The organism is Nitrososphaerota archaeon (assembly GCA_027887005.1).
In the GTDB taxonomy this organism is placed as follows: domain Archaea; phylum Thermoproteota; class Nitrososphaeria; order Nitrososphaerales; family Gagatemarchaeaceae; genus UBA183.
Genome location: JAPCJI010000007.1, coordinates 1 through 55,630 on the forward strand (window position 1 = coordinate 1; position 55,630 = coordinate 55,630).

General features: G+C 59.1%; 64 protein-coding genes, 1 tRNA gene and 1 pseudogene (1 of these 66 cut by a window edge). 39 read left to right on the top strand and 27 right to left on the bottom strand.

What is annotated here, in order from left to right:
* Positions 1-79: 79 nt before the first annotated feature.
* From OK438_05995 to OK438_06010, 4 genes are read left to right on the top strand one after another with little or no spacing between them, the layout of a single operon-like run.
* On the top strand, positions 80-580 hold the full coding sequence (locus OK438_05995; GenBank protein MDA4124983.1) for a DsrE/DsrF/DrsH-like family protein: 501 nt from the start codon (positions 80-82) through the stop codon (positions 578-580).
* 10 nt (positions 581-590) lie between these two features.
* Positions 591-839, top strand: a complete 249-nt coding sequence (locus OK438_06000) for a sulfurtransferase TusA family protein (GenBank protein MDA4124984.1) — start codon at positions 591-593, stop codon at positions 837-839.
* Between the two features lie 13 nt (positions 840-852).
* Entirely contained in the window at positions 853-2,100 is a 1,248-nt protein-coding gene (locus OK438_06005) for an NAD(P)/FAD-dependent oxidoreductase (GenBank protein MDA4124985.1), read from the top strand.
* A 2-nt stretch (positions 2,101-2,102) separates the two neighbouring features.
* On the top strand, positions 2,103-2,447 hold the full coding sequence (locus OK438_06010) for a metalloregulator ArsR/SmtB family transcription factor (protein MDA4124986.1): 345 nt from the start codon (positions 2,103-2,105) through the stop codon (positions 2,445-2,447).
* Between the two features lie 114 nt (positions 2,448-2,561).
* Here OK438_06010 and OK438_06015 read toward each other — a convergent pair whose 3' ends face one another.
* From OK438_06015 to OK438_06025, 3 genes and pseudogenes are all read right to left on the bottom strand, one after another.
* Positions 2,562-2,939: a cupin domain-containing protein gene (locus OK438_06015; GenBank protein MDA4124987.1), complete on the bottom strand. Its 378-nt coding sequence runs from the start codon at positions 2,937-2,939 to the stop codon at positions 2,562-2,564.
* Between the two features lie 42 nt (positions 2,940-2,981).
* Positions 2,982-3,203: pseudogene (locus tag OK438_06020) on the bottom strand (sulfurtransferase TusA family protein).
* A 124-nt stretch (positions 3,204-3,327) separates the two neighbouring features.
* Positions 3,328-3,425: transfer RNA gene (locus tag OK438_06025), tRNA-Ser, on the bottom strand.
* Positions 3,426-3,541: 116 nt separating this feature from the next.
* On the opposite strand from OK438_06025, the gene OK438_06030 reads away from it, so the two are divergent.
* Genes OK438_06030 through OK438_06040 form a run of 3 tightly spaced genes read left to right on the top strand, consistent with a single transcriptional unit; the run spans position 3,542 to position 6,505 of the window.
* Positions 3,542-4,729, top strand: a complete 1,188-nt coding sequence (locus OK438_06030) for an MFS transporter (protein MDA4124988.1) — start codon at positions 3,542-3,544, stop codon at positions 4,727-4,729.
* A 5-nt stretch (positions 4,730-4,734) separates the two neighbouring features.
* On the top strand, positions 4,735-5,589 hold the full coding sequence (locus tag OK438_06035) for a GNAT family N-acetyltransferase (GenBank protein MDA4124989.1): 855 nt from the start codon (positions 4,735-4,737) through the stop codon (positions 5,587-5,589).
* 25 nt (positions 5,590-5,614) lie between these two features.
* Positions 5,615-6,505, top strand: a complete 891-nt coding sequence (locus OK438_06040; GenBank protein MDA4124990.1) for a 3-hydroxyacyl-CoA dehydrogenase family protein — start codon at positions 5,615-5,617, stop codon at positions 6,503-6,505.
* Here the strand turns inward: OK438_06040 and OK438_06045 are convergent.
* Entirely contained in the window at positions 6,492-6,920 is a 429-nt protein-coding gene (locus tag OK438_06045; protein MDA4124991.1) for an acyl-CoA thioesterase, read from the bottom strand. The genes OK438_06040 and OK438_06045 overlap by 14 nt on opposite strands.
* Before the next feature lie 41 nt (positions 6,921-6,961).
* On the opposite strand from OK438_06045, the gene OK438_06050 reads away from it, so the two are divergent.
* The 4 genes from OK438_06050 to OK438_06065 all read left to right on the top strand — a co-directional run bounded on the left by OK438_06050 (position 6,962) and on the right by OK438_06065 (position 9,848).
* A complete protein-coding gene (locus tag OK438_06050) occupies positions 6,962-7,381 on the top strand; it encodes a GNAT family acetyltransferase (GenBank protein MDA4124992.1) in 420 nt (139 codons plus the stop codon).
* Positions 7,382-7,460: 79 nt separating this feature from the next.
* Positions 7,461-8,237, top strand: coding sequence for an enoyl-CoA hydratase-related protein (locus OK438_06055; protein ID MDA4124993.1), 777 nt, complete (start codon positions 7,461-7,463; stop codon positions 8,235-8,237).
* The gene (locus OK438_06060) at positions 8,238-9,032 is read left to right on the top strand and encodes an enoyl-CoA hydratase-related protein (GenBank protein ID MDA4124994.1); all 795 of its coding nucleotides are present in this window, start codon (positions 8,238-8,240) and stop codon (positions 9,030-9,032) included. It begins immediately after the preceding gene.
* Positions 9,033-9,062: 30 nt separating this feature from the next.
* Entirely contained in the window at positions 9,063-9,848 is a 786-nt protein-coding gene (locus OK438_06065; GenBank protein ID MDA4124995.1) for a Nif3-like dinuclear metal center hexameric protein, read from the top strand.
* Between the two features lies 1 nt (position 9,849).
* On the opposite strand, the gene OK438_06070 is transcribed toward OK438_06065, so the two are convergent.
* The gene (locus OK438_06070) at positions 9,850-10,023 is read right to left on the bottom strand and encodes a hypothetical protein (protein MDA4124996.1); all 174 of its coding nucleotides are present in this window, start codon (positions 10,021-10,023) and stop codon (positions 9,850-9,852) included.
* 404 nt (positions 10,024-10,427) lie between these two features.
* Entirely contained in the window at positions 10,428-10,838 is a 411-nt protein-coding gene (locus OK438_06075; GenBank protein MDA4124997.1) for a hypothetical protein, read from the bottom strand.
* Between OK438_06075 and OK438_06080 the strand changes: the two genes are divergently transcribed.
* Together OK438_06080 and OK438_06085 are read left to right on the top strand one after the other, a co-directional pair.
* Positions 10,816-12,042 (top strand): acetyl-CoA C-acyltransferase, encoded by a 1,227-nt coding sequence (locus tag OK438_06080; protein ID MDA4124998.1) that lies wholly within the window; start codon positions 10,816-10,818, stop codon positions 12,040-12,042. The two genes, OK438_06075 and OK438_06080, sit on opposite strands and share 23 nt — an antisense overlap.
* A gap of 36 nt (positions 12,043-12,078) precedes the next feature.
* The gene (locus OK438_06085; protein MDA4124999.1) at positions 12,079-13,539 is read left to right on the top strand and encodes an aldehyde dehydrogenase family protein; all 1,461 of its coding nucleotides are present in this window, start codon (positions 12,079-12,081) and stop codon (positions 13,537-13,539) included.
* Here OK438_06085 and OK438_06090 read toward each other — a convergent pair.
* A complete protein-coding gene (locus OK438_06090; GenBank protein ID MDA4125000.1) occupies positions 13,536-14,072 on the bottom strand; it encodes a cob(I)yrinic acid a,c-diamide adenosyltransferase in 537 nt (178 codons plus the stop codon). The two genes, OK438_06085 and OK438_06090, sit on opposite strands and share 4 nt — an antisense overlap.
* Positions 14,073-14,167: 95 nt before the next feature.
* Between OK438_06090 and OK438_06095 the strand changes: the two genes are divergently transcribed.
* Positions 14,168-14,602, top strand: coding sequence for a DUF2203 domain-containing protein (locus OK438_06095; GenBank protein MDA4125001.1), 435 nt, complete (start codon positions 14,168-14,170; stop codon positions 14,600-14,602).
* On the opposite strand, the gene OK438_06100 is transcribed toward OK438_06095, so the two are convergent.
* Positions 14,599-15,444, bottom strand: a complete 846-nt coding sequence (locus OK438_06100) for an amidohydrolase family protein (protein MDA4125002.1) — start codon at positions 15,442-15,444, stop codon at positions 14,599-14,601. The genes OK438_06095 and OK438_06100 overlap by 4 nt on opposite strands.
* A 61-nt stretch (positions 15,445-15,505) precedes the next feature.
* Here OK438_06100 and bcp point away from each other — a divergent pair, with 61 nt between their 5' ends.
* Positions 15,506-15,979, top strand: a complete 474-nt coding sequence (bcp, locus tag OK438_06105; GenBank protein MDA4125003.1) for a thioredoxin-dependent thiol peroxidase — start codon at positions 15,506-15,508, stop codon at positions 15,977-15,979.
* A 12-nt stretch (positions 15,980-15,991) separates the two neighbouring features.
* Positions 15,992-16,714, top strand: a complete 723-nt coding sequence (locus tag OK438_06110; protein ID MDA4125004.1) for a hypothetical protein — start codon at positions 15,992-15,994, stop codon at positions 16,712-16,714.
* Positions 16,715-16,926: 212 nt separating this feature from the next.
* Here the strand turns inward: OK438_06110 and OK438_06115 are convergent, their stop codons facing one another.
* The 3 genes from OK438_06115 to OK438_06125 all read right to left on the bottom strand — a co-directional run bounded on the left by OK438_06115 (position 16,927) and on the right by OK438_06125 (position 19,121).
* Entirely contained in the window at positions 16,927-17,400 is a 474-nt protein-coding gene (locus tag OK438_06115; protein ID MDA4125005.1) for a GNAT family N-acetyltransferase, read from the bottom strand.
* Between the two features lie 31 nt (positions 17,401-17,431).
* Complete coding sequence (locus tag OK438_06120; GenBank protein ID MDA4125006.1) at positions 17,432-18,763, bottom strand: NADP-dependent malic enzyme; 1,332 nt, start codon at positions 18,761-18,763, stop codon at positions 17,432-17,434.
* A gap of 208 nt (positions 18,764-18,971) precedes the next feature.
* A complete protein-coding gene (locus tag OK438_06125; GenBank protein MDA4125007.1) occupies positions 18,972-19,121 on the bottom strand; it encodes a YHS domain-containing protein in 150 nt (49 codons plus the stop codon).
* A gap of 64 nt (positions 19,122-19,185) precedes the next feature.
* On the opposite strand from OK438_06125, the gene OK438_06130 reads away from it, so the two are divergent.
* The 9 genes from OK438_06130 to OK438_06170 all read left to right on the top strand — a co-directional run bounded on the left by OK438_06130 (position 19,186) and on the right by OK438_06170 (position 28,194).
* Positions 19,186-21,240 (top strand): heavy metal translocating P-type ATPase, encoded by a 2,055-nt coding sequence (locus OK438_06130; GenBank protein MDA4125008.1) that lies wholly within the window; start codon positions 19,186-19,188, stop codon positions 21,238-21,240.
* Positions 21,241-21,387: 147 nt separating this feature from the next.
* Positions 21,388-22,056 (top strand): hypothetical protein, encoded by a 669-nt coding sequence (locus OK438_06135; GenBank protein MDA4125009.1) that lies wholly within the window; start codon positions 21,388-21,390, stop codon positions 22,054-22,056.
* A 28-nt stretch (positions 22,057-22,084) separates the two neighbouring features.
* Entirely contained in the window at positions 22,085-22,744 is a 660-nt protein-coding gene (locus tag OK438_06140) for an arsenate reductase (azurin) small subunit (protein ID MDA4125010.1), read from the top strand.
* A gap of 4 nt (positions 22,745-22,748) precedes the next feature.
* Positions 22,749-24,230 carry a cytochrome bc complex cytochrome b subunit gene (locus OK438_06145; GenBank protein ID MDA4125011.1) on the top strand — a complete coding sequence of 494 codons (1,482 nt, stop codon included), beginning with the start codon at positions 22,749-22,751 and terminating at the stop codon, positions 24,228-24,230.
* A gap of 3 nt (positions 24,231-24,233) precedes the next feature.
* Positions 24,234-24,500 carry a hypothetical protein gene (locus OK438_06150; GenBank protein ID MDA4125012.1) on the top strand — a complete coding sequence of 89 codons (267 nt, stop codon included), beginning with the start codon at positions 24,234-24,236 and terminating at the stop codon, positions 24,498-24,500.
* A gap of 91 nt (positions 24,501-24,591) precedes the next feature.
* Positions 24,592-25,164, top strand: a complete 573-nt coding sequence (locus OK438_06155; GenBank protein ID MDA4125013.1) for a hypothetical protein — start codon at positions 24,592-24,594, stop codon at positions 25,162-25,164.
* Positions 25,165-25,309: 145 nt separating this feature from the next.
* Positions 25,310-25,900: a plastocyanin/azurin family copper-binding protein gene (locus tag OK438_06160; GenBank protein MDA4125014.1), complete on the top strand. Its 591-nt coding sequence runs from the start codon at positions 25,310-25,312 to the stop codon at positions 25,898-25,900.
* Positions 25,901-26,174: 274 nt separating this feature from the next.
* Positions 26,175-26,735 carry a hypothetical protein gene (locus OK438_06165; protein MDA4125015.1) on the top strand — a complete coding sequence of 187 codons (561 nt, stop codon included), beginning with the start codon at positions 26,175-26,177 and terminating at the stop codon, positions 26,733-26,735.
* A gap of 100 nt (positions 26,736-26,835) precedes the next feature.
* A complete protein-coding gene (locus OK438_06170) occupies positions 26,836-28,194 on the top strand; it encodes a M20/M25/M40 family metallo-hydrolase (protein MDA4125016.1) in 1,359 nt (452 codons plus the stop codon).
* 1 nt (position 28,195) lies between these two features.
* Here the strand turns inward: OK438_06170 and OK438_06175 are convergent, their stop codons facing one another.
* Positions 28,196-28,741, bottom strand: a complete 546-nt coding sequence (locus OK438_06175; GenBank protein ID MDA4125017.1) for a CBS domain-containing protein — start codon at positions 28,739-28,741, stop codon at positions 28,196-28,198.
* Between the two features lie 80 nt (positions 28,742-28,821).
* Here OK438_06175 and OK438_06180 point away from each other — a divergent pair, with 80 nt between their 5' ends.
* Positions 28,822-29,949: a saccharopine dehydrogenase NADP-binding domain-containing protein gene (locus OK438_06180; protein ID MDA4125018.1), complete on the top strand. Its 1,128-nt coding sequence runs from the start codon at positions 28,822-28,824 to the stop codon at positions 29,947-29,949.
* A gap of 5 nt (positions 29,950-29,954) precedes the next feature.
* Here OK438_06180 and OK438_06185 read toward each other — a convergent pair whose 3' ends face one another.
* Positions 29,955-31,442: an aldehyde dehydrogenase family protein gene (locus OK438_06185; protein ID MDA4125019.1), complete on the bottom strand. Its 1,488-nt coding sequence runs from the start codon at positions 31,440-31,442 to the stop codon at positions 29,955-29,957.
* Positions 31,443-31,478: 36 nt separating this feature from the next.
* Positions 31,479-32,228 carry an acetoacetate decarboxylase family protein gene (locus tag OK438_06190; protein MDA4125020.1) on the bottom strand — a complete coding sequence of 250 codons (750 nt, stop codon included), beginning with the start codon at positions 32,226-32,228 and terminating at the stop codon, positions 31,479-31,481.
* A gap of 228 nt (positions 32,229-32,456) precedes the next feature.
* Here OK438_06190 and OK438_06195 point away from each other — a divergent pair, with 228 nt between their 5' ends.
* The 3 genes from OK438_06195 to hpaD all read left to right on the top strand — a co-directional run bounded on the left by OK438_06195 (position 32,457) and on the right by hpaD (position 35,729).
* Positions 32,457-33,182, top strand: coding sequence for a fumarylacetoacetate hydrolase family protein (locus OK438_06195; protein MDA4125021.1), 726 nt, complete (start codon positions 32,457-32,459; stop codon positions 33,180-33,182).
* A gap of 83 nt (positions 33,183-33,265) precedes the next feature.
* Positions 33,266-34,714, top strand: coding sequence for a 4-hydroxyphenylacetate 3-monooxygenase, oxygenase component (gene hpaB, locus OK438_06200; GenBank protein ID MDA4125022.1), 1,449 nt, complete (start codon positions 33,266-33,268; stop codon positions 34,712-34,714).
* Positions 34,715-34,727: 13 nt separating this feature from the next.
* Positions 34,728-35,729, top strand: coding sequence for a 3,4-dihydroxyphenylacetate 2,3-dioxygenase (gene hpaD, locus OK438_06205; protein MDA4125023.1), 1,002 nt, complete (start codon positions 34,728-34,730; stop codon positions 35,727-35,729).
* A gap of 3 nt (positions 35,730-35,732) precedes the next feature.
* Here the strand turns inward: hpaD and OK438_06210 are convergent, their stop codons facing one another.
* The 5 genes from OK438_06210 to OK438_06230 all read right to left on the bottom strand — a co-directional run bounded on the left by OK438_06210 (position 35,733) and on the right by OK438_06230 (position 40,076).
* A complete protein-coding gene (locus OK438_06210; GenBank protein MDA4125024.1) occupies positions 35,733-36,230 on the bottom strand; it encodes a flavin reductase family protein in 498 nt (165 codons plus the stop codon).
* A gap of 172 nt (positions 36,231-36,402) precedes the next feature.
* Positions 36,403-37,815, bottom strand: a complete 1,413-nt coding sequence (locus OK438_06215; protein ID MDA4125025.1) for an APC family permease — start codon at positions 37,813-37,815, stop codon at positions 36,403-36,405.
* Between the two features lie 49 nt (positions 37,816-37,864).
* Entirely contained in the window at positions 37,865-38,857 is a 993-nt protein-coding gene (locus OK438_06220) for an inorganic phosphate transporter (protein ID MDA4125026.1), read from the bottom strand.
* Positions 38,858-38,867: 10 nt separating this feature from the next.
* Positions 38,868-39,494: a DUF47 family protein gene (locus OK438_06225; GenBank protein ID MDA4125027.1), complete on the bottom strand. Its 627-nt coding sequence runs from the start codon at positions 39,492-39,494 to the stop codon at positions 38,868-38,870.
* A gap of 135 nt (positions 39,495-39,629) precedes the next feature.
* Complete coding sequence (locus OK438_06230) at positions 39,630-40,076, bottom strand: PadR family transcriptional regulator (GenBank protein MDA4125028.1); 447 nt, start codon at positions 40,074-40,076, stop codon at positions 39,630-39,632.
* A 112-nt stretch (positions 40,077-40,188) separates the two neighbouring features.
* Between OK438_06230 and OK438_06235 the strand changes: the two genes are divergently transcribed.
* From OK438_06235 to OK438_06280, 10 genes are all read left to right on the top strand, one after another.
* Positions 40,189-40,572, top strand: coding sequence for an SHOCT domain-containing protein (locus OK438_06235; GenBank protein MDA4125029.1), 384 nt, complete (start codon positions 40,189-40,191; stop codon positions 40,570-40,572).
* Between the two features lie 90 nt (positions 40,573-40,662).
* The gene (locus tag OK438_06240; GenBank protein ID MDA4125030.1) at positions 40,663-41,148 is read left to right on the top strand and encodes a GNAT family N-acetyltransferase; all 486 of its coding nucleotides are present in this window, start codon (positions 40,663-40,665) and stop codon (positions 41,146-41,148) included.
* A 160-nt stretch (positions 41,149-41,308) separates the two neighbouring features.
* Positions 41,309-43,957 carry a pyruvate, phosphate dikinase gene (ppdK, locus tag OK438_06245; protein MDA4125031.1) on the top strand — a complete coding sequence of 883 codons (2,649 nt, stop codon included), beginning with the start codon at positions 41,309-41,311 and terminating at the stop codon, positions 43,955-43,957.
* An 80-nt stretch (positions 43,958-44,037) separates the two neighbouring features.
* Positions 44,038-44,289 carry a ferredoxin family protein gene (locus OK438_06250; protein ID MDA4125032.1) on the top strand — a complete coding sequence of 84 codons (252 nt, stop codon included), beginning with the start codon at positions 44,038-44,040 and terminating at the stop codon, positions 44,287-44,289.
* Complete coding sequence (gene vorB / locus OK438_06255; protein ID MDA4125033.1) at positions 44,286-45,353, top strand: 3-methyl-2-oxobutanoate dehydrogenase subunit VorB; 1,068 nt, start codon at positions 44,286-44,288, stop codon at positions 45,351-45,353. The genes OK438_06250 and vorB overlap by 4 nt, the downstream gene beginning before the upstream one ends.
* A complete protein-coding gene (locus OK438_06260) occupies positions 45,350-46,162 on the top strand; it encodes a thiamine pyrophosphate-dependent enzyme (GenBank protein MDA4125034.1) in 813 nt (270 codons plus the stop codon). The genes vorB and OK438_06260 overlap by 4 nt, the downstream gene beginning before the upstream one ends.
* Positions 46,159-46,770 (top strand): 2-oxoacid:acceptor oxidoreductase family protein, encoded by a 612-nt coding sequence (locus tag OK438_06265; protein MDA4125035.1) that lies wholly within the window; start codon positions 46,159-46,161, stop codon positions 46,768-46,770. The genes OK438_06260 and OK438_06265 overlap by 4 nt, the downstream gene beginning before the upstream one ends.
* Before the next feature lie 40 nt (positions 46,771-46,810).
* Positions 46,811-48,076, top strand: a complete 1,266-nt coding sequence (locus OK438_06270) for an MFS transporter (protein MDA4125036.1) — start codon at positions 46,811-46,813, stop codon at positions 48,074-48,076.
* 23 nt (positions 48,077-48,099) lie between these two features.
* Positions 48,100-48,357: a HypC/HybG/HupF family hydrogenase formation chaperone gene (locus tag OK438_06275; GenBank protein ID MDA4125037.1), complete on the top strand. Its 258-nt coding sequence runs from the start codon at positions 48,100-48,102 to the stop codon at positions 48,355-48,357.
* Positions 48,354-49,118, top strand: a complete 765-nt coding sequence (locus tag OK438_06280) for a DUF6390 family protein (protein MDA4125038.1) — start codon at positions 48,354-48,356, stop codon at positions 49,116-49,118. Before OK438_06275 ends, OK438_06280 begins: the two co-directional genes overlap by 4 nt.
* Positions 49,119-49,131: 13 nt before the next feature.
* Here OK438_06280 and OK438_06285 read toward each other — a convergent pair whose 3' ends face one another.
* The 8 genes in view from OK438_06285 to OK438_06320 are tightly spaced (at most 50 nt apart) and all read right to left on the bottom strand, a layout consistent with a single transcriptional unit that may run on beyond the window.
* Positions 49,132-49,449 (bottom strand): hypothetical protein, encoded by a 318-nt coding sequence (locus OK438_06285; GenBank protein MDA4125039.1) that lies wholly within the window; start codon positions 49,447-49,449, stop codon positions 49,132-49,134.
* Between the two features lie 50 nt (positions 49,450-49,499).
* A complete protein-coding gene (locus tag OK438_06290; GenBank protein ID MDA4125040.1) occupies positions 49,500-50,948 on the bottom strand; it encodes a proton-conducting transporter membrane subunit in 1,449 nt (482 codons plus the stop codon).
* Between the two features lie 3 nt (positions 50,949-50,951).
* Positions 50,952-52,676, bottom strand: a complete 1,725-nt coding sequence (locus OK438_06295; protein MDA4125041.1) for an NADH-quinone oxidoreductase subunit L — start codon at positions 52,674-52,676, stop codon at positions 50,952-50,954.
* Positions 52,676-52,984, bottom strand: coding sequence for an NADH-quinone oxidoreductase subunit K (locus OK438_06300; GenBank protein MDA4125042.1), 309 nt, complete (start codon positions 52,982-52,984; stop codon positions 52,676-52,678). The genes OK438_06295 and OK438_06300 overlap by 1 nt, the downstream gene beginning before the upstream one ends.
* Positions 52,985-53,467: a hypothetical protein gene (locus tag OK438_06305; protein MDA4125043.1), complete on the bottom strand. Its 483-nt coding sequence runs from the start codon at positions 53,465-53,467 to the stop codon at positions 52,985-52,987.
* Complete coding sequence (locus OK438_06310) at positions 53,460-53,852, bottom strand: 4Fe-4S binding protein (protein MDA4125044.1); 393 nt, start codon at positions 53,850-53,852, stop codon at positions 53,460-53,462. Before OK438_06310 ends, OK438_06305 begins: the two co-directional genes overlap by 8 nt.
* Positions 53,853-53,856: 4 nt before the next feature.
* The gene (locus OK438_06315; GenBank protein MDA4125045.1) at positions 53,857-54,831 is read right to left on the bottom strand and encodes an NADH-quinone oxidoreductase subunit H; all 975 of its coding nucleotides are present in this window, start codon (positions 54,829-54,831) and stop codon (positions 53,857-53,859) included.
* A protein-coding gene (locus OK438_06320; protein MDA4125046.1) for a nickel-dependent hydrogenase large subunit crosses the window boundary here: on the bottom strand, positions 54,828-55,630 show its 3' portion. 436 nt of this gene lie beyond the right edge of the window; 803 of the gene's 1,239 nt are visible here — the last part of the coding sequence; its start codon lies beyond the right edge, outside the window; its stop codon occupies positions 54,828-54,830. Before OK438_06320 ends, OK438_06315 begins: the two co-directional genes overlap by 4 nt.

Here is a 55,630-nt window from a genome sequence, read left to right on the forward strand (position 1 = left end):
CCCGCATGCTTTCCCAACTATGAGAATTGTCTCCTCGTCTTATTAGCATATTCGAAAGCCCGAATATCCAAGTGAGAGAATGGCACAGATAGTAGCCACGCAAACCGCAGACAGGACCGTGCAGGATTCTAAATTGCTCGTGATCCTGTCGAAGGGGACGCTGGATATGGTCTATCCCGCGTTCATGATAGCGACCACAGGCGCGACGATGGGAAGGGAAGTCCACATGTTCTTCACCTTCTGGGGGATGAACGTCCTCAACAAGAAGACCGTCGGGTCACTGAAGGTCGCCCCGGTCGGAAACCCAGGGATGCCCATGCCGAACATACTTGGAATGATTCCAGGGATGACGGCGATGGCAACTCGGATGATGAAGGGGAAGATCGAGAAGGCAAAGATGCCGCCTATCCCGGAGATGATCAGGACGGCGAAGGATCTCGGTGTGAAGCTCCACGCCTGCTCGTCCACGCTGGAAGTCATGGGCATCAGCAAAGAGATGCTGATTCCTGAAGTGGATGACATAGTCGGAGCCGCCACCATGCTGGAACTGGGCGAGGGCGGACAGATCATCTTCATCTAGGTGGAGAGAGATGTCAACAATCCAGCAGAGGAAAGTAGTCGACTCCCGGGGCAGCTTCTGCCCTGGGCCAATCACCGACCTCTTCAAGGCCTACAGAAACTCCCAGGTGGGGGACGTCATCGAACTCTGGGCGACGGACCCAGCTGCGAAGAGTGACGTGACCGCATGGGCGAGGAAGAGCGGGAACAGCGTCGTCGAAATCGTAGAGGAGAAGGACTACACCAAGATAGTCGTCGGAATCGTCAGAAAGGGAAAGTAGGGGACGGCTCAAGATGAAGCAAATCCTGGTGGTGGGGTCGGGGACAGGGGGGACGCTAACGGCCAACCTCCTTTCTTCGTCCCTTAGGGGGAGGATCAGGGATGGAGACGTTTCCGTAACTCTGGTCGGAGAGGGAGCCAAGCATCCTTTCCAGCCTGCGAACTTGGACATCGCATTCAAGGGAGCGTCCCCTGAAAGCTTCGTGAGAGAAGAGCGCGACCTCCTCTCCGATGGAGTGACCTTCATCGAGGACCCGGCGGCGACCATCGACCTGAAGGGGAAGAGAATCCTAACGGAGGGAGGCAGGAAACTGAGCTACGACTACCTCGTAATTGCCACAGGGGCGGTCGCGGACCCCGACAGGATATCTGGATTGAGGGAAGACTCGTTCAACTTCCACACTGGGCCTCGAGACGCCGGGCGGCTCTGGAGTGCTCTGCAGAGCTTCAAGGGAGGCACCATAGTCATTGCGATTGCAGGAACTCCACACAAGTGCCCTCCGTCTCCGAACGAGGCAGCGTTCATGTTGGACGAACTTTTCACAAAGAGGGGAATCAGAGACAGGGTCACCATCAAGTTCCTCACCCCCTACCCCAGGCCCTACCCAGCGGAGAAGATCTCCAATGTAGTGGCTCCACTCCTAGAGGAAAAGGGAGTCGAAGTGGTACCGTTCTTCAACGTCGATTCGGTCGACCCGAAGTCGCACACGATCTCCTCGCTTGAGGGTGAGTCATACGAATACGATATGCTGATCACTGTGCCGCCTCATCGAGGGGCAGACGTTATCCTAAGATCCTCCATCGGAGACCAGGACGGTTGGATTCCGACTGAAAGAGGAACGATGAACGTGAAGGGGTACAGCGACGTCTATGCCCTCGGAGACGCAACCGATATTCCGGTGTCGAAGTCCGGAGTGGTCGCCCACCTGCAGTCCGTGGTGGTGGCGAAGAACATAGTCTCCGATCTTGAGGGATCCACTGAACGTCTGGAGTACAATGGAAGGATAAACTGTCCAATGGAGGTCGGCGGGAGGCGGGCCATTTTCGTCTCCGCGACATACACGTCGCCAGCGTCGGACCAGAAGCCGTCGTTCGTCAAGTACGTCATGAAGAAGTCCTTCGTGCTACTCTACTGGCGGGCACTTGGGGGGAGTCTGGAATGGATTTTCGACATCTTCTTCGGGCAGACGAGAAAGCCCGTCGCAAAGGCGGAAGAAAAGGCCATGGTCGCACCCCTTCCGCAGGTGACACAGGGGAGATAGAGGTGCAGATTCTCACCAACAGGGGAGTCGAAGACGAACTTTGCAGGATGCAGGCGGAATTCTGCAAGGGGATGTCGCACCCCAAGAGGATTCAGATCCTGAACATCTTGAAGCAGGGGGAAAGAAGTGTGACCGAGTTGGTGGAAATGACCGGGATTCCACAGGCGAATCTTTCTCAGCACCTCAGTGTCCTAAGACAGTTCGGCCTGCTGGAGACAAAGAGGTCCGGGTCGAAGATATCCTACAGCCTAGCCGACGCGCGGATCGGCGAAGCTTGCAACCTTGTAAGGAAAGCTATCGAGGAAAGGCTTCGTAAGACCCGGATGTTCGCTGAAGTAGTCAAGTAGCAGTCTGTCGTCGATTAGAACTAGCACCTTAGGGGAGATTCAGGGTTTCTCTTCCATAGGAATAGTTCCGAGGGAGAAGTCGGATTACAGCGTTCGGGACAATTCCTAGGCGGTTCAGCGTTCCAAGGAGCTGCCGTTGGAACGCTGCGAGAAGGCGTCAGCGCTTATGAGGTCGACAAACACGGATGGTTCCGCGCCGACAATCCATGCATCGTGCCCCGAGTGCACGTCGAAAACGTCGCCGGGCTCGACCTCGAGTTTGGTTCCATCGTCCATGGAGAAGGCCATTCTTCCCGAGATGACGTAGCCCACGTGGCGAATCTTGCAGGATTGAGTCTTCGCGATTGGCTTCATAGAAGTCGACCATCTCCAGCCTGGTTGAAGGGTGCGGAGACCCAGAGTGAATCCGCCGATGCTAACTAGCTGTAGTTTCCCCTTTGGCGTCTCCTTAACTTCGTCTGGATCGCGGATGCTCTTCTTGGCTGCGGATATCCATTCGGTCCTCTTGCCCTTTCGGGTAATCTTCACTACTATCTTGACCTGCTCGCCGTTCCTTGTGACTTGCAACAGGCGGTTGCCGCTCTTGCGCACCCACGCCTTCACGTCCTTTTCCACTCCCGGCTCCGTTGCCCATAGCTCGATTTCTTCGCCGATGGAGGCCTCCCTCCATGCTTTGAAGAGGTCTGTCAGCGGAGTTGGAGGACACCATGTCCCTCTGGAATCTATGACCCTTCGCCGAGCGGTTATTGTCTGCACGCCGGTAGTCGGGGAACTGACGGCCGCTTATGAGGTGGAAGGTCGTTTCTCACAGTTGAGAAACAAAGCGCTTTGAGGTCGTCAATGGCACCGAGTGAGGCTGGTCGAGCGGTCGCACGGCAAGTGGCGCCGGGGGTAGGATTCGAACCCACGCGACCCGAAGGTCACGGGCTCTCTTGTGGCATCTCAAGGCCCGCGCATTAACCACTCTGCCACCCCGGCACGCCCGGCCCTGCCGCACAGCCCGTGCCCATTCATAAGGTGTGAAGAGGAAGAACGGAAGAATCATTTGACCGACGTCTTAGGGGCGAGCGATGGCTGGCCGTGGTAGCGGTGTCTTGACGGAACTCAGGGTTCGGCTTCACGCCCTCCTTAGTTCGCTTGCAAACAACCTAGCGAGCCCCTTCGTTGCATTCAACGTCACCTCCTCCGGTGGGAGTGACCTACTGATCGGCTACGTCCAGGCCATAAGCACCCTCGCTTCATCTATCACGCAGCTCATCGGAGGCAGGATCGCAGACCGCCTCTCCAAGCGCCTTGCACTGGCGATGCTCTTCAGTGGAGTCATGGGGACTCTTTGGCTTCTCACTTCCCTGGTAACGGCTACCACCGTCCTCGCGGTCGCCTACACGGCCATCACCCTCAGTCTAGGCTTCTATGCTGCCGGCTGGTCTTCATTCCTCGGGGAAGCCTCCGAGGGAGGTCGAAGGGGCGCGTTCCTTGCGAACTTTGCCCAGCTCGGGAGCTACGGAGCCCTGATCGCGCTTCTAATCACGACCGCGATCACCGCAGTGAACCCGTCCTACGCCATACTCGACGCGCTCGCGGGAGTCGTATTCGTGGTCTCGGCGCTCATGCTTAGGGGCATGAAGGAGAGACCGGTGGTGCAGCGCTCTCTGGATGGTTTGGGAACCGCCCGCATGAGGAGGTACTACGCCGTCACCGGCTTCTACGGTTTCTTCTGGGGCTTCGGCTGGCCGCTTTTCACCATAACGACGGTGAAGATTGTCAACATGTCCCTCTTCGAATACAGTGTTGCCCAGGTCATTGCGGTCGCGGCGACCATCGGATTCCAGCCTCTGGTGGGAAGGCTCGTCGACCGGGACAGGAGGAGATGGGTCTTCTGGGGACGGATGGGCCTCGTAGCCTATCCGATCGCCTACATGGTGATCGGCGCCTCCTGGGAGATCTATGCCCTGAACGTCTTTTCCGGATTCACCAATGCTCTGCTGAACATCGCCTTCGCGGCATATCTCTTCGACATCTCGCCAGTCGGACGCAGGGGGAGGTACGGTGCGGAGTTCAACCTCGTCACCGGGGTTACGACCATGACCGGCTCGCTCTTCGCTGCGTTCCTGCTGACCTCGGTCAACTCCTTCCTCGGGCTATGGGAGTCTCTGGCAATCCTATACGTCGTAGCCACCGGGGGCCGGGCGCTCGCAGCGCTGTTTCATCTCTGGCTGCCGACCAATATCGACCCGATGCCGCATGGAGACAAGGATTTTACCCCGCTGAAAGTCGTCTGACGTCGTTGAGCGTAAGGATACGGGATGCCGAGCCCTCGGACAAGAATCGGCTTATGAGCTTCATCAAGGACATCTGGGGGGGACACGACTACATCCCCTACGTCTGGGACGAGTGGCTCGATGACAAGTCGGGGAGGATGTTTGTCGTGGATATAGACGGAGTCCCAGTTGGGATGAACCGGGTCAGGTTCATGGAAGACGGGTCAGCCTGGTTCGAAGGGGCCAGGATCCATCCTGATTTCAGGGGAAGGGGGTTCGCTTCGATGCTGGGGGAGAATTCGATGGGAGTCGCCAGGGGCCGAGGAGTGAAGGTATTCAGGTTGACGAGCAGCTCGTGGAACAGGACGGCCCACAGGCAAATCGCGAGGATCAGGTTCAAGGAGGCCTCAAGGGTTTCAGTCTATGAACCGGGGAAGGGGAAGAGGTTCCTTCCGAAGAAGGGCGTGCGCAAGGCAGAGAAGAGAGACCTACGACGGGTCGTCGAGACCATACGGGGTTCGAAGGAATTCAGGCTCGGGTCGGGAGTCTTCTGGGACTCGTTTGCCGCTATCGCCCTTTCACCTCCAGTCCTCAGAGAGCTTGTGGCCCGGGGCGAGGTTTGGGTATCGGACGGCGCGGTCGTGGTGACGAGAAGGGCGAGGGAAGGCAGGGAGGTGTGGAGGCAGGTCTGCTTCCTAGCTGGAGACAAGGAAGGAGCGGGACAGCTCTTGAGCCACGTGCTCAGCCTCAGAGGAGACGCGAAGCTAACGAGGAAGCTCGTCTACCTTCCGCAGGGGTCTTCCCTCATCTGCATGGTCAGGGCCCTGGGACTCAAGCGGATGGCCAGCCTCATCCTCTTCGTGCGCGGCGCCAATGGTTAAAACGAGCACCGGGCCGAGGAGCCCCATGCAGCGGGAAGTAAGCAAAGTCGCAGTCTTGGGAGCGGGGCTTATGGGTCACGGAATAGCCCAGGTGGCCTCTCAGGTCGGAGGGTACGAAGTGTCCATGCTCGACATCAACCAGGAGCTGGTCGACCGAGGGATGAAGATGCTCGATGGGAGCGTTTCAAAGTTCGTCGAGAGGGGCAAGCTTACGAAGGAGCAGGGGGAGGCACTCATTTCGAGAATCCACCCGACGACCGACTTGGCTGAGGCCATCGGTGGGAGCCAGTTGGTCATCGAAGCTGCGACCGAGGACCCAAAGCTGAAGCTCGAACTCTACAGGCGCGTCTCCGAACTCGTCGGCCCCGACACTGTCGTCGCCTCGAACACGTCTTCGATCAGCATAACCTTGCTCGCGTCTGCGACTAGGCACCCGGAGAACGTCTGCGGCATGCACTTCTTCAACCCGCCCCAGCTCATGCCGTTGGTCGAGATAATCAAGGGGAACAGGACCTCGGCCCAGACCCTCGATATCGTGAAGGGGGTTTCCGTCAAGATGGGGAAGGAAACTGTTCTGTGCAAGAAGGATTCACCGGGCTTCATTGTCAACAGGATCCTCGTGCCGGCTCTCAACGAAGCCGTCTTCCTGGTGCAGGAGGGGGTCGCCGACCCAGAGGACATTGACAAGGCAGTGAAGCTCGGTCTGAACTGGCCCATGGGGCCTCTCCAGCTTCTCGACTACGTAGGCCTTGACACGACGTTCAATATCACGCAGGTGTTCATGCAGGAGCTCCAGGACAGCAAGTACCGGCCCTCGCCGATGCTCCGTGAAATGGTCCGGGCCGGCCTTTTGGGGCGAAAGAGCGGAAAGGGGTTTTACGAATGGAATTCGCCCGGCTCGACTAAGACGAAGTAAGTTTCGCTTTCAGGTCGACGGGGATGGGGACGGAGCGGCCGCCCTTGCCGATCAGGGCGTGGACGGTGTGGCCAGCGCAGAGAAGTTCCATCTGAGGGAGCTTGAAGATTTCGTTTTCGAAGCGGATGCTGCTGGTGCCCGCCGTGCCTATGCGGGTCTTGACCACGATTTCGTCGTCGAATCTCGCCGACGACTTGTAGTCTGCATGGGCCTGGACAACTGGGATGTGGAAGCCCTTCTTCTCCCACTCCTGATACGCCAATCCGATATCCCTGAGGAGGTTGATTCTGCCGACCTCCATCCAGACGAAGAATTTTGAGTAGTAGACAACCTGCATTAGGTCTGTTTCCTCGAACCTGACCCTCAGTTTGCTCTCGTGCCAGGTCCCCATGTTCGCCTGGGTTTTGCCCTCCATCTTTTAACGTCGCGGCTGAGACTCGCGGACGAGGGAGAACCGTGAAGGTTAGGGAGTTCCGTCTCAGAGACTATGTTGAGGTCAGCGACCTTTGGGAGAAGAGTAGCTTCGGAACGAGTCGCGGAGATGGCCTAGGGGAGATTCGCAGGAAGCTCAAGCGCGACCCGGAGCTCTTCCTCGTGGCTGAGGAGGACGGGCGGGTGGTCGGGTCTGTCCTCGGCGCCTGGGACGGGAGGAGAGGATGGCTGTACCACCTGGGGGTGCTTCCTGAGTACAAGCGAAAGGGAGTAGCCACGAGGCTCGTGCAGGAGGTTGAGAGGAGAATGAGACGGAAGGGGGTATTGAAGGTGAACGCGGTCGTCTACAACCGGAACCGAGCTTCGTTCGCCTTCTTCAAGAGGCTCGGCTATCAGGCCGACAAAAGCATGACGTTTCACGGGAAAGTGCTGAGGGAGGACTAGCCTCCAGCCGCGCCGATTAGGTGAGCAGGATGCTTGGCCCAGGCGAGAGTTTTTACAGCCGAGGAGTAGCGCACCTGGCGTGAACTACGAGACAATAGCGGCCTCGAAAGAGGGCGCGCTGGGTGTGATTACACTCAGCCGGCCCGATGCGATGAACGCGCTGAACACCAAAATGGTCAATGAGCTCGTTTCTGCGCTTGGGGAGTTCGAGACGGACGACGGGGTGAGATGCGTTGTGATTGCGGGGAGCGAGAGGGCGTTTTCTGCGGGGGCCGACATCAAAGAGATGGCGGACATGACGGCGGTCCAGATGACGATGACTGGTCACTTCTTCCCGCTGTGGGACCGTGTGGGGAGGTACCCGAAGCCGATAGTCGGGGCATTGAGCGGTTTCGTCCTGGGAGGAGGGCTGGAGCTGGCGATGTGCTGCGACGTCCTGATAGCGTCTGAGACGGTCCAGCTCGGCCAGCCGGAAATCGACATCGGCGTCATCCCGGGGGGAGGGGGGACCCAGAGGTTGACCAGGGCAGTCGGGAAGTACAAGGCGATGGAGATGGTACTCACGGGGAAGAGGATCGGGGCAGAGGAGGCGAAGACCCTCGGGCTAGTAAGCAGGGTCGTGCCGAAGGAGGCGTACCTGACGGAAGCGAAGAAGGTGGCCAACGAGATAGCTGCGAGGTCCCCGGTGGCGGTCCGGCTGGCAAAGATGGCGGTCAACAAAGCCTTCGAGATGGGGCTCTCCGACGGCCTGGACTTCGAAAGGGAGCTCTTCTATTTGCTCTTCGCGTCCGAGGACAAGGTGGAGGGAATGAAGGCATTCATGGAGAAGCGCAAGCCGGAATTCAAGGGGAAGTAGTTGAACCTCGAGACTGTGAAGACGGAGGCGAAAAAAGGGGTCTACTGGATCACTCTAAACCGGCCCGACAAGCTGAACGCCTTCAATGAGCAGATGGGAATCGACCTGATGGAGGCACTCAAGGAGGGGGAGAAGGCGACTGAGGTGCGCTGTCTGGTCCTGACCGGGGAAGGGAGGGCGTTTTCCGTAGGTGAGGACCTGAACACCAACAGGGCGAGCTACGACAGCGGGAAGCCGAACCTGCTTGGAGAGGTCCTCAAGAGGAAATACAACCCGATTGTTCAGCGGATTAGGAAGATGGACAAGCCGGTCCTGGCTGGGGTGAATGGAGTGACCGCAGGAGCGGGGCTGGGGTTGGCGCTGGCTTGCGACATGAGGGCAGCTTCGGAAAAGGCGACGTTCCACGAAGCGTTCATCAAGGTGGGCCTGGCGCCGGACTCGGGTACCAGCTTCTGGCTGACGAGGATCCTGGGCCTCGCCAAGGCGATGGAGGTGGGGCTCCTGGGGGAGCCCATCGGTTCCACCATGGCGCTGAACCTGGGCCTGGTGAACTGGGTCTTCCCTGACGACAGGTTCAGGGACGAGCTCATCGAGATCGCCGAAAGACTGGCATCAGGTCCGACCCGAGCGATGGGACTTACAAAGAGGGCTCTCAACAGGGCCATTGTCGTGGACATGGACTCAGCCCTGGAGTATGAGACTTACCTGCAGGACATAGCGGGGAGGACGAAGGACCACGTCGAAGGAGTCAGGGCCTTCTTCGAGAAACGGGAAGCGAACTTTTCGGGTCAATAGGAGGCGGCGCTTCTGGACACAGCAGGAATAATGCAGCTCGCTCTGGGCATGGCCAGGATGTCGAAGGTCCCCGCGGACAGCGGGGTCTGGGTCCCAGGGAAGGATATCCAGAAGGTCCTCTTCGCATTGGACGCGGGAGCGCCCGAGCTCATTCTGGCGAAGGAAAAAGGATACGACCTGCTCATTGCGCACCACCCCGTCGGGCCGGCGAGGCTCACGTTCCCCCGGGTGGTCGAGAGACATGTCGGATTCATGATGGAGAAGGGAGTCCCAGAAGAGGTCGCGGAGAGGGCAACCGAGGAACTGGTGAGTAGGATCGAGGTCAAGGCCCATCCGACCAACTACCAGCAGGACGTGGACTTCGCGAAAAAGCTCGGGATCCCCTTCATGAACATACACTTGCCCATCGACCAAGTCACCAGGGAGTTCCTCCTGGGCGCCATCGGGAGGTCGAGGGCGAGGACGGTGGGGGAGCTCGTGGACAAGCTAGAGAGGATTCCAGAGTTCAGGAAGGCGAAGACACGAATCGAGGTCAGGATGGGGGAGAGGAAGGACCCCCTGGGCAAGTGGGTTCTCGTCTTCGCGGCAGGGACCAACGGCGGATTCCCGGTCGCGACAGCGTACTTCGACCACGGCATCGATACGGTGATCTACCTTCACATCGACTACGACGAGCTCATTAGACTGAGGAAGGACTCCAAGGGAAGCCTTGTCGTGCTGGGTCACATGGCCGGAGATTCGATCGGGATCAACCTCTTTCTTCGGAAGCTGCGCACCAGGGGAATCAGGTCGGACACCCTCGGGGTAGTGCGCTAGGCTAAGCGGTCGGGAAGTCGCGAACTTTCCGCAGCGGCGAGAAGACGACCCACAAGAAGGCGAAGGAAGCGAAGACTATCATGAGGCCAATCGTTAGATGAATCCCCAGAACAATGGAAAGCACTCCTCCGACAATCGAGCCGAGGGGATTGACCCCCCAGACTATGGTCCGCATGGTGGCGTTCATTCTCCCCTGAAGTTCCCGGGAGACCAGGGTCTGTCTGTAGCTGACCTAGGTCATGTTGTAGATCAATACCGGTTCTGGGTAATCTGCGTCGGATTTCGGCGTCAGAGCAAGACTGGAAACTCTCGTCGAATTCATACATCAAACTTCACCATCTTGGTTTCTGTCCACTCATGTCCGCAGTGTCTGCACTTGCAGGAATGCCTGTATTCCACGACCGCCTTTGGAATATCGATTGAATAGGGACGTCCTCGTGTTCCAGCGAAAGGCTCTCCCTTGTGGATTTCATCGCTCGCAACCTCTCTCTTGACTACCTGTTTCGTGAATGGTCGGTGGCATTTAGGGCAGAGGATGCTCAACACTCATTCTTGCCTTGCTTGCGTTCTGTATTAGGGTTAGACATTTGTTCTCCCCTGGGACTTCGATTCCCGCAAAGTCGGGTGGGTCTTTTCCTTCAAGGCCTCGTGAGGCCTAATGAAGTTGTGGAAGATTCGATAGCCAGTCAGGATGGGCGTGTCGGCTCTCTTGAGGCCTCTGAAGGTCTTTTCCCTGTCCCGAATCTCCCCGTTGAGCCTCTCCATCTTGTTGTTGTGGATTCTCCCCGCGAGGCGAATCTCCTTGATGTGGACTGGCTTCACCGCGTCGTCGTTGTAGGCGTTCCTGTATTCCTTCTTGAACGCCCGATGGTATGAGCCGAGGCCGTCAGTGATGAGGGTCTGAGGCTTTTTCCCCGCGACTTCCGCGCTCTTGACGAAGAGGCTTCTCGCACGAAGAAGATAAGAGATGGCCGGTCGGCTCGAACCCATGGACGAAGCCAAGGCTGCCTACGTGGTAGAGGCAGTCAGGACACCGATCGGAAAGTACGGCGGGATTCTCCGCGACGTCAGGCCAGACGACCTCGGCGCACTCATGATTAGGAAGATTGTGGAGAGAACAAGGCTCGATTCTTCGGCGGTGGATGATGTTTACTTTGGGTGCTCGAACCAGGGGGGAGAGGATAATCGCAACGTGGCGAGGATGGCGGTGCTTCTCGCAGGATTGCCTCACACGGTTCCCGGTGCGACTGTCAACAGGCTCTGCGGATCGGGGCTTGAGGCCGTGAATGACGCCGCCAGGGTCGTTCTCTCAGGAGAGGGAGATCTTTTGATCGCAGGAGGGGTCGAGAGCATGACAAGGGCTCCTCTGGTTGGGCTCAAGCCAGAGCACGCTTACAAGAGGGGCGGCCTGACTCTGGTCGATAGCACCATAGGGTGGAGGTTTGCGAACCCCGCGTTCCCATCGGAGTATCCGCTCTACTCCATGGGGGAGACCGCAGAGAACCTCGCGGAGAAGTACAAGATCAGCAGAGAGGCACAGGACGAATTCGCATTTGGCAGTCATCGGAAGGCCGTGGGGGCACAGGAATCGGGAAGGTTTGTTGAGGAAGTCATCCCCGTAAACACCTCAGAGTCGCCGGACGGAGTGGATTCTGACGAGGGGCCACGAAAGGACACGTCCCTTGAGAAGCTCGCGAAACTCAAGCCGGCGTTTAGAGAGCGGGGGACGGTCACAGCCGGGAACTCGTCCGGGATCAACGACGGGGCGGCCGCCATGTTGATAGCAAGTCATCAAGCGATCGAGAAGCATGGTTTGAAGCCCGTTGCCAAGTATCTGGGGAGCGTTACTGCGGGCGTCCACCCGAGCTACATGGGCATAGGACCTGTAGACGCTACGAATAAGCTGCTAGGGAGACTGGGAATGAAACTGGAGGAGTTCGGGGTCATCGAGATCAACGAGGCGTTCGCAGCCCAAGTCCTCGCCTGCGTCGAGGAGATGCCAGGATTCGGGACGGAGAAAGTGAACCCGAACGGTGGAGCTATCGCGCTGGGGCACCCCCTGGGATGCAGCGGTGCGAGGCTGGTGACCACCCTTGTCTATGAGATGAAGAGGACGGGAAGTAGGTACGGCCTGGCGACCATGTGCATCGGGGTAGGCCAGGGAATCTCGACGGCCTTCGAGCTAGTGAAGTAAGAGTTATCTCCCAGCGAAGCTCTCCCGGCATTCGTCGTGCAGGCAGAAACTGTCCCCACCTACGAGATGTTCATCGGGGGGGCCTGGGTCCCTTCGCATTCAGGCAGGATCTACCCAGTCTTCAATCCCGCATTGGGCCAGGTGCTCGCGCACGTTCCGAAGGGAGACGTGGACGACGTGAACACTGCGGTGGACGCGGCCAAGAAGGCGTTCGAGAACCCAGCCTGGAGGTCGATGGACCCAAGCAAGAGGGGGAGAATCCTCTACAAGGTGTCGCAGGCCCTTCGGGAAAGGCTGGCCGACTTCGCGAAGCTTGAGACGTCGAACAATGGCAAACCCCTGGGCCAGGCGAAGGGGGACGTGGCCATGGCAGCGCGCCACTTCGAATACTTCGCGGGGCTCGCCGACAAGATACAGGGGAGCACCATATCCGTGCCCGGAAACCGCCTTGATTATACCGTCAAGGAACCGCTGGGGGTGACTGCCCATATCGTTCCCTGGAACTACCCCCTCGTGATGGCCGCGAGGAGCATGGCCCCTGCTCTGGCAGCTGGGAATACGGTTGTCGCGAAGCCGGCCTCTTTCACTCCGATAACCCTGCTCAAGTTCGCAGAAGTCTGCAAGGAAGCTGGACTTCCGGACGGAGTCGTCAATGTCATCACCGGGGGCGGGGATGAGGTGGGGGGAGCACTGGCGAGGCACAGGGACGTCAAGCTGGTGGCTTTGACCGGGTCCGTGGAGACCGGGATGAGCGTGATGGCCCTCGCCTCGACGAATCTGACCAGGACAGTGATGGAGCTGGGGGGGAAGAACCCGACAATGGTCTTCGGCGACGCCGACTTGGTCAAAGCTTCCAGGGGAGTGCTCAACGGGATATTCACCAACGCAGGGCAGATGTGTTGGGCGGGGTCGAGGCTTCTGGTGGAATCAGGGGTGAAGGACGCCCTCATGACCAAGCTCGTGGGCGGAGCGAAGTCCATGCGGCTCGGGAACGGTATGGAACCAGAAACGACCATGGGACCGCTGGTCGCAGACTCGCACAGGAGGAAGGTGGGCGGGTACGTGGAGCTTGGAATCGCCGAGGGGGCCAAGGTGGCGACGGGGGGGTCGGCCCCAGAGTCGGAGGGGCTCGGGACGGGCTACTTCTACAGCCCGACGATACTCGACGAAGTTTCGCAGGACATGCGGGTGGCGAGGGAGGAGATTTTCGGACCGGTGCTCACGGTCACGACCTTCGAGACTCAGGATGATGCGGTGGCGAAAGCCAACGATTCGGACTACGGCCTATGGGCGGGCGTGTGGACAAAGGACTTGGCAAGGGCCCACAGGGTCGCAGGGTCGGTCGAGGCCGGGATAGTCACGATCAACGAAGAACCTCTCACGTTCCCGCAGACGCCCTTTGGGGGGTTCAAGAGGAGCGGGAACAGCTCGGAGCAGGGGATGGATGCGATTCATTCTTACGTCCGCGTGAAGAACGTCTCCGTGAACCTGGACTAGGCCGACTTCCAGAGGTCTTCCTTCTTTCCTGCCTTCCTGTTCACACTCCGGGACAGGTTGAACAGGTAGGACGAGAGCCTGTTGAAGAATGGCACCAGTTCAGTGTTCATGGGCTCGGCCTTCGAAGCGGTCAGTATCCGTCTTTCTGCCCTCCGGCAGACGGCCCTGGCCAACTGCAGGTTGGCCCCGACGAGGGAACCGCCTGGAAGAATGAAGTTCTTCAACGTCGGCTGGCCCGCCAGGAGTCTGTCGGTCATGATCTCGAGCCGGGCGGTGTCTGCGCTGGAGATCCGCGGAACCGCCGTGGAGACTCCGAGCTCCGAAGCGGCGTCGGCGCCCGCCACAAAGAGCCATCGCTGGACCTCCCTCAACTCAGCGTTGATCTTCCTGTTCTTCGACTGCGCTATGATGACCCCGAGAAGACTGTTGAGCTCGTCGATGGTGCCGTAGGCTTCGACGCGCGGAGAATCTTTTGGAACCCTTTTCGGCCCGTAGAGCGATGTCTCGCCCCTGTCGCCGCGCCGCGTGTACAACGGGGTTCGGATTTAATCGCGTCAAATAAACAATGTTAAACCAAACAAGCACATCTTTTCCAGTAGGAAGGAATTTATGCGAACCTTCCAGGAAGATGGAGGCGAATCGCACAACGACGTTCGACTTTGAAGCCGGACATCTGTACACCCCCCAGGAAGCGTCCAAACTCCTCCCGGACATCAAACCCAAGGTGAAGGAGCTGATCGAGAGGAAGAAGATGGTCGTCCAACTTCACACCGAGCTCGAGAGGTACAACCTTCTTGGCTTCAGGACGGCCGAGGTGGCGGAGAAGGCGGCCATCCTGGATGCGTTGGTGGAAGGGATGACCAAGAAGATCGAGGAGTTGGAAGACCTTGGAGTGCAGGTGAAGGACCTGGACTTTGGGCTGATAGATTTCCCTGCCGAGAGGTATGGAGAACATGTGATGCTCTGCTGGAAGTATGGGGAAGCTGATGTCTCCTACTGGCACAAGCCCGACGAAGGCTACAACGGGCGCAAGCCGTTGAAGATTCAGCTCATCCAACCCTAGCCGGCAAGGATTCGCCTGGCGTTCGTCGTAAGTAGCTTTTCTGCCACCCCGGGCTTCAGTCTCGGCCTGAGGTTCGCCTCGAAATCGTCCATCCATTCCTTCTGTCTCAGCATCGGGTAGTCTGTTCCGAACAAGAACCTGTCCTTGAGGATCCCGTTCAGGTAGGGCAAGACGCTCTGGGGGATGTATTTGGGTTTCCAGCCGGAAACGTCGATGGAAACATTGGGGTTGCGCAGGGCAGTGGCGATGGTCACGTCCGGCCAGGGCCACCCGAAGTGCGCCATGATGACCTTCAGGTCTGGGAAGTCCTGGCAGACTTCGTCGAAGAACTCCGGCTTGCTGTACTTGATGTCGCAGTCGCCAAGCCCGGTCGTGCCCGTGTGGAACAGAATCGGGACCCCCGCATCCTGGCAGAACTCGTAGAGTGGATACATCCTCCGCTGGTCGTTGGGATAGACTGAGTTGGCGCTGCTGTGGATTTTCAAGCCACGGAGGCCGAGGTTCTTGACAGCCCTTCTAAGCTCGCGCACCCCCTCCGCGCCCGCATTGGGGTCGACCCCGGCGAAGGCTACGAGCCTGTCCCCCGACTTGCGTGCGAGTTCAGCGAGCTGGTCATTCTTCATGGTGTAGTTCCTGAAGCTGGAATTGTTCGTTGCGTGTGTGTCCTGGCCGAGGATGACCGCTATGTGGACTCCCGCCTCGTCCATCTCCTCCAGGAGCTGGTCTGTAGAGCTGGGAAGCTTTGACACGTCCACTTTGAAGAACCGACAGGCCTTCATGATGGGCCCGTTCTTCTTCATGAAACTCCTCGTCCATGGATGGACATGAAAATCGATGGGCACGGGCCTCGCGGCCGGAGGTGCAATCATTAAGTTTTTGTGATGGCTCGTTTGGGTTGGACACATGAAAGCATCCAAGGATTTGAAGGAAGGCGACCACGCCCCAGATTTCGAACTGCCGTCGTCCTCCGGGAACCCGGTCAGGCTCAGCTCACTTAGGGGCAAGAACGTCGTTCTCTACTTCTATCCCGAAGACGATACGTCCGGGTGTACGAGGGAGGCATGCTCGTTCCGGGACAACCTCCCCAAGTTCAAAGGCGTGGACGCTGTAATACTGGGCGTAAGCAAGGACTCGTTGGAGTCCCACAAGAAGTTCATCGACAAGTACTCTCTGAACTTCACGCTCCTGAGCGACGAAGGGCTGAAGGCGCACAAGCTCTACCACACTTGGAAGGAAAAGAACAACTACGGGAGGACCTACTGGGGAACCGAGCGGTCGACCTTCGTCATCGACAAGGGCGGGAAGATACGCAGAATATTCAGAAAGGTGAAGGTCGACGGGCACGACGCCGAAGTGCTCGAGACCCTGAGTTCTTAGGAACGGAACCTCTTGGGCTCGTTCTTCGCGGGAATCAAGGCAGGGACCCTCGCAGGGACGGTCTATCTCGGTGGGTTTGCTCTCTTCAATGTGCTTCTACTGTTTGCCCTGAAGGCAGACGCCTTGGCCATCATCTCCCAGAACTTCTCCCAGAGCTGCCTCCCCGCGACGCCCGGGACCAGCGTCGAGGACTGTTTCGACTCAGTCGTCGCAGTCTACATTCCGTTGATAGCCGTCATCGGGTTCTTCGTCGCCCTCCTGTACGCTGGTCTCTTCGGCCGCTTCTACGAGCGCATTCCGGGGAGGACACAGCTGTTCAAGGGAGAGGTGATCGCGGTGGTAGTCGGTCTCAGCCTGCTCTTCATTGGCCTCACAGGTTTCGCCTTCGACTACATAGCGAGGGTAAGCCTTGGGGTCTTCTTCTTCGTCTGGACTGTCCTCTATGGGTACTTCCTAGCCAGGCTTTACAGGAAGTACACCAGGTTAGTGAGGTTCGAGAGCCAGGACCCGACTTCGATTCGCGTCCTGGTCGGCAGGAAGGACTACACCGGGAAGGCGGTGACCCTTGCTCACACCTCGACCCATCAGATCAGGGCCGAGGTGGCAGACGACGCATCGTTCAAGGAATGGACGGTGAGCGGGGGAATCACGGTGGACGACGCGAGGTCCTTCGAAACTGCCATGGAAATCGGTGGGGACGGACTTCTCAAGGTCCAGGGTGGCAAGAAGTATTAGTCGAATGACGAACAGTCATCCGGTTTTGGTCTAACATAAATACGCAATAGGTGTTCGGGGTGTCAGATGTTGCTGCTGGCACTTCAGGACGAGACCTACTGTCTCAAGACTCAGGTACACCCGGCGGCCTGCGGTGGAACGAACCACCACTGTTACCGATGTGGGATGCACCTAGGCGAATGCGATTGTCCGAAGCTGGGAACCGCACTCGACTATTGAGGAACTTGGGCGAAGGTTTCGATTAGGCGCCTGAAACCCCTCTTCGTGTAGAAGTGGACCCCGATTTCATTTCGCGACGGCAGTTCGGCCACTATGATCTCAGCCCCCATCTTGACGAGTTGCGACGTCCCCTGCTCCAGTATCTCATGTCCTATTTGCTTGCGCCGATGTTCGGGGAGTACGTACATGTCAGTGATGTGGCCTTCCTTGCTCGGTTCGTAGAAGAGCCTCTCCCGCAGTTCGGCCCGAAGGAACCCGATGAGCTTGTCCCCCTTGGTCACCGACAGGAGCAGGGTCTTCTCCGACCCGATGCTCTCTGAAACGTACTTGACCGCCCGGTGCTTCGCGTCCTCCTTGACTGTGAAAAGCGGGTCGAACTCGCTGTTGAGCTTCTTGAGCCTCACGACCAGGTCTGCGATGACATCCACTTCTGCCTTCGTCGCCCGCCTGATGTTGATTGGCTCCATGGTGAAGGGTCCCCACTGAGTCGTTTTAGGCTTATTCTGGTGGCTCAGGAATAACGCCTGATTTCCTCAGCGCGTCCATGGTCTTTCGGGAGTGGCTGATCATGTCCATGGCCGTCTGAAGGAGCTCGTCACGGGTCGCCTTCTTTCGCGCGACGCCCTCTCTAACGGCGAGGTCACCCACTGTGGCCGCGACCTGCGGATAGACCTCCCATTCCACCATGGTCGGGATGATGTGGTCCTTGGTGAGCCCCTTGTCCTTGGCGTGCCTGGCCAGCTCCTTGGCGGCCCCGATGACCATGGTGTCTGTGATGGTCTTTGCGCGGACGTCCAGGGCACCACGGAATATCGCGGGGAAGAGCAGACTGTTGTTCACCTGGTTGGGGTAATCGGACCTCCCGGTGGCCACGATCTCGGCTCCGGCAGCGATCGCGTCGGGGGGCAGCATCTCGGGGACCGGGTTGGCCAGAAGGAAAACGATGGAACGCTTGTTCATCTGGGCGATTTCATCCTTCTTGATCATGTTGGGGCCAACGCCTGCTGCGGCGATGAGGACGTCAGCGCCCTTCAGGGCGTCCTTGAGCACCCCCTTCCTCCTGTCTCCGTTGGTCTTGATCGCCAGCTCGTACTTCCACTTGTTCTTGAGCATAAGCTGGTCGATGTCCTCCCTTTCTGGGTGGAGGATTCCCTTCCTGTCGACCACCAGCATTTCTTTGGGGTTCGCGCCTGCCTTGAAGAGAAGCCTCGCAGTGGCCACGTTCGCCGCCCCGGACCCGAAGAGGACGATGTGAGCGTCCTCGATGGTTCTCTCGGTGAGTTCCAGGGCACTGTAGAGTCCGGCGAGAGAGACCCCGGCCGTCCCCTGCTGGTCGTCATGCCACACGGGGATGTTCATCTCGGCCCTGAGCCGGTCGAGGACCTCGAAACACTTCGGGGACTCGATGTCCTCGAGGTTAACGCCTCCGAGGGAGGGCTCGAGGGCCTTCACGAATGAGATCAGATGCTCCTCGTCCCTCGTCCTTACGGGAAGGGGTATCGCGTTCACCCCGCCGAGGTAGTTGTAGATCAACGCCTTGCCCTCCATGACTGGGAGGGAACCCTCGGGGCCGATGTTTCCGAGGCCGAGCACCCGGCTTCCGTCCGAGACCACCGCGACGGTGTTCCAGCGGCCCGTATACTCGAAGGAAAGTTCAGGGTCCGCCTCGATCAGGCGCGAAACCGCAGCGACCCCCGGCGTGTACCAGATGGAGAAGTCCTCCAGAGACCTCACCGGGACCTTCGGGGCAGTCCCCACCTTGCCCCCGTAGAACTTGGAGTAGGCGATCGCCTTCTTGGAGACCTCGTCCTTGGGTGCCGCTTGGGGCATCGAACTCGGCCGTTTGGACTCGGCTATTAGAGGTTCCCCCGCGCACTGTGTCGAGGGTGCCTGCGTCTGGTTCGGAAGAGCGATGAATTTTCGCTTGTCGTCGAGCTCTGGAGGTGCAGTGGACAAAGTAAGCTCGCAGTGTCGCGACCTGGTTGCCTCTTTAAGGACGGAAGGCGATTCTCAGAGTTGGAAATCGAACCTATCTGGTTTAGGGGCGGGGCGCGTGGCTTGCAGGGTCCTTGTCGAAGGACTTTTTGCATCCCGGGGAGCAGAAGTATACCATAGTGCCTTGGTATTCGGAATGGAACGGAGTCCTACCGGGGTCGACGGTCATCCCGCAGATGGGGTCGATTGCCACTGGCCCATGAAGCGGAAGGGAGTGATTTAACTTCGACTGAATTCAGCTGGTCCTAGGAAAGAGCTTGGCCAAGGACCCTGTCTGTGGGATGTATGTTGAAGAGAAGCAAGACGCACTGAAAGCGGTTCGGAGTGGGTCCACGTACTACTTCTGTAGCGATGTCTGCCTTCAGACATTCGTTGCTCCGGCGAGAGAGCTCAGGAGGATTAGAAGCCTTGCACTTCTGAGCTTTGCCCTGGGGATACCCGTCCTCCTGTTTACTTGGTTCGTCGCCACGCCCGGTTGGCTACCTAGGGACCTGCTGCTCTTCGTCCTCGCGACCCCGGTCCAGTTCATCGCCGGCTGGGTGTTCTACAGGGGAGCGTGGCACGCGATAAGGGCAAGAGTCGCGAACATGGACACTTTGGTTGCCCTAGGCACTAGCGCAGCATGGTTTTACAGCACCGTCGTGGTCTTCGTGCCCGGAGTTCTCCCGGAGGGGGTCTACTTTGACGCGTCCTCCCTGATAATCGGATTCATCCTGCTTGGGAAGGTTCTGGAGCATTCTGCCCGGGGGCGGGCTTCGGATGCCGTGAGGAAGCTGCTCGACCTTAGCCCGAAGTATGCAGTCGTCATCAGAGATGGCATCGAAGTCGAGGTACCAGTTGAAGAGGTTCAGGTCGGTGACCTCATCAGAGTAAAGCCAGGCGATAAGATTCCGACGGACGGTGTCGTTGCCGAGGGAAGCGGGGCAGTGGACGAGAAGATGCTGACGGGCGAGAGCATACCTGTAGGGAAGCAGGTCGGGGACGAGGTCTACGGGGCGACCATCAACAAGTCCGGGCTGCTCAAAGTCAGGGCCACTAAGGTGGGAAGCGACACGGCTCTGGCCCAGATAGTGAAGCTGGTCGACGAAGCCCACGCTGGACAGGTCCCGGTCCAGAGGCTGGTGGACAGGATAGCGTCCTATTTTGTGCCGACTGTGGTCCTTGTGGCGGTCGGTGCATTCGTCGCCTGGGACTTCTTGCTCGGCAGGGGGGTACTATACGGGTTCACTGCGTTCATAGCAGTCCTCATCGTCGCCTGTCCGTGCGCCCTTGGCCTCGCCACTCCCGCCGCCATCGTGGTCGGGACTGCCAAGGGGGCCGCGAACGGCATACTCCTGAAGGGGGGAGAGCAGCTCGAGCGGGCTAGCAAAGTGGATCAGGTCGTTTTCGACAAGACCGGGACCATAACCCGGGGCGACCCCTCAGTCACCGACCTCGTCATCTTCGGAGAGGAGACAGAACAGGAGCTCCTGGGGCTGGCGGCGTCGGCTGAGGAGGGGTCGGAGCATCCGCTGGGAAAGGCTATCCTCAGGCGGGCGAGGCACAGTGGCGGGAGTATCTCCCCATCAAATGACTTTCAGGCGGAGGCAGGCTCAGGGGTCACGGTCAGAATTCATGGGAAAGAGGTGCTTGTGGGCAATAGGAGACTCTTTGCTAGCCGAGGAATCGTGCTCGGAGAGGCAGACGCCGCGATTTCGTCACTTGAGGCACAGGGGAAGACCGCAATAATCGTGGGTCTTGAAGGCAGAGTGGTTGGAGTGATAGCAGTCTCAGACACTGTGAAGCCAGGTGCCAAGGAGGCTGTAGGTTCACTCATGAAGTTGGGGGTCAGGGTCGCCATGCTCACAGGGGATAACACCCGAACGGCGAGGGCAATTGCGGACGAAGTAGGCATAAGGGAGGTTTACGCGGAGGTGTTCCCCGCTCGGAAATCAGAAATCATCAAGAAGCTCAAAGAAGAGGGGCGGGTGGTTGCGATGGTGGGGGATGGAATCAACGACGCCCCCGCCCTGGCCGAGGCTGACGTGGGCATGGCCATAGGGAGCGGTACCGACGTTGCAATCGAAACGGCTGGAATTGTGTTGATGAAAGACGACCTGAAGGATGTAGTCGGCGCGATAAGGTTGAGCAAGGCGACCATGGCCAAGATCAAGCAGAACCTTTTCTGGGCATTTGCCTACAACACTGTCCTGATTCCCGTCGCAGCACTAGGCATCCTCAATCCCATATTGGCGGGGGTCGCGATGGCGTTGAGCTCCGTGAGCGTCGTTGCCAATTCGCTCTCGATTAGAAGGGTCAAATTGACACCCTGAGGGACCCGGACATCTTCCGAAGGGAACTCAAGATTCGTCAGGGGGAAGGAGCAAGTCAAGTCGCGTTAAGACGTTTCTCAGGGGTGAGAATCGTCTCCCGCATTAAATACACCTCCTTCGTTTCCTAAAGGGTTAGGTAAGAACAGAATGAACACGAATACCCTAGTGGGGGCTTCGATGGTAATCCTTCTTGCCTTGGGGGTGGGCATTGGATGGGGCTTCAGGACGACGGTGTCACCCAACTTGGTATCGACGAACACGGAGACTACGAGCACCACGACCGCAGGGGTGACTCCCTATTCGTTGGCTATTCCCGAGACAATGGGGAACCTTTGGAACTCGACTGTTGGAATGCAACCGAAATACTTCGTGGAGGGAAGTAATGGTTTCCAATCCTCCGCGAACATCACACTGCCGGCAAACAGGCTGATCCAGCTGACCATAGTCTCCTATGACACGCCTACTGCGAATTCGACGGCGAGTGAAGCCCTAGTCAGCGGAACTGTCGGCGGAGTCGTCTATCTGATTAACGGGACCCTGGCGAGTGCTACCACCCCGAGCATGGATAGTTCGATGGGTTGGGGACAGAACGTTACATCTGTTCCAGTGGGCTCGTTGGCCCATACCTTTACTATTCAGCAACTCGGTATCAACATTCCTGTGGTTGGAGGGTCCACTGTGATAGCCTACCTTTACTTCGATAAACCAGGTGTGTACACATGGATCTGTCTGACACCCTGCGGTTATGGAAAGGATGGCCTGTCCGGCGCTATGAGCACGTCGGGATGGATGACTGGCACCCTGACGGTTAAATGACACGCACCGGAAGACAGCCGTGGCGCGATTGGTAGACGAGAGCAACCCGACCAGTGAAGGGAAGGATGGAGAGGCGAAAGAGACGGAGAAGACACGCAGGGATTTCCTCAGAATCGCGATCGCCTCTTCTTTGGTCTTGGTAGCAGGCGGTATAGCCGCTGTGACAAAGTCGCTGTGGAATCCCCTACAGCAGTCGGCGGCGACGACGGGCCCGACGTTTCCAGCTGTGAAGGTCGCCAACATCGGCGACCTGAAGGTGAACGCCCCTTTGTTCTTCAACTATCCGTTGGACGACGAGCCGAACCTGCTGGTGAAGATGGGGGTGCCCGGGCTTGGTGGAGTCGGACCTCAGGGTGACATCGTAGCCTTCAGCCAGGTCTGCCAGCACCTTGGATGCACATCCGTAGGTTTTGTGCCAGAAGGCGGTGCGCCGCAATGCAACCCTGCCTACAAGGCGCCCGGCCCTGTGGCGTATTGCTGCTGCCATGGGAGCGTCTTCGACTTTCAGAACGCTGCCAAGGTGATAGGAGGTCCTTCACCGAGGCCCCTGCCGGAGGTGGTCCTCCGGTACGACTCTTCGAATGGAGACATCTATGCCATCGGAATGAAGGCCCCCACGATCTTCGGCCACGACACAGGGTCCAACGACGTTTCCGCAGACCTGCAAGGCGGGTCGTTGGTGAGCTAGGTCAATGGCCTCCAAAGACGGCCTGTTGGCTCGGCTCACCCAGTGGATCGATTCCAGGCTTGGACTGTCGCATGAAATGCTGCGGCCGGTGCCTGCCTATGCCATCAATCCCTTCTACTGGCTGGGGGCTCTCGCGGTGGTCGCTTTCGCAATTCAGGCTGTGACAGGGATGCTCATGCTGCTGTACTACGTGCCGAGTCCTACGGCGGCTTACTCGTCGACGCAGTACATCTTCCAGAGCGTGAGCTACGGTCGGTTCCTCGAGACAGTCCACCTCTACACGGCCTACGCGATGATCATGCTCGCATTCATGCACATGATGAGGGGGTACTTCGTCTCCGTCCACAAGAAGCCGCGCGAGGCGATGTGGTTTGTCGGAATGATAATGGGTTTCGTGACCCTCGGTTTCGGGTTCACGGGCTACCTCCTCCCATGGACGGTGGTCTCGAAGTCGGCGACGGATGTCGGTCTGGGAATGATAGACGCACTCCCCCAGCCCGTTTCTTCCTTTCTGAGCTTCCTGGCGGTAGGCGCGGGAGGAGACGCCACCGAGCTGCTCAGGTTCTTCGACTTGCACATCGTGGTCCTCCCTGCGATCCTTCTGATTCTTCTCGTCGTCAAGATGTACATGCTCGAAGTGCACGGGATCTCCGAACCGGTCCTGGGGGCGCCGCCATCCGAGAAGAAGAGCAGGTTACTCCCAATCTTCCCGGATGTATCCCTGTACCTGCTCGAGCTGGCGGCCGCCTTTGGGGTTCTGATGCTTCTGATCTCGGTCGTATTCCCGATTGGACTTCCACCGCAGTACACCCCTCAGGCAGCTTCGCAGTACACCGCCCAGCCGGATTGGTACTTCCTGTGGGTCTACCAGATCCTGAAGCTCTCGATATTTGAGCAGGCCGGGCTCCCCGTCGCCCTCTCCATCGTCAGCCTGGTATTCATAGTCCTCTTCCTGCTGCCGATTGTCGACCGGGGGGAGCAGAGGAGGATATCTGGGAGACCACTTTTCGTCACACTTGGGGCAATTCTGGTCGCGGAGATCTCGGTGCTCACTGCATGGGGGCTGCTTACTCCTGGACAGGCCATCCCCGATGAGCAGGCGGTGCTCGTATTAGGCGGGATAGCGCTCGCGGTGGCGATTGTGACTCTAGTTTCTTACAGGCTGGTGCTTGGTGGGCTGGGCAAAGCACACGCACCGGATGGAGCAGCTTCCTCCCCCACCTTGCGCTCGGCTGCGGCCTGGACATCGGGGGCATTCGTGCTCCTGCTCGGGTTAGGGACCCTGGCGATAGCGGCGGTGTTCAACTCCCTCGTGGGTCTCGCACTCGACGGGGCCGACGCCGCTTCGATCGAGTCCCTCGGGTTTTCCCTAGGGGCCCTCGCTCTGACCGTAACTGGAACCATCGCCCTCATTTACAGGTTGGATCTTGGGATAGGAGCAGTCAAGAGGCACGTCAAGTTCCTCGAGAAGGGGTGGGGGGAGTAGGAGATGGCGTACAGTGGTTACCTGAAACTCTTCGTGATGCTTCTTCTCCTGACCCAGGCCTTCTCTGTAGTCTTTTTGTGGTCCTTGGACACGTTTACCCAGGCCAGTGAAGACCTCTTCGCGATCTTCGTTTCAATCGACCTGCTTGCTTTCGCCATGCTGTCCTACATTTACAGGAAGCAAAGGACTGAGGAAGGGGTGGGTGGATGGGTGATAATGGCCGGTTGCACCGCAATCTTGATTCTCATGCTCGGAATAGTGTTCGCCTAGGACCTGGTTGGATGCAGAGCTCGTTTCGTCTTGTGGTGCTAGTCCCCAGCCGACCCAGTGGAGAGGGAGCTATTCTGAAGAGTGGCCTACGATGAATCGGACGAGAACCTTCGCACTGCTGTTGGCGCTGGCCGTTGGAGCGTTCGGGGTGGTGGTACTGTGGTACCTCGAAGGGGTCCAGTCAGGGAATGGGTCTCTCATTGGTACCATGGGTCAAATGATGCGGGGACAGTTCGGAGGCGGGACGATGGCGCCCATGCCGGGGTACGTTTGGGGCGGCCTGCTGGTTCTCGTCGTGTTAATCGCAGTCTCGGTAGGGGGACTGGCGTACTACCTGGCGGTGCCCGAGATCCGGACGGTGGCCACTCGATCAACTGACGGGACCGAAGGTCCGTCCGCGGCGAGGGCACCAGAGGACTGGGCAGTCGTGATCCGGACGTCAAAGCCTGAGGAAAGAAAGGTGCTTGAGGTCCTGGCGGCGCACAAAGGTAGCTATCTTCAGAAGTTCATCGTAAAGGAATCGGGCCTAAGTCGGCTGGAGACCCATCGGATAATCTCCAGGTTGGTCGAAAGAGGTGTCGTGACAGCAACCCCGAGCGGGAATACCAACGCGATCTCCCTGGCTCCGTGGATTGCGCGACTTCCTGCGGCCCAAACCACATAGTTGATTTTTCCCGAGAATTAGGACATATTTCTGAAAGAATCCCAAACAAATGCACCGAAACGTGGAGTGAAACCGTTTCAGTGTTTCGTTTCAGCGAACCACCATAACCCTAGGCCGCCTATGCTGGGCCGAGGTCGACAAGAAAATGAACAAAACCGAAAAAATCCTGTTGGGACTGGCTGCAGCGGCTGCGCTCTTCCTCTCTCTAGGCGTTGCCTACAGTGCGACGGCAGCACACCAATACCGTCAGACTGGAACCGTCGGAGGAATGATAGGAGGAGGATCCAACGGTGGAATGATGGGGAGGTCCTACCCGGGCGGGACGACCGGAGTACCCTCCATGGGAGGGATGATGGGCGCAGCATCCTATGCGAACGGAATGATGGCAGGGTTCGGAAGCATGACCACTTGGATGACTCAGCACATGGTCGGTTTCTGGAACCAGACCTGGGGGGGTAGCCACGGAGGAGCTAGCGCATACGTCGTCATGGTTGGGCACTCCTTCTATCCGGCCAACATCAGCATAGCCACTGGCACCACGGTGACCTGGGTGAATATGGACTTCGTCCAACACACGGTGACTTCGGGGGCGGAGGGAGCTCAGACTGGCCTCTTCGACTCGCATGAGCTGAACCAAATGCAGAGCTTCAGCTACACGTTCAGCACACCCGGCACCTTCGCGTACTACTGCGGCATCCATCCCGGGATGATCGGTACAGTGTCAGTCACAGGCTGATTTACGAGACTCGCCTCAAGAGGGGCGAGTTCCACCTTTTTTCTTGACAAAGGACCTCGGGAGAACAGTTCGCTGGTAGACCTTGTGCGGCTGTTCTTGGCCGAACCGCGGGCGGAGGAAACCGTCCGTTGTCGCCTCAGGTGCCGTCTTGAACTGGGTTCGAACTCGTTTTCGAAACTGAGAATCGTGTCTTCAGTTTAAGGGGCAAAGCATGGCTCGAAGGGTTGTTGCAAAGGGTTCCCGACGCCAAGTCATACCCGAGGGGTTTCGATCATTGAGTAACGCCGCCAAGGGCTTCGTTCTCGTTTCTGTCCTTGGGGTCATAGGATCGTTCTACCACGCTTGGTCGGAGGGGGCCTTCACCACCAATTACAACACGGTCAGCTTCACTCCCTACGCTTCATTCTTCGGAGTTCCGTACTGGGCATTTGGTGTGGTCTGGTTCCCTCTCGTCTTGGTTATCGCCCTTTGGAGGACGGGGATGGGCAGAAGTCGCATCGGGATGGAGTTCCTGCTGATTCTGACCGTGGGGAATGTCTTCACCGGCTACCTCTGGTACCTGGACCTGGAGGTAGTCAGAGCGTTCACCCTGGTGTACGTGGCGCTTTATGCGGCGAACTACACCCTGACTGGATTGGTGGTGCTCGAGAATCGAAAGCGCGACGTAATGCACGGATATGCCTACGGGACCGGGACCGGGGCAGTCGTCGGATTGCTCTTCGGACCCTACGGCGTGGCAGCTTGCGCAATCGGAGGAGGAATCTTCGGTGCCCTAAGGAACTTCGCAATCCCGATGAGGTCCGCAGAAAGCTCCAGGCAATCCCCTGTCGCCTAGTCGCCCTAGTCGGCCGAACAGTGACCGATTCAGGCCGAAGGCCCCATGCTAGCTTTTATCTTGGGTGGAGGACGGCCTGAGGGAAGGCGTTGTCGCAGCGATGGTAGACAAGAAGTTCGACCAATATGTCAAGGACAACACGGGCAGGTTTGCCGACCAGATAATCAGGCTCGCTTCTCAGCCCAGTGTATCGGCCCGGAAGGAAGGCATCGAGGAATGCGCCGTGATGGTCGAGAAGATGCTGAAGGAGATAGGCGCCACCACCAAGGTCCTCAGGTTGGAGGGAACAGCCCCGCTCGTCTACGGGGAGATCAGATCGAACCGCTCCAGCAAGACCATGCTGTTCTACAATCACTACGACGTCCAGCCGGAGGAGCCTCTGGAGCTCTGGAAGTCGCCGCCGTTCAAGCCTGAGATCCGAGACGGCAGGATATACGGCCGGGGAGTCTCTGACGACAAAGGGGAGCTAGTGTCGAGGCTCAAGGTAGTCGAGTCATTCCTGAAGACCGGAGGGGAGCTCCCGTGTAGCGTGAAGTTCTGCTTCGAGGGAGAGGAGGAGACTGGGAGCGTGCACCTAGAAGAGTATGTCAACAGGAACAGCGACCTGTTCAAGGCGGACGCCGTGGTCTGGGAGTACGGGACCGTGGACCTGGAGGGGAGGCCGATGGTGAGCCTAGGTGTGAAAGGGATGATCTATCTGGAGTTCATCGTGCAATCCCTTTCGCAGGACGCCCACAGCAGCTACGCCGCGGCCCTGCCAAGTGCCCCCTGGAGACTGGTTAGGCTGTTGAACATTCTGAAGGACGAAAACGAAAGGATTCTGGTCCCCGGCTGGTACGACGGAGTGGAGACCATATCGGACGAGGAGCTGACTGTCCTGAAGGAAATGCCCTTCGACACCGAGGCTTTCAGGAAGAACTACGGGGCTGAGAAGTTTCTTGGGAACATGACAGGCGACCAGGCGAAGAAGGCGCTCGTCCAAAGGCCGACGGGGAACATCGCCGGGATATGGGCAGGATACCAGGGGCCGGGTTCGAAGACCGTCCTCCCGAAGGAGATCCACGCGAAAATGGACTTCCGCCTCGTCCCCGACCAGGACCCCGCCGAACTCTTGAAGAAGCTCAGGAAGTACCTAGACGACAACGGGTTCTCCGACGTGAAGTACGAACTCGAGAGCATGGAACCCGCAGCGAGGACATCGTTCAGGGACCCGTTTGCCCAGGCTGCGATCACGGCCGCGGAGAAGGTTTACGGGAAGAAGCCAGTGGTCGAGCTCTCTTCCCCGGGGACAGGACCCCTGTACATTTTCACCCGGAGATACAAGATGCCGTCGGTTGACATAGGGGTGTCCGCCATGGATGGAGGGATCCACGCGCCCAACGAGAACCTGAGGCTCGACCTACTTCAGAAAGGGATCAACTGGGTGGCTGAGACGATGGAGCTATTCGCCGCTTCCTGACCTACCACTTGCTAAGGTTGCCTTCGAGAAGCCCGGGCCCCACGTGAGAGTGGTCGATGTGTTTTGAGAGTTCCTCCTTGTCCTTCACCAGCTCCCCGCAGTATGGACAGGCGAGCTGGCCTGGCAATGCGAGCTCCGGGAGAGCAATGCTCTGTTGGAGGCCGCCAGAGACCATCGCCTTTTGCGTCACCAGTCCCACGAGCACCTCATTCCGAGTGACGCCAAGCCTCCGTACTCCCAGCTTTGACATCTTTGCTATCGCCTCCCCGACCTTTGCCTCCTCGTCTATAGTCTTGATCGGAGAGCTCATGATCGCACTCATTGTGACAGACGATGGGTCGCGACCCAATGCCACGACCTTGTAGAGGATGTCGCGCTCCGTGACCATCCCGACGGGAGTGTCCCCCCTCATGACGACAGCCTCGGTGGCCCCTGACTTCTGCATAACTCTGGAGGCGTCGGTGACGGATGCGTCGACCCTCACTTGAACGAAATCGGTGCTCATGTAGACTGAAACTCGCTCATCCAGGGATTCCCGAAGGCCCATGACTCCTGTGGAGGGATTTCCTCTACTTAAGAAATCCGAGGGCCCAACTCTTAAACCGAAGTCCCCTGGGCGGCGGTACCATGAAAGTTGCGGTCGTGGGCGCGGGATTGATGGGGTCTGTGATTGGATGGGACCTGGCTAGGTCCGAAGGCGTGGACAGCGTTGTGGTCGCCGATGTGAACAGAGAGAGGCTGGATGCGCTGAAGAAACGCGCTCCAGGGAGGAAGCTCGCCGTCGAAGTGCTGGACATACATGATATGGCTAAGACTGTGGACTTCCTGAAGGGATTCGATGTGGCTGCGTCGGCCCTCCCCCATGGAGTGGTCCATGCGTCGGACACTGCTGCCGTCGCAGCGGGGACCAAGATGGTCAACATCGCGTTCGAGGACGAGCAGATGGAGCTAGATGCGGCGGCGAGGAGGAGCGGGGCCCTGCTCATACCCGGGTGCGGCGTCGCGCCGGGGCTTGGGGGGATTCTCTTGGCCAGCGCACTGGAGAAGCTGGGCGGAGGAGACGAGGGCCACATCCTCGTAGGTGGGCTTCCTCGGAATCCGCAGCCGCCTTTCGGCTACAAGCTCGTCTTTTCGGTCGTGGGTCTCCTCCGGGAGTACATTGAGGACGCTAGGGTGTTCAGGAACGGCAAGCTGGTCAAGGTGAGGCCGTTCTCGACGGTCGAGACGGTGGAGTTCCCGGCCCCCATTGGCACCCTCGAGGCGTTCTGCACAGACGGGTTGGCGAGCCTTGTGTACTCCATGAAGGGGATGAGGGTGCTCGATGAGAAGACCCTGAGGTGGCCGGGGCACGCCGAGAAGATGAACCTGCTCATGGAATCCGGATTCTTCTCGAGGGAGAAGGTGAAGATTGGCCGAGCGGAAGTCTCCCCGCTGGAGATGTCCTGGGAAGTGCTCGCCAAGAAGCTGGGCGAGGGCGACCCCCACGACCTGACGGTGATGAGAGTGGTGGCGAAGTCTGGGAAGAAGGAGTTCGTCTATGACATGCTGGACCGCTACGACGACGAGTACGGAGTGACGTCCATGGGGAAGAGCACGGGGTACACCGCGTCCATAGTTACCCAGATGGTGGGTTCGGGAGAGATCTCGGGCAGGGGCACCATACCCCCGGAGAATGCTGTCGTCGGGAAAAGGGTCGAGAAACTGATCTCCGAGCTCGGACGGCGGGGCGTCAAGATTTCTTCAGAGTCAGCCTAGGACGGTTATCTTCTGACTCGCTCGGAAGAGTCGGTGAGCTGAAGGCTGATGTGCTTGGTCTGCAGGAACTCGGCCAGTCCCTCCATCCCCGTCTCCCTTCCCAGCCCGCTCTGCTTGTAGCCCCCGAAGGGTACCTCGGGACCTGGGTTGAGGTGACGGTTCACCCAAATTGTCCCCGTCCTGATCCCCTGAGAGACCTTCATTATCCTCGGGAGGCTACGAGACCATAAGTCCCCTGCGAGACCGAACTTCGAGTCGTTGGAGATCTCTATGGCTTCTTCTTCGTCGTGGAACGGGAGTACGCAGAGGACGGGCCCGAAGATCTCCTCCTGGAAGATCCTCATCTTCCGCTCGACCCCCTCGAAGATCGTGGGCTGGACGAAGAACCCCTTCGAGTAGTCACCGTCGACGAGTCTGTTCCCGCCCCCCGACAGGCGCGCTCCCTCCTCTTGTCCTGACTTCACGTAGCCCAGCACCCGGTCGAGCTGTTGCTCGGAAATGATGGGTCCCATCTCGGTCTTCGCGTCGAGCCCGTTCCCGACACGGATTGAGGCGGCAGCCTGTCTGTACTTGCGCATGAACGAATCGTAGATCGTGTCCTGGACCAGAAGTCTGGAGCCGGCGTTGCAGGACTGGCCCGCGCTCCTAAAGATAGACCACACAGCGCCGGGGAGCGCCGATTCAAGGTTCGCGTCGTCGAAGATGATGTCCGTCGACTTGCCCCCGCACTCGAGGTTCACCTTCTTCAGGTTGGAGGAGGCCATTTCCATGATCTTCCTCCCGGTCTCTGTGGAGCCGGTGAAAGATACCTTGTCGACCTTGGGGCTCCTGACCAGTTCGGATCCGACCGGGTCACCAGGCCCTGTGACCGCGTTGACGACCCCAGGCGGGACCCCCTCGAGGGTGCTGAGGAGCCGGACGAACTCCATCGAAATGCCGGGGGTGTTCCCCGAAGGCTTGATGACGACGGTGCAACCGGCGGCGAGGGCAGGACCCAGCTTCCATGAGAGGAGCGAGATCGGAGAGTTCCAAGGCACGATCAGGGCGCAGACGCCGATGGGCTCCTGGACCACGATGCTGACGTCGGTGCCGCTGTAGCGAGGGACCTTGCCCACGATGTGCCGAGCTGCGGTGGAATAGTACTCTAGCACGTTCGCTGCGTTGGCCAGCTCCCCCTTCGCGTCGGCCAGGGGCTTCCCGTTTTCGAGAGTGAGTAGAAGCGACAGGCTGTCGAGCTCCTTTCTGATCAGCTCAGACATCTCGCGCAGGACCTTGGACCTCTCAGTGGGCCTCTTGGAGGTCCAGACTCCGGAGTCGAAGGCTCTTCGTGCCTCTTCGACTGCCTGACCGACGTCGTCGGGGGTGGACCTCGAGGCCCTGGCGACAGTGTCTCCGGTGGCAGGGTTCTTGCTCTCAATCGTCCCCCCAATGGATTCGACCCACTTTCCCCCAATGAAGTTCGAGTAGGTCTTTGCTTCGTACTTCGTTTGCAAACTTGCGAAATCGACTCTCGAGTTGATATAAGAATGCTATGCGCCGAGGACTCTCGAACCGGATATCGTGAAGCCCGACCGGTAGACGGCGCCTCTCTGGACTTCGACTCGCCCCACATCAAGGGTTGTATCGAGGGTCCCCTCCCCGAGCCAGACATCCGAAATCCGTGAATTGGACTTCGAGATCTCGACCGGCTCTTTGACGTGACCCTGGCTCCCGTCGGTCTGAGGGAAGACCCGCATTCCGAAGGTTGCCCCGAAGCTGGGCAGGTCGGAAGCGGACCCCTCTTTCCCCACCGTCACCCTGACGGCCAGGGTCGTCAGACCTCCTTTGACGCAGAAACCGGAGAAAGCTGTGCCAGGACCGAGAGGCTTCAGTCCCGGGTTCAGGGGATGGAGCCTCGTGAGGGCAATCATGTCGGCCAGGCGTTTCTGGTAGCCGTTGACCAGGCCCCTGAGGAGGGACCATTCGGTGGTGACCCACATTACAGGGAAGAAGACTCCCTGCTTGCCTTTGTAGGCACACTTGACTCCAATCGCGGCCTCCTGATAGAGCGTCCTTTCGGGAGCTGACGCGACCATGCCGACACCCGAGTCGCTCACTGAGATGATTTCGCAGACATAGGCCATGCACTGGCCGTCCCCGACCGCGAAAGGAGCGGGCACGAGGCGAGCCAGGCTTCCGGGTTCTCCCTTGAAGTAGACGGTAATGTAGTCAGCTCCGTAGTGCCAGGGACCCTTCTCTATGGCGGAGGTGTCGCCAGGCTGAAGCGGGTGGTCGAGCAATGGTCTCGCCGACCCTGCCAAAGGTAGAAAAAGCCTTGCTGGGCTCAGGAGCGTAGGATGAAGCTCTGTTCCTTCAGCCTAAGAGGAGAGCCAGGAAACGCAACTCGCCCAGGACTGCTCCAGGGTGGACGAGTCTTCGAGGTCAACGGGGCCTTGACAGTTTGGGACGCCATCCGATCTGCGGGAGAGGTAAGTCCTATTGGGAGTGGACATGATATCGAAGAGGTATTGCTGAGTGCGCCGCTCCCTAGACCCGGGAAGATCATCACGACCATAGTGAACACCGAAGGTATGCTGGGAGGCCGGGACGTCAGGCTCGGCAGGCCGAGGCTCGACATGAAAGCGCCGAGCACCGTGATAGGGCCGGGGGAAGCCATACTTGCGCCGAAGTCGGGAGTCAGGCCGGAGGTAGAGCTCGCCGCTGTCGTCGGGGCGAGAATCGCCAAAGCCACCTCGCTACAGGCCGGAAAGGCAATCATGGGTTTCACTGTGCTGAACGACGTCACTGCTCCGAGCGACTCCCGGGAGGACGCGTACGAAGCCTACAGAAGGGATCAGAGGACAGGGAGGATAGAGAAGAAGACACTAAGGGGCCCGCTCTTCCGCTCAAAGAACCATGACACATTCTGTCCCATCGGACCCTGGATTGTGACGGCCGACGAACTCAAGGACACGAGGAGGCTGAGGATGACGACAAAGTTCGACGACATGCTGGTTCAGGATGGGAGCACGGCAGAGTACATTTTCACCCCCGCGGACATAGCGTCCTACGTTTCTGGCTTCCTTACCCTCGAGCCAGGAGACGTCATTTCGTGCGGCAGTGTGGGTTGGACCCCGGAGGCGCTGGGAGGATTGGACCCCACGGAATTCCTGCTCCCCCAAAGAGAAGGGACCTTGAGGCTGGAGGTCGAGGGAATCGGCGAACTCGTGAACCCAGTGCGCATCGAGAGCTAGGCGTGTACCTTGAGTCCGCACAAAGCTAAAGTAGAGTAGGACGAGAAGTCGGCTCCAGCGTGAGATACTGGGGAGCGGCCTAGATGGGAGCCCGGACCGGAAGCCAGTTCCTGTCAAGGCTGGATGATACGCCTCGTGAATTGTGGTACGGAGAAGAGAGGATCACAGGAAGCGTCTCGAAGCACAGGGCGTTCAGCAGCATAGCGAAGTCGATAGCCGAGCTCTACGACATGCAGAGCAAGGAGGGCCTCGAGGAGACGATGACCTACCCTTCTCCATCAACGGGAGAGAGGTTTGGCGCGAGCTTCCTACAGCCGAAAACAAGGGAGGACCTGGCGAAGAGGACGAAGATGATGAAGACCTGGGCCGATTATTCAGGAGGGGTGCTTGGGCGGACGCCCGACTATCTGAACAGCTCAGTAATGGCCATGGCAGCGGCTGCGGAATTCTTCGGAAGAGAGGGACACGATTTTGCAGGGAACGTCACGAAGTACTATGAATACATCAGAGAAAATGACCTGCTTCTTACTCACACACTGATCAATCCCCAGACGAACAGGGGGGTGGGCCCGTCGAAACAGGCGGACCCTTTCACCGCTGCCAGGGTTCTCGAGAAGAACTCCGAAGGGGTGATCGTAAGGGGGGCGAGGATGCTTGCGACCCTTCCGATTGCAGACGAGATAATGGTCTTCCCGTCGACGGTGGTTCGCTCTGGTCAGGACGACATGCCCTACTCTATTGCGTTCGCACTGCCTGTGAGCGCAAAGGGCCTGAAGTTCATTTGCCGCGAGTCCTTCGCGGCCACCTCGACCTACGACCATCCGCTGGCCTCCCGATTCGACGAACAGGACGCGGTGGTCGTATTCGAGGATGTGCTCGTCCCCTGGGAGAGGGTCTTCATCCTTGAGGACCCAGAGAGGGCGAACAGGGTGAGCGAGGCGACGGACGCGATTGTGTTCATGGCGCATCAGGCGACCGTCAGGGAGATAGCGAAGGCGGAATTCATCGCAGGGCTCGCTACGATAGTGGCTGAGACCATCGGGGCAGACCAGTTCCCCCACGTTCAGGAGAAGATCACGGACATCCTTCTAACAGTGGAATCGATGAAGGCTTTCCTGGCCTCGAGCGAGGTGAATGCGAAGCAGAACCGCTGGGGTCTGCTAACTCCGGACTACGTGCCCATCAACTCGGCAAGGAACCTTTGGCCCAGGGTGGCGCCCAACCTCGCCGTCGTGATAAAACAGATTGGCGCGAGCGGGCTGATGGCGATACCGCCGGAGGAAGTACTGCGGGGCGGCGCACGGCCGGATGTCGACAGGTACTATCAGGCCAAGCTGGCTGGCGCCCAAGATAGAATACGGCTGTTCAAGCTCGCCTGGGACGCGGTCGGGAGCTCGTTTGGAGGGCGGCAGGAGCTGTACGAGAGGTTCTTCTTTGGCGACCCCGTGAGGATGGCGAGCGCATATTACAACTGGTACAACAAGGAACCCTACAAGGAACGGGTCAGAGGCTTCCTGAAGAGGGAACAATAGGAGTAGAAACTTCGTGGAAGCAGGCTTCAATATCGTCAAGGCAGGGCATATCGAATTCCTCGTAACAGACCTGAAAGAGGCAACCCGCTTCTACGTCGACACCCTTGGTTTCGTCGTCACCGAGAGGGACGCGTCCCACGCTTACCTCCGAGGCCTCGAGGACAGGCAGCATCACTGCCTATTGCTCACGAAGTCCCCTTCCCCTGGCGTCGGACATCTAGCATTCAAGGTCGCCGAAGATGGAGAGCTAGAAGCGCTGGAGCGGGCCTACGCGAGGAAGGGAGCGTTCACTAAGTGGGTGAAGGAGGGCGAGGAAAGGGGGCAGGGAAGGGCGCTTGTGGTCGAGGACCAATTCGGATTCCCGGTGGAGTTCTATTCGAGGATGAAGCATGAAGAATGGATGCTGCAGAAGTACGACAGGTACAGGGGAGCGAAGGTGATGCGGCTGGACCACTTCAACATCATGCTCCCCAGCGCGGCCTCCGCCTTCGATTGGTATGTGAAATCCTTGGGCTTCGGTTGCACGGAGATCACGGAGACCGAGGGTCCGAAACCTTCGATGTGGGCGGCCTGGCTGAGGCGGAAGCACACATGCCACGACCTCGCCCTCACCACGGGGAAGGGGCCTAGGGTCCACCATGCGGGCTTCACCGTGGCTGACAGGATGTCGATCATGGACTGCGCCGACCTCCTTGCGTCGACGGGATACCTTGAGAGCATGGAGCGGGGACCCGGAAGGCACGGAGTCTCGAACGCCTTCTTCCTGTACCTCAGAGACCCAGACGGGAACAGGCTCGAGCTTTACACTGGGGATTACCTCAGCGCGGACCCTGATTGGAAGCCGATCAGGTGGAAGCTAAACGACCCACAGAGGCAGACGTTCTGGGGAGCGAAGACGCCGGAGAGCTGGTTCAATGAAGCGATGCTCGTGAAGTCACCGAAGACCGGGAAGCTCTTGCAGGTCTCCAGTCCCAAGATCCAGGACCGGCCGGACTACCTTCTCTCGGCGCACTAGGAGCTACCAGATGATGTCCGAGGGCGGAGCCGGGTGCTCGGGCGTCTCTGTCGTGGTGTATTGCTGGACATAGTAGACAAGGGGCTTCTTTCCGTTCAGGGCCTTGGCGGAGACCACCTCACCTACTATCAGCGAATGGTCGCCCCCCTGGTAGACCTTCCAGGCCTTGCACTCGATCACTGCCCGGGCTCCGTCGATGATGGGCGACCGCGTGACCCCTTGGATGAATTTCAGTCCGTCAAACCTGTCGCGTGCCTCGGTCCTGCCTGCGAACTTGTCCGAAACAGACCTCTGGTCGTCGGCGAGGAAATTCACTGCGAAGGCCTTGGCCGCGATGAACAGGTCGTGGAGTTGGGAACTCTTCGCGATGGAAACGAGGACGAGAGGGGGTTCGAGCGAAACGCTCGTGAAGGAGCTCACGGTGATCCCCTTGGGGCCGTCAGTGTCCTGCGCGGTGACGACCGTGACGCCCTGTGGGAAGACACGCATCGCCTGCTTCATACCCGCCTGGAGGTCAGGTTCCAGTTCTGTTCACCCGCTCAGCTCCCACGTTTAGGAACCGAATCTAGGCTCGTTTATAGTATTGCAGCGACTACGAGCAGTCGGTCTTCCAAGAGGGTCGGCTGTCCCCTGTCTTTGTCCCCGTCACCCTTCGCCTCGAGTTTAGGTTCCCCTAGCTCGGAGGTGAATTCCTAGGCCTGAACTTCCTGTAGATTCTCCAGATGAGAACGATGAAATCTCCAAGGAATTTGTTGTCCCTCCTCAGGTTTCTTGAGAAAACGGCCTCTTCTGACGTGAACTCGTGCTTGAGTTCGTGGATGTCCGTCTTCTTGGAGAAGTAGAGGTAGATCGGAATACCCAGCAGAACGAATAGCGACCCAACGACCTTGTCGAAGAGTGACGTAGAGTACAACAGGTAAGCGCTGACCCCCACCCCAAGCCATGGAAGCACTGTTTGACCGTGAAGACCGTGTTCCCCAGGTTTCTTCAGAACGAGGAGAGAAAGACAAACGAGCAGATAGCACACTCCGAGATTGAAGACCGCGAACGAGATGAGCGCGGAAATGCCGGAGAAGGGCATAAGGACCATTGCGACCACAGCCTCGAGGATTACGGCGACGTAGGGCGTCTTGAAACGAGGATGAACCTTCTGGAGCCCTTTGGGTAGCAACCCTTCGGCCGACATGGCGTATATCAGACGGGCGGTGCCCAGGACTTCGGTCTCGTCCGTGCCTGAGACCGACGCGAGGGCGCCCACGCTGGTGATTATGGCCCCCGCCGTGCCCAGGAGCGTTGTGCTGACCAACACCAGTGGTATTGGGCTTGTCGCAAGCTCGGCCCAGTTGATTACCCCGGAGACTGCGAAGTTGGTCATCACATAGAAGAATATCACGATGGCCATGCCGGTGATCAGCGCCTTTGGAATATTCTTCTTTGGGTTTACGACTTCACTGGCAGGAAGGCTCCCCAGTTCGAACCCTGCGTACGCCCAGAAGATCAATACCAGTACGGTGCTGAAGTTATTCAAACCGAGGGGCGCGAGGGGGGAATAATTCCCAAGCAAGCCGGGCTTGACTACCATCAAGCCCACGCCCAGGAGGATGATGAGGAGGAGGGGGGTTAGCTTCGCAATCGTCAGGACATCATTAAGTCGACCAGCGGCTTTGACCCCGAAGATGTTGATCGCGGTGATCGCTAGTATGAAGACGACTCTCACAATCAGTTGTGCTCCGAAGTTCAATGGGACGAAGTACTGGAGGTAGTTCGTGAACACTATCGCGAAGACGGGTAGCGCGATTATCTCAGCAATGGTCATGCTCCATCCTGCTATGAACCCGTAGAAGTCGTCGAATGCTTCTGAGACGTAGGCGAACGACCCACCGACGTTTGGAACGTAGTATGCACAGTATCCGAAAACCAGAACCAGCACCATCGAAATTGCCCCGCCGATTATCCAGACAACCAGGGAGAAGGGGCCTATCAGGCCCGCGACGAGACCCGGGACGATGTAGATGTCGCTCCCGACGATGGCACCGATTACGATGTTCATCAGGTCAAAGTAGGACAGCTCTCGCTTTAGTTCCAACGACGAGTGCCATGGGGCGATTCCTCCCACTATTTTGGTTTGGGGGAGACTAGACCGAGACGATAAGGAGGTAGGTTCCGGCAGCTATGATGGCCGCCACAGGTATTGTAATGATCCACGCCCAGACGATTCTCCGCGCGACGCCCCACTTGACAGTCGACGCCCCCATGGTCGCGCCCGAGCCCATCACACTTCCGCTCACGACGTGAGTGGTGCTCACCGGGATTCCAAAGAAGGAGGAGCCGATTATCGTCGCTGCAGACGCCGTTTCGATGGAGAAGCCGTGGACCGGGTCGAGTTTGGTCATCCTAAACCCAAGGGTCCTTACAATCCTCCAGCCTCCGAAGAGCGTTCCCAGGGCTATGGATGATGCGGCCAAGACTGCCACCCAGAGGGGGACTGCGAAGGAGGGAATCCAGTTAACCGAGACAAGAAGAGCTGTGACCACACCCATCGTCTTCTGTGCGTCGTTGGTGCCGTGGCTAAGGCTGACCAGAGCGGAAGAAACGAGTTGGAACCGCCTGAAGTACCGGTTGACTACGTGAAGTGGGATGGTGAAGAAGGACCTGATCAAGACAATCATTAGCACGAAGGCCGCGGCGAAACCGATGATCGGGGACAAGACCATGAAAGTGAGCGTCTTATCGAGCCCGGCCCAGGCGAGGGACCCTATCCCGGCTCTTGTTATGGCCGCGCCAACCAACCCACCAATGAGGGCGTGGGACGAACTGGAAGGAAGGCCCAGATACCAGGTGATTAGGTCCCAGGTGATTCCACCCACAAGGGCGGCCAGGATCAGATCAGGAGTAACGACGGACGGATTGATTATTCCTTTCCCCACCGTGGTGGCTACTGCGACGCCGAACAGACCAAAAGCTACGAAGTTGAAGAAGGCTGCCATCGACACAGCGGCGAAGGGCGGGAGCACCTTGGTCGAAATGACCGTGGAGACAGAATTTGCGGCGTCATGGAAGCCGTTGACGAAGTCGAAGCTGTATGCCACGACGATTATGCCCAGTATGTAGACTGCCTGAAGGTCCATTAGGCCCACCCTAGGTGTGCTTGATTAGGACGTCTCTGAGGACGAAGCTTACGTCTTCGCATCGGTCTGTCACAGTCTCCAGGTGCTCGTAGATCTCCTTGAGCTTCAGGATGACTATCACGTCCTGGCTTTTGAAAAGGGTCGCAACGGACTCGTTGAGAAGGACGTCCGCCTCGTTTTCAAGCCTGTCAACTTCGATCAGCCTCTTGTCGATTTCCTTCTTGTCCAGCTTTCTCATGGACAGGAAGGCCTGATGCATTTGTTCGACCGAAGCCCGGACTATGCCGGCGAACCTGATCATTGACTCCGTCGGGCCCGTGATCTCGAAGAGAACGATTCTGTTCATCACCGAGTACATGTAGTCGAGGACGTCATCGTAGAGGGAAGCGAGCTTCGTGAGGTCGTCCTGGTCGATGGGAGTGATGAAGCTCCGGTTTACCCTTTCGTAGACGTCATGGACGATGTTGTCCCCAGCGTGCTCGATTCCTTTGAATTCATTCCTGCGCTCGTCCATGTTGTCAAAGGAGGTGATCGCGGCTTCGAGCTTTGTCGCCCCCAGGAGGACGTTTGCAGATTCCTCTTCAAGAACGTCGAAGAAGGCCTTGTCCTGAGGTATGATCCATTCCTTGAGGCCCATCTGAACCCGGCCCGCCTGGAAGGACGTAATATCTTTTCCATCCACACGGACTAGGATCGCGAAGAGCGGGTGCCATGAACCGACAGCGTCGGCAGGTGAGTTGACTTTGATTCGATAGACGGTGGTGCCGCCTGGTTACGATGGGCTCTCGGATTCGCCTTCCCCCGCGATGTCTGCAAGACGTCTTGAAAGGGCCCTCAGCTTCGCCAGGTGAGGCCGGAGATCGGAGCTTCTAGACTTGCTGAGGTCTTCGGCGTATGATACGAAACCGCTCATCTCGTTCATCATGTCGTCGACCGTTTGAGGTCTCCTGAACCTTGGGCCGAAGGATGTTTCGAGGCCCTCGCTGGCCTTTGCCGTCAGCTGGTACCTTCCGTCGTCCTTCGCCTTGACGAGCCCGTCCTCATCGAGTTGTTTGAGGAGCGGGTATATTGAGCCCGGGGAGGGACGCCACCACCCTCGGGTCATGGATTCGATTCCGTCCATTATTTCCACTCCGTTCTTCGGAGAGGTGCGAAGGATCGTGAGAACCATCATTCTGAGCCCTCGTTTCCTGTGGGGTCCGAATCGGAAGGGCCACATATCGATCCGAACCTCGTCGTCGGATATAAGAGACTATCGCTTTTCCGATTATCGGTTTTCCGATATGCTTAAGAGGAGAACCTGAGGGAGGTCACCAAGAGGCGAAAACAAAGTGAATCCATACAACAATGAGATGCTCCACAGGCGGAGGGCCGTTGTCTGGGTAATAGGGGGCCTGATTGTACTTGTCGCCGCAATTATTGCGGTCGCTGGGCTGGCGAGGCTCTACTGGTATCCTAGCGTGATGGCCTACAACGGAGCCTATGGCGGCTGGTTCTTCTTCCCGTTCTTCTTCCCATTCGGGTTCCTGTTCTTCTTCTTCGTCATCTTCGCCCTTGGCAGGCTGTTCTTCTGGCCATGGGGCTGGGGTGGGAGGAGAGGCTACTGGTATCAATACAGCGGGGCTGAAGAGATCCTTCGGGAAAGATATGCGAAGGGGGAGATAACCAAGGAGCAGCTCGACCAGATGATGCGAGACCTGTGGCAGCACCGGTAACCGCAGGTCTCGCCGGACTTTCTTGTTCTCTCACCTAACCTCCGACGATTGCGAACCGATTTATCAAGGCCGATTGGACGAACGCCGTAGATGGATGACGTAGTGGTCCGGAGGGGCACCAGAGCGGACACGGGTCCTTTCCTCCGACTGCTTGGTGCATTGGCCGATTTTGAGCACCTAGAACCTCCCACGCAGGAAGGCAAGAAACGAATCATCAAGGACATCTTCGTCAACAAGAGGGTGAACTTGCTGATGGCCCAGACGCACGGGGTGCACGTTGGCTACGCACTGTACTTCTACACCTATTCGTCGTTCCTGGCGAGGCCAACGCTGTACATTGAAGACCTGTTCGTCCTCGAGGCCTACAGGAAGCACGGGATAGGTCTCGCACTCTTCAGGCGGTGTGCGGAAGAAGCAATCAAGACGGAGTGCGGGAGGATGGAGTGGTCGGTGCTGGGTTGGAATACGAAGGCAATCGTCTTCTATGAAGGTCTGGGCGCGCGTCACCTAAGAGAGTGGCAGGTGTTCAGGCTCACCAGGGACAAGTTCGGGTCTGCCTCACTCAAGGCCTCCTGAGAACCTAGCTGGAACAAGGCCGCTCCTTCGGCCCTCTCAAGCGCCGGGACCAGCTTCCAGTTAGCCCGAAGGGTGTCGGTCGGTAGGATAGACAATCCCATATTCGATTCAAAGGGAATATTACAAATATACGCCCCGATTGTGAGCCTTGCTACAGCCTATGAAACGGGTCGTCCTATTCGAGGAAGCAAAGGGCGCGGACAAGTTTCTTCTCGGGGGCAAAGGATTCGGCCTCGTTGAGATGACTTCCATGGGGCTCCCAGTGCCTCCCGGGTTCACCATCACGACCGACGTTTGCAAGGATTACTACTCAGCTGGGGGGAAGGTCCCACTTGGCCTCTTCGATGAAGTGAGGGAAAAAGTGGAGGAAGTGGAGGTCAAGACGGGAAAGAAATTCGGTAGGGACCACGAGCCGCTGCTCTTCTCGGTGCGGTCCGGGGCTCCCTATTCGATGCCCGGGATGATGGACACGATCCTGAACCTAGGGCTCTCTGACAAGACTGCTGAGTGGCTAGCGAGGGATACTCGCAACGAGCGTTTCGTCTACGACTCCTACCGCAGGCTGGTCCAGATGTTTGGGAAGGTCGCCCTCGGGGCAAAGGCGGAGAAGTTCGAGAGCGAACTCGAGGCGCGGAAGAAGAAGGCTGGAGTCAAGATGGACATCGACCTTCCTCCGGAGGAGCTGAGGAGTTTGGTCACCAGGTTCAAGGAGATAGTCGTGGAGGAGACGGGGTCGGAATTCCCCCAGGACCCCCACGTTCAGCTGCAGATGGCGGTCGAGGCGGTCTTCAGGTCTTGGAACAACGCCAGAGCCAAGGAGTATAGGAAGTACTACGGGATTGGAGACGACATCGGCACAGCGGTCAATGTGCAGACAATGGTCTTCGGGAACATGGGGCCGAACTCCGGGTCCGGGGTCGGTTTCACTCGCAACCCTTCCACGGGAGAAAAGGTGCTCTACGGAGAATATCTTCCGAACTCCCAGGGCGAAGACGTGGTCGCAGGAGTGAGGACTCCCCTGAACGTCGAGAAGGTTGAGCCGGCCCTCCGGGGGCAGCTGGTTGCTCTTGCGAACAAACTCGAGGCACACTTCAAAGACCTCCAGGACTTCGAGTTCACGGTGGAGGACGGGACGCTCTACCTGCTGCAGACGCGCAACGGGAAGCGGACCGCCCAGGCTGCTGTGAAGGTCGCGGTGGACATGGCCGAGGAAGGTCTGATAGGAGAGGAAGAGGCTGTGATGAGGGTCGAGCCGGAGATGCTCGACGCCCTTCTCCACAGGAGGCTTGACCCGACTGCGGGCGACAAACCAGTCGCAAAGGGACTCAACGCGTCACCTGGAGCTGCCTCTGGGAAGGTGGTGTTCGACACCGACGAGGCTGCGGCTTCCGGTGGTCACGAAAAGGTGATCCTGGTCAGGCCGGAGACTACGCCTGAAGACATCAAGGGTCTCATCGCGTCGCAGGGGGTTCTGACTGTGAGAGGGGGGATGACCTCGCACGCGGCCGTCGTCGCCCGGGGCATGGGGAAGCCCGCCGTAGTCGGCTGCAGCGAAATCGAGATATCTCAGGATGGGACCGTTTTCATCACCAAGGGAGGGGAGAGGGTCGCCAAGGGAGAGATAATCACCATCGACGGTACCGCTGGGACGGTGTACAGAGGGGAGGTAAGGACCGTCGAGCCGGAGATCTCGCCCGAGTTTGCGAGGCTCCTGGACATGGCCGACCGGATCAGGCGCCTGGGCGTCTGGGCCAATGCGGACACTCCAGAGGCGGCCGCCAGGGCCAGGGGCTTCGGCGCCGAGGGCATCGGACTCTGCCGGACAGAGAGGATGTTCAACGCCCCGAACAGGCTCCCCATAGTGCGCGGGATGATAATGAGCAGGACGGCGGAGGACCGGAGGAAGCATCTCTACCAGCTATTCCCCTTCCAACTAGCCGACTTCAAGGGAATATTCTCCGCCATGCAGGGGAGGCCGGTCGTAGTTCGTCTCCTCGATTTGCCGCTGCACGAGTTCCTTCCCCCGCTTGAGGAGCTGATTGTCCAGCTGCAGACTTTGCAGAACGAGCACGCGCCTCCTCAGGAAATCAAGACGATGGAGGCCGTTCTCGGACGGGTAAGGCAGCTCTCGGAGCACAATCCCATGCTGGGGCACAGGGGGTGCAGGCTGGCAGTTACGTATCCGGAAATCTACGAGATGCAGACCAAGGCCATACTCACGGCTGCAGCAGAGCTGACCCGCGGAGCGGGTGAGAAGCCCAGAGTCAAGATAATGGTCCCCCTGGTCGCCCACGCTGGTGAATTCCGGTTCCTCCGGTCGGTGATCGACAGGGCTGCCTCGGAGATCTTCGCGGAGCTCGGGGTAATGCTGCAGTACCAGGTCGGGACCATGATCGAAACTCCCCGGGCCGCGCTGACTGCGGGGGAGATTGCGAAGGATTCAGACTTCTTCTCGTTCGGAACGAACGACCTCACCCAGACCACCTTCGGGTTCAGCCGCGACGACGTGGAGGCGAAGTTCATTCCGCAGTACATCGAAATGGGGATTCTCGACAGAAGCCCGTTCGATTCGGTGGACGTCCAGGGCGTCGGAAGGCTCGTCAGGATGGCGGTGGAAGCCGGGAGGAAATCGAAGCCCACGCTCGAGGTGGGGATCTGTGGAGAGCACGGAGGTGACCCGAAGAGCATCGCATTCTTCAACGAGGCAGGCCTGGACTACGTGAGCTGTTCGGCCTTCAGGGTTCCGATAGCCAGACTCGCAGCGGCCCAGGCTACGATGGCGAGAAAGACCACGTCCACCACAGCCTAGGGTACAGGGACCCGTTTCAATTATCACAACTGAGAATCTGCTACCCGTGTTAAATACGCGAAAGGTCTGCGAAGCGAAATATGGAAAGGGCGATGGGGACTGTCCAACAGTCATTCGTGACGGTGGACCGAGAGGTCTGCAAGGGATGCAGCCTTTGCGTGGTCACCTGTCCGATGAAGAACTTCACACTTTCCGATTCTCTGAACAGAAACGGCTACCACCCGGCTGAGTTCCACTACCACGGGGAGAAGGGGGACTGCACAGCCTGCGGCATATGCTACTGGGTCTGTCCCGACTTCGCGGTCGCTGAAATCCGGAGGTTGAAGAGGTGACCACTCAGAAGGATTTTGTCAAGGGGAACGAGGCCCTAGCGCTAGGTGCACTGAAGGCAGGCATGAACGCCTACTTCGCCTACCCGATCACGCCGTCGAGTGAAGTGCCTGAGACCCTGGCGAGGGAGTTCAGGAGCCCGGAGTACCCAGAGTTCAAGGTCTTCCTCCAGGCCGCGAGCGAGCTGGAAGCTATCAACATGGTGATCGGCGCAGCTTCCACAGGCGCCAAGGTGATGACTGCTACCTCCGGTCCCGGCTTCAGCCTCAAGCAGGAGGGGATATCCTATGCCGCCGGGATGGAACTGCCCATCCTTGTTTCGAACGTGAACAGGGCGGGGCCCGGCCTCGGCAACCTCGGGCCGGAGCAGAGCGACTATTTCCAGACGACAAAGGGAGGGGGCCACGGCGGCTACAAGAACATCGTACTCGCGCCGAACTCGGTCCAGGAGATGGCCGCGTTTCCTGGGCTTGGGTTCTCCCTTGCGTTCAAGTATAGGAACCCAGTCATAATACTCACCGACGCGTTCCTGGGGCAGCTGAAGGAAGACATTGTTTTCCCGAAGATACCTCAGGAGAAGTTTGAGACGCCCTGGGCTGCGACGGGAGCGAGGGGGGCAGAGAGACATGTCCTGGCCTCGATGCACCTGGAATTCGTGGACCAGAACATACACGCAGAACATCTGATGAGCAAGTACGAGGAGATCGACAGGTCGGAGCAGCGGTCGGAGATGTACATGACGGATGACGCGGAAATCGTGCTCGTAGCCTACGGGATAGTATCGAGGTTGGCTAGGCGCGCGGTCAACGAGCTCAGGGCCAAAGGGGTCAGGGCGGGCCTTTTCCGGCCCGTGACCCTCTCGCCGTTTCCGGCGGTGGAGCTTGGGAAGTTGGCCGAGAAGGGGATCGGGAAGTTCATCGTCGTCGAGCTGAACATGGGTCAGATGATACAGGACGTGAAGCTGGCAGTTGGAGGGCGGGCAAGCGTGGAGCTGGTCCATAAGCTCGGAGGGCTTCTGCCCACTTCGAAGGACGTGGTGGGAAGGGTGGAGGTGGCGGTCAGATGACAATCGCGCAAGAAGTTGCCGCGCCTGAATTCGAGGTGAAGCTTGGGAGGCTCACGACCCTGACGGGGAAGCCCACACACTACTGCGCTGGCTGCGAGCATGGAATCCTCACGAGGCTAGTCGCCAACGCGATCGAGGAACTGGACATGAGGGAGAAGACAGTGTATGTGGACTCGGTGGGATGCAGCGTCTTCGCCCACGAGTACTTCAACACGGATGCGGTGCAGGCCCCTCACGGACGGGCCCCCGCGGTCATGTCTGGCATCAAGCGTATGAGGCCGGACCTCCTGGTGCTGTCGGTCCAGGGGGACGGGGACGCAGTCTCGATAGGGCTGCTGGAGCTGGTGTATTCGGCAAGCAGGGGGGAACCAATTACCGTTTTCCTCGTCAACAACGGCATCTACGGAATGACAGGGGGTCAGATGGCCCCGACCACTCCCGGTGGGATGGTCACCACGACTACCCCCTACGGAAGGGACACGAAGTACACCGGGACCCCAATGGACGCGTCGAAGCTGCTTGCGGGACTGGAGGGACCATCGTATGTGAAGCGGGTCTTTCTGCCCGTCTCCCCCATCGGCTCGACAGAGATGTACAGCGCGCGCGGCCCCCTGGAGGGCGCGAAGAGCGTGCTGAACGCGCTGAAGGTTCAGATGATGGGGGGCTTCTCGTTCGTTGAGTTCATCAGCACCTGCAGCATCAACTGGAAGATGTCCGTTCTGGAGTCAAAGCGCTACTCAAACGACGTGCTGGCCAAGGCGTTCCCGCCCGGCCTCTTCAAGGACAAGTTCGGAGTCGAGAAGAAGTGAAGATTGAAGCGATCATAGCCGGACACGGAGGACAGGGAGTCCTTGAGCTCGCCAATTACATCTCCTACTTTCACCTCCTGAAGGGAAGGCACGTGGCCTACACCCCTTCCTACGGCCCCGAAACAAGGGGAGGAAAGGTGAAGTGCTACGTGGTCGGTTCGGACGGGTTGATCGATTCGCCCATAGTGGAGGAGCCGGACCTGCTTGTGGTCATGAACATCCCGTCCATGGACTTCGTCCCCATGCTCAAGACCGGAGGTACCCTGCTGATCAACAGCTCTCTAGTAGCGCAGCCACCGGACAGGAGCGACATCAGGTCGGTTATGGTCCCGGCAACCGAAATTGCCTCAGGGCTCAAAGAACTCGGGCCTCCAGGGGGCAAGGACACGGTCATAGTTGCGAACTCGGTGATGTTCGGAGCCTACCTGGCCCTCACAGAGGGATCCCCGGAGAAGGAAATGGGGACCATTCGTGAGGTCTTCGAGCACTTCCTGACGGAACGGAAGGCGGCCTACATCCCGCTCAACCTCAGGGCAGTGGAACGGGGCTACGAGCACGTGAAAGAGAACGGAGATCGAGTCTGGGCATCAAAAGAGATGCCCGCCTAGGTCTCAAGTTTATCCGCGCACTCCTCGCCAGGTGACAGGCTTGGCGTCGCAGGAAGGCACTTCTGCCGAGACGGTCTCATCTCTCGCCAGGAGCGCCCCCGGGTCGGCACTTTTCCTGGCAGTCATGTTCGTGGGCTACGCGGCCTACGCTGCTGACAGGAGCGTCCTTTCTTCCATGCTGAAGCCGCTTTCGACCGTTCTCGACCTCACCGACCTGCAGAAGGGACTCCTCAGCTCGGCGCAGTACGTCGGGGTCCTCGCCTTCGTGTTCCTGGCCGGCCACCTGTCTGACAGGTACGGGACGAGGAAGATCATCATCCTGGGTGTCTCGGTCTTCACGGCGTTTACCTGGCTGATCGGCCTCTCCACCGACTTCTACCAGGCGTTCTTCTTTCGGCTCGTCAGCGGGTTCGGAGAGGGGATATTCTGGCCCGTGGCTATGGCGGCAGTGGCCAACTACTTCCGGATGAGGAAGGGGTTGGCCCTGGGGATATTCTACGTGGGGTTCGACGCGGGGATGGCGACCGGGCTCACTGTCGGGGGGACGGCCTTCGCCCTGACCTCGGACTGGAGGTACGCTTTCTTCGTGGCCCCGCTCCTCGGGATCGCAGTGGTGGCAGGAGTCTTCGCAGCCAGAGGCGCATTCGCTTCGGCGGACGGTAGAGTGGGGAGGATCGCCCTGGGGAGGGATGCGCTGGAGCTCTTGAAAGGGAGAAGGACCCAGGTTCTGATGCTCTTCGCCTTCCTCGCAACCTGGGCATCGGTGTGGCAGGTGGTCTTCCTTCCCTACTACTACTCGGCTGTCCTAGGACTCAGCATCCCACTGGCCGCGTTCCTCGCCTCCGCCGTGGCGATCTCCGGAGGACTCGGGAAGGTGATCCTAGGGGGCGCCTCCGATTCCTGGCGGAGGGACAGGATGCTCGTCGCAATCTCCGCCGTCGTCGTGATCCTATACGCTGGGTTCTTCTCGGCCCCCAACGTCTTCGTCAGTGCTGTGATGGGGCTGGCTATGGGGTTCTTCAGCTCCTCCATCTTCCCGGTGATGCAGGCGCTGATGGCTGATTCCTGCGATGGCAATACGGGCACTGCGCTCGGGCTGACGACAACCGCCCAGTCCGCGGCGACGGTCCTCGCGCCCGTTATCACTGCCTACCGTTTCTCGTTCGGGGTCGGAGGCTCTCTCGCCCTGAACGCCCTGGTGCCGGCCGTCGCCATGCTGGCCGTCGCCGTAGTCCTCAGGGAGCCCCGGATAGAGCCGCCGAGGCAGGGGACCCGGGGAACCATGGAAGCACCCAACCCTAAATAGAACAGGCAGGGGATTGCGACTGCATGTGCATCACCAGGGTAGGCAAAGTCAGTTCGGCCTCACATGGGAGGGCAGCGGTGGAGTTCTTCGATGGAAGGGCCCTCGAAGACGTGGATGTCTCGATGCTGAGGGACGTCGAGGCGGGCACCTTCGTCGAGGTGTACGGGAACCTCGCCCTTTCCGTCCTTGCCCCAGCTGAAGCTAGGAAGAGGAAGGCTGCCTGGGCAGAGGTTAGGAAGGCGGCGATGGTGGTGGCCCCGAGGCGTGGGAAGGGCAGATGAAGGAGAAGGGCATCCTGCTCCATGCAAAGCACGCGTTCATGCCCAACAGCCTTGGATACTGCGGGCCAGACGACAGGGGGCTGATCCTTCGGCACCTCGAGGAGTCCAGAGGTGGGGAGGCGCTGGTGTCCACCCTCAAGGAGTTCGAAGCGGCATACCCGTTCCTGAAGCTCATCGCGAGGAACACCGGGAGGGAGGTCTTCGACTATGCTGTGCCGGAAGCTTATTGGATCGGGAACAGCCTGCTGGACAGAGTCCCCGTGCAGGACTTCCATTCCTTTAGCCACAGGGAACTTGCCGGGAGGGACCCCAGGGAGGTCAAAAGGGTCTTCGGGGCCCTAGGCGGACAGGCGAGGCCCCACCATTCGTTCTATGTCATGAGCACCTATGCGAGCTCAAGCGTTGCGGACGGCCCGAATCTGGCCAACGAGAAGAGGGCCAAACTCTCAGAGTTGATGGACAGTTGCAGGATTTCATGGGGGGAGGTCAAGAGCATCGGAAAGAGGAAGCTTACCGTCGAATACAGGCCTCTCGTGCTGGAGGAAGACCAGATTGCTCTGTCCGAGCCGAGGCAGAAGAAGGTGGATTACGACCCCGAGGTGAAACCCTTCGGGTCGCTGAAGCTGGGGGACCATGTTTCCCTGCACTGGAACTTCGCCTGCGATGTGCTGAGCCCGAGGCAGCTGAGGAACATTTCGAAGTACACGGCCCTGGACCTGGTGTCGACCAACCTCCTCCTGGCCGCGCGCCGCCGAAGATGACCAAGCTTGGTGGTCAGGGTTCGATGCTCGAAAGTAGCTTGAGCCTTTGAACGCGTGCCCTGTCTAGTTCCTCGAACGAGCGCTGCAGGCTCGAAAGGAGCGCGATGTTCTTCTTCGACTCTTCCTGCAGCTGCTTGAAGACTGCACGCGAAGACTCGAAGCCTGATCTGTGCGCCAACGCCTCATAGCTGCTAACCAGGTCCTCCTCCACGCCAATCCACTGAAGAAGTGAATCGATGGTGGTCTCGAGGTAGCCCGTCTTGATGCTCTCCTCCACCTTCCTCGCGTCCTCGGGCGTGTTCACTTCCGAAATGAGCCGTTCGGTCTTCATAGCGTGAACCGAGACTCAGCGCCTCGGGTGTCTATTAAGCTAGTCCCGAATCAGGCTAGGAGACCCAATATCAACGCAGGGACGAGTCCGCTCACAAGGCTGAGTCCGATGAGGAAGGAGGAGGGGGCCATGTCCGCGGACGGTCCTGGGGAGCGTTCTCCCCCAGACGGGCCGAAGACGACCGTGTTGATCACCCTGTAGTAGTAGCCGATTGAAAGGGCGATGTTCGCTAGCACTGCAACCGCACCCCAAAAGAAGAGCGGGGAGGAGACAAGCAGGAGCGACTGGACTAGGAGAATCTCACTCCAAAACATGCCGAAGGGGGGAGACCCGACCATAGCCAAGGACGACGCGGTGTAGAGCATCCCCAGGGACCTGTTCTGCCTCCCTGCCCCATTCAGCTTCTCCAGGTCAGCATCCTCGGAGACCCTCCTGCCTCCCACCCCTGTGAGCATGAAGAAGGCGGACTTCACCAGTCCGTGGTTCCAGATCAGGAAGGTCACCGCTATCAGGCCGAGGGGGGTGAAGGTCGAGAGGGCGGCGAGCATGTAGCCCATCTGGGCGATGGAGCTGAAGGCGAGCATTCGCCTGAGGTTGGTCTGGGCATAGGCCCCGAGGTTCCCGACAAGCATCGTGAGCACAGCCAGGACCAGCAGGGTCACCTGAACACCCTGGATCAGGGCGGACCCTCCTGACGGAACCAATGGCTGGATCACCTTCAGCATGGCGAAGAGGAGGGTTTCGTTGACCACCCTGCCGTGAAGGGCGCCGGTCAGCGCCGGGGCGGAGCCGTAGGCGTCCGGAAGCCAGGTGTGCACCGGGAAGATCGCGACCTCGACTCCAAGGCCCACGAGGACAAGCAGGAGCGCGGTGATCCCGTAGGAAGGATTGGAGCCGAGAAGGAGTGCGAGGTCTGCCAGCCTTATGCTCCCCAACTGAGTGTAGATCAGGGCGACGCCCAGCAGATAGACGAGGCTCCCGGACCCGGACAGGAAGAAGTACTTCATCGCCGCCTCCAGAGAGACGTCACGCCTCTCGAAGGACACTAGGCCGTAGGCAGCGATGCTGAGTCCTTCCCAGAACAGGAACAGGGTGAGGAAGTCTCCCGAAGAGATGACCCCAATGGAGCAGCTGACGAGGAGCATCAGGAGAGCGTAGAAGGGACCGACGTTCTCCTTGGCTCTCAGGGTGAGGGCGGCGTACACGGCCACGGCCAAGGCGGCGATGAGGACGGTGAGGATGACCAGATTCCCGAGCTTGTCGACGGAGTAGACGCTGGCGAAGATGGACTGGAGCGGCTGGATGATGACCGGGCCGTGACTGAGGAGGTCGGCCCAGTTAGCAAGGAGCTCGAAGAGGGTTGCCGAGAGGAAGACCGCGGCCACGCCACCGACCACCCGCGGCCTATGCCTCCCGAGCCTCCGCTTTGCAAGGTCGACCACGAGGGCGGAGATCGCTCCCGCGAACTGGAGCTCGAGCATCGTTGCGAGCCAGGGCATGGACTAGAGCACTCCCGATGCGGCCAGAAGCAGCAGTAGGATTATGATTGAGAAAAGGAGGGCGACGTTGTACCTGAGGTCGCCGGTCTGGATTGCTGTGGCGAAGCGTGTCAGAAGCCTGATGCCAGAGGTGGTCAGGTAAGAGTAGAGCCTGTCGAACCCAAGACCTTCCAGGAGGAAAGCCTTGGTGCGGCTGAGGGGGAGCGACCTCCTCAATAGGGCCTCGGTCCACGCGGGCCTTACGAGGAAGGCCGCATAGGAGACACCCAGCCCCAGGAGCATTGCGCCTAGCGAGGCTGCAGATGTGAGGGCTGAGAGGGCCTCGCTGAGAGGGGGCAGCAGGAGACTCTGATAGCCCAGACCGAGCCAGCCGAAGGCGACCAATGCGACCAGGAACATCATGGGGAGCAGCATCAGCCATCCAGATTCGGAGGCGCTGCTGGGGCGGAAGGGACCGTGGAAGACCCTGAAGAGCACACGGAAGCCGTAGAATGAAGTGAGTGCGAAGCCTATGACCATTACCAGCCCCGGAAGGACCCCACCTGAAGTCGCCGCGCCAAGTATCTCGTCCTTGGTCCAGAACCCAATCAGAGGAGGCAATCCAGCCATGGCGAGGGTCGAGAAGAGGAATGCTAGGTAGGTGTACTTCATGCTGCGAGCGAGCCCTCCCATATCCGAGATGTTGCGCGAGCCGACCGCCTCGATGACCGAGCCGGCGGCCATGAATGCCAGCGCTTTGAACAAACCTTGGCTTATCAGATGGTAGGTCGCGCCAGACCAGGCCCCTAGGCCGATGGCAGCGAACATTAGCCCCAGCTGGCTGATGGTCGAGTAGGCAAGCACCCGCTTCAGGTCCTCGGCCGCAGAGGCGCAGGCGGCACCGACTAGGAGGCTGGTCAGGCCGACGACCAGGACGGACGAGGAAACCAGCGACGAGTAGGCTATCACAGGGGACATCCTAACGAGGAGGTAGACCCCGGCGTTCACCATCGTCGCGGCATGGATTAGCGCACTGACGGGAGTGGGCCCCTCCATGGCGTCAGGGAGCCAGACATGGAGCGGCACCTGAGCCGACTTTCCCATGGCGCCGATCAGGAAGAGCAGGCCCACCAGCTCCCAGTTCAACGAACCTGTTTGGACCGCTGCGTTGACGTGGTCGAGGTCGGTGGTCCCGAGGCTGGTGAGGATCAGAATGACTGCAATGAGGAGGGAGATGTCACCTATGCGGGTTACAAGGAAGGCCTTGAACCCGGCCCTGCGCGCGGATTCCCTGTCGGTCCAGAAGGCGATAAGCAGGGCTGAACAGATGCCGACGACCTCCCAGAAGATGTAGAGTTGGATGAGGCTTCCGGCCATCACTAGGGCCAGCATCGCCCCGACGAAGACGAGGATTAGGGAGTAGAACCGAGCTTGGCCTGCCTCCTTCCTCATGTTCCCTGCGGCGTAGACGACTATGGTGAAGGAGATGAGGGAGACGAACGCTGTCAGGAGCACCGAGAGGCCATCCACCTTTACCTCGGCGAGGACGCCACGGTAGACCGACCACCCTCCCAGTCCCTCCACGTAGGGCTGGGAGAAGGAGATGGCCTGGTAGAGGCCGAGCGAGGCAGCGACCCCGCTCACGGCCATAGCGACCCATCTGCAAGCCCTCCGGTCGATCAGGTTGGAGATGGGGACGAGCAAAGCCCCCGCGAGGGGGACGAGCCAGACGAGCCAGGCGACGAGCATCAGTGACGCAGCTTCCTGATTCCGGACGGGTCGAGGGTCCCGTACTTGCGGTAGACTGTCACGACGATTGCAAGTCCGACGGCTTCCGCCGCTGCGCCTACGAATATCGAAAGAAAGACGAAGGTGTCCGACGTGAGACGCGGTCCGCTGCCAAGACCGGAAGCGAAGAGGGCCAGGTCAGCTCCAAGGAGGACGACCTGGAACGACATGACCGTCTTGATCAGGTTCTTCGAAGACGAGATTGACGCGATGCCCAGAAGGACGAGGAGCATCCCGGTGACAAGGTAGACTGTCTGGTCGGTGAGCATCTAGTTCTCCCCCGAGAAGAGGTTCACCACTGTCACCATCGCGGCTGTGAAGACCGTAATTACTATCAACAGGTCCCAGGGTCTGAAATCCCAGAGGAAGCCGAACATCTGCAGGGACACGTCCTGATACTCCTGGGCGAGGTTGGAGGCGAGGGTCGATGTGACGGCGAGGAGGGCGACTGCAGCGAGGACCAGGACCCCGGCCGACAGCGCGACTGCGGTCTTCCGGGCCCCGAGGTTCAGCTTCGACTCCCCGGTCATGAGAATCACGGTAAGCAGGAGCACAGAGACAGCGCCGGCGAAGGTCGCGATCTGGACCAGCCCTACCAATGCGTCCCCGTAGACGGTGAACGCCACTCCGAGGGTGATTGACGCGTAGAAGAGCCCGATGAGGGAGACCGACACCTTCTTCGAGAAGAGGGCCACGAGCACTGTGCCCACTAGGACCGCGGATATGGCCAGGGAGAGCAGCACGCTAGCCAAGGGTCAGCGCCTTCTTCATGACCAGCGACTCTTTCTTGAAGACGGAGAGCTCGAAGTTGTGGGTGAGGGATAGGGCCCCGAACCTGCAGTCGTCCACGCACTGGCCGCATGAAATGCAGGTGTATAGGTCGAAGGACGGCCGCCTGATGTCCACTTCCCTCTCGCCGATTTTCTTCTTCCCCACGGGGACCATGGTGATTACCTGAGCGGGGCAGACGATTTCGCAGATGCTGCATCCAGTGCACTTGACCGGGTCGATGTCCAGCTTTCCCCGGAATCTCTGCGTGACCACCTTGTCCCCGAAGGGATACTCTTCGGTGACAGGCTTCTCGAGGGCCGTGCGGAACATTTCGCCGAGGGCCTTCCCCACTTTCATTCTTGACATTGGGTCACCTGAACGAGACCAGGATCGCCAGGGCGAGCTGGGCAAGGGCCAGGGGAGTCAAGATGGTCCAGAATACCCGGGCCGCCTGGTCTATTCTAATCCGGGCCAGGGCCGTCCTTATCGCGAATATCAGGAAACCTACTGCGAAGAGCTTCGCGAGGAAGTACACTGTGTACCAGAAGGACTGGACGGTCGGGTCTGCGCTGAGCACGGGCCCCCCGGGACCGCCCAGGAAGAGGCTAACGGCCAGGGCCGAGAGGAAGACGTAGCTGAGGCTCTTGGTGAGCTTCACGTAGGCCAGGGTGTTGCCGGAGAACTCCGTCATCCACCCTCCGACTATCTCTGTCTTTGCACTAGGGATGTCGAAGGGGGGCTTCTCGAGTTCGGCCAGGGAGGAAAGGATGAAGACGCCGAAGGCCACGGGAGCGAGGAAGACATACCACAGCGAGGCCTGGGCGCTGGCTATCCCCTGGATCGAAAGGCTCCGGGCCAGTATCGCAGGGGTGATCATCGAAAGTATGAGCGGGACTTCGTAGCTCGTGTACTGGACCACGAGCCGCCCTATGGCGATGGTGGAGTACCTGCCCGCCGAGGCGTAGCCCAGCATGGTGGCCATCAGGGTCGAGAGGGAAAGGACGAAGAGGATGAAGAGCAGGTCGAGGGGGTGGTAGAGGACCGCCTGGTATCCAAGAACGGGGACGAATACGATGCCTATCGCCGGGGCTGCAAAGTAGATTGAAGGACCCCAGCGAAGGACGAACTCGTCCGCCTCGGCTGGGATTATCTCCTCCTTGGCAGCCAGTTTGAAAAAATCTGCCACAGGCTGGAAGATGCCGAAGGGGCCTGCGACCAGGGGACCCACTCTCCCCTGCATGCGGGCGACCGTCTTCCTCTCCAGCCATTCGAACAGGAACGCGAGCCAGACGAAGAAAGTCAGGCCCGGGAACAGGAGTAGCTGGACGACCTGTAGGGGGTTCAACCCTTCATCCTCCTGTAATATTCGATGCCGTAGTTTCGCAGCTCCTCCCCCCCGACAGACCATTCCTTCCCCTTGCCCACGTCCAGGACCGAGACCCTGTCCATGCAGCCGAAGCACGGGTCCATGCCGGTGAGGACAACGGGCACGTCGGCGAGGGTCTGGCCCTTCAGCATCTCAGTGGCGGTGAGGAGGTTGGCCATGGTGGGAGTCCTGATCTTCACCCGCTCCGGACCGCTTCCACCTCCGGACCTCACGAAGTAGAAGAGCTCACCTCTGGGCGCTTCGACGTGGAGGGTGGATTCCCCCCGAGGGACCGCTCTCGGGATGCTCACCTTGAAGGGACCGGAGGGGAGCTTCTCCATCGCCTCCATTACAAGGCGGCAGGACTCCCTGACTTCGCGGAGCCGGAGCGTCAGGAGCGAAGCGATGTCGCCCGCGCTGTCCGTCTGCACCCTGGGCACGACCTCGTCGTAGGCTGCGTAGGGGTCTTCGACCCTCACGTCTCGCGAAATGCCGGTGCACCGGAGGAGGGGTCCCACTGGGGAAAGCCTCCTGGCGGCGTCCTGGGTGATCTTGCCCACTCCCCTGGTCCTCACGGCAAGGGTCTCCTCCGTCTGGACCAGCTCAGTGTAGTAGTCGACCCTCCGCTCGATGTAACGTAGTTCCGTCCGAAGTTTGTCTGCAATACCATCCGGGAGGTCCATCCGGACTCCCCCGAAGGTGGAGTACGACTTGTGGACCCTGTTGCCGGTGATCGCCTCGGTCAGGTCGAGGACGTGCTCGCGGTCCTTCCAGACCC

Excerpts from the sequence above, each read along its gene's own strand:
- OK438_06075 (MDA4124997.1), bottom strand. The coding sequence starts at position 10,838 with ATGGGTTCGAGCCGACCGGCCATCTCTTATCTTCTTCGTGCGAGAAGC.
- OK438_06045 (MDA4124991.1), bottom strand. The coding sequence starts at position 6,920 with ATGGAGGGCAAAACCCAGGCGAACATGGGGACCTGGCACGAGAGCAAA.
- OK438_06175 (MDA4125017.1), bottom strand. The coding sequence starts at position 28,741 with ATGGGCCTTCGGGAATCCCTGGATGAGCGAGTTTCAGTCTACATGAGC.
- bcp (MDA4125003.1), top strand. The coding sequence starts at position 15,506 with ATGAAAGCATCCAAGGATTTGAAGGAAGGCGACCACGCCCCAGATTTC.
- OK438_06155 (MDA4125013.1), top strand. The coding sequence starts at position 24,592 with ATGAATCGGACGAGAACCTTCGCACTGCTGTTGGCGCTGGCCGTTGGA.
- OK438_06115 (MDA4125005.1), bottom strand. The coding sequence starts at position 17,400 with ATGGAGCCAATCAACATCAGGCGGGCGACGAAGGCAGAAGTGGATGTC.
- OK438_06310 (MDA4125044.1), bottom strand. The coding sequence starts at position 53,852 with ATGTCAAGAATGAAAGTGGGGAAGGCCCTCGGCGAAATGTTCCGCACG.
- OK438_06005 (MDA4124985.1), top strand. The coding sequence starts at position 853 with ATGAAGCAAATCCTGGTGGTGGGGTCGGGGACAGGGGGGACGCTAACG.
- OK438_06240 (MDA4125030.1), top strand. The coding sequence starts at position 40,663 with ATGGATGACGTAGTGGTCCGGAGGGGCACCAGAGCGGACACGGGTCCT.
- OK438_06040 (MDA4124990.1), top strand. The coding sequence starts at position 5,615 with ATGCAGCGGGAAGTAAGCAAAGTCGCAGTCTTGGGAGCGGGGCTTATG.
- ppdK (MDA4125031.1), top strand. The coding sequence starts at position 41,309 with ATGAAACGGGTCGTCCTATTCGAGGAAGCAAAGGGCGCGGACAAGTTT.
- OK438_06275 (MDA4125037.1), top strand. The coding sequence starts at position 48,100 with ATGTGCATCACCAGGGTAGGCAAAGTCAGTTCGGCCTCACATGGGAGG.
- OK438_06065 (MDA4124995.1), top strand. The coding sequence starts at position 9,063 with ATGCAGCTCGCTCTGGGCATGGCCAGGATGTCGAAGGTCCCCGCGGAC.
- OK438_06150 (MDA4125012.1), top strand. The coding sequence starts at position 24,234 with ATGGCGTACAGTGGTTACCTGAAACTCTTCGTGATGCTTCTTCTCCTG.
- hpaB (MDA4125022.1), top strand. The coding sequence starts at position 33,266 with ATGGGAGCCCGGACCGGAAGCCAGTTCCTGTCAAGGCTGGATGATACG.
- OK438_06095 (MDA4125001.1), top strand. The coding sequence starts at position 14,168 with ATGGAGGCGAATCGCACAACGACGTTCGACTTTGAAGCCGGACATCTG.
- OK438_06280 (MDA4125038.1), top strand. The coding sequence starts at position 48,354 with ATGAAGGAGAAGGGCATCCTGCTCCATGCAAAGCACGCGTTCATGCCC.
- OK438_06285 (MDA4125039.1), bottom strand. The coding sequence starts at position 49,449 with ATGAAGACCGAACGGCTCATTTCGGAAGTGAACACGCCCGAGGACGCG.
- OK438_06250 (MDA4125032.1), top strand. The coding sequence starts at position 44,038 with ATGGAAAGGGCGATGGGGACTGTCCAACAGTCATTCGTGACGGTGGAC.
- OK438_06180 (MDA4125018.1), top strand. The coding sequence starts at position 28,822 with ATGAAAGTTGCGGTCGTGGGCGCGGGATTGATGGGGTCTGTGATTGGA.
- OK438_06220 (MDA4125026.1), bottom strand. The coding sequence starts at position 38,857 with ATGGACCTTCAGGCAGTCTACATACTGGGCATAATCGTCGTGGCATAC.
- OK438_06295 (MDA4125041.1), bottom strand. The coding sequence starts at position 52,676 with ATGCTCGTCGCCTGGCTCGTCTGGCTCGTCCCCCTCGCGGGGGCTTTG.
- OK438_06135 (MDA4125009.1), top strand. The coding sequence starts at position 21,388 with ATGAACACGAATACCCTAGTGGGGGCTTCGATGGTAATCCTTCTTGCC.
- OK438_06210 (MDA4125024.1), bottom strand. The coding sequence starts at position 36,230 with ATGAAGCAGGCGATGCGTGTCTTCCCACAGGGCGTCACGGTCGTCACC.
- OK438_06230 (MDA4125028.1), bottom strand. The coding sequence starts at position 40,076 with ATGTGGCCCTTCCGATTCGGACCCCACAGGAAACGAGGGCTCAGAATG.
- OK438_06080 (MDA4124998.1), top strand. The coding sequence starts at position 10,816 with ATGGCCGGTCGGCTCGAACCCATGGACGAAGCCAAGGCTGCCTACGTG.
- OK438_05995 (MDA4124983.1), top strand. The coding sequence starts at position 80 with ATGGCACAGATAGTAGCCACGCAAACCGCAGACAGGACCGTGCAGGAT.
- OK438_06145 (MDA4125011.1), top strand. The coding sequence starts at position 22,749 with ATGGCCTCCAAAGACGGCCTGTTGGCTCGGCTCACCCAGTGGATCGAT.
- OK438_06000 (MDA4124984.1), top strand. The coding sequence starts at position 591 with ATGTCAACAATCCAGCAGAGGAAAGTAGTCGACTCCCGGGGCAGCTTC.
- OK438_06225 (MDA4125027.1), bottom strand. The coding sequence starts at position 39,494 with ATGGGCCTCAAGGAATGGATCATACCTCAGGACAAGGCCTTCTTCGAC.
- OK438_06290 (MDA4125040.1), bottom strand. The coding sequence starts at position 50,948 with ATGCCCTGGCTCGCAACGATGCTCGAGCTCCAGTTCGCGGGAGCGATC.
- OK438_06070 (MDA4124996.1), bottom strand. The coding sequence starts at position 10,023 with ATGCGGACCATAGTCTGGGGGGTCAATCCCCTCGGCTCGATTGTCGGA.
- OK438_06300 (MDA4125042.1), bottom strand. The coding sequence starts at position 52,984 with ATGCTCACCGACCAGACAGTCTACCTTGTCACCGGGATGCTCCTCGTC.
- OK438_06260 (MDA4125034.1), top strand. The coding sequence starts at position 45,350 with ATGACAATCGCGCAAGAAGTTGCCGCGCCTGAATTCGAGGTGAAGCTT.
- OK438_06160 (MDA4125014.1), top strand. The coding sequence starts at position 25,310 with ATGAACAAAACCGAAAAAATCCTGTTGGGACTGGCTGCAGCGGCTGCG.
- OK438_06170 (MDA4125016.1), top strand. The coding sequence starts at position 26,836 with ATGGTAGACAAGAAGTTCGACCAATATGTCAAGGACAACACGGGCAGG.
- OK438_06120 (MDA4125006.1), bottom strand. The coding sequence starts at position 18,763 with ATGCCCCAAGCGGCACCCAAGGACGAGGTCTCCAAGAAGGCGATCGCC.